Origin of the sequence: Alcanivorax sp. DG881 (assembly GCF_000155615.1) — a bacterium.
Taxonomy (GTDB): domain Bacteria; phylum Pseudomonadota; class Gammaproteobacteria; order Pseudomonadales; family Alcanivoracaceae; genus Alcanivorax.
This window is the reverse complement of sequence record NZ_DS989915.1, coordinates 1,412,249-1,469,919: the sequence shown is the minus strand read 5'-3', so window position 1 is coordinate 1,469,919 and position 57,671 is coordinate 1,412,249. Positions and strand designations below refer to the sequence as shown.

Sequence of the window (57,671 nt, the reverse complement as noted above, 5' to 3'; positions counted from 1 at the left end):
CTCACTGGGCTATCTGCCGGGTAGTGGCGACTCGCAAGCGGTTCGCGGCCTCAGTGATGAAGACGGTGATGCCTATGGCATTAATCTGGATAACCGTTTGATCCATAAATGGTCTATCAACAATGTTGAGCATACGTTGTTGGCGGGTATCGATTATCAAAGCTTGCACATCGACGGAAAGAGCTTTGGTGACCCGCTGATGGGTTACGAAGCTGCGCCGGGCATTTTCGCGCCGGCGACGCTGAATCCGTTTGATCCGCAGTACCGAAACGCTGATGAGCTGACGCCCGTTTCCTGTAATTTCTCCACCTTCGTGTGTACAGAAGTGACCAGCCGCCAGCGAACTACCATTGATGCTTATCAGGTCGGTGGCTACCTGCAAGACCAGATGAAGTTCGATAACAATCTGGTGCTGACTGTGGGCGCCCGTTTTGACCGGGCCAGTAGCGATATCGAAAATAAAACCACTGGCGTCGAGCAAAATATCGACAACGACAAGTGGACTGCCAACGCCGGTCTGGCCTGGCTGCTGAATGACAACGTCACTGCGTATACCAGCTACTCGCAGTTCTTCCAGCCGATTCTGCAGCAGGATCAGAATGGTGATGCGGCCAAGCCGCAAGAGGGCGATCAGATCGAAGTGGGCATGAAGTTCCAGCCACAAGGTATTGATGGCTACCTCAACGCAGCAGCGTTCAAAATCACCCAGGAAAATTTGGCCTCCGGAGCAGCCGGTACGCCAGCGTTTCAGCAGATCGGTGAAGTGGAAAGCGAAGGTGTTGAGCTGGAAGCCGTTGCCAATATCACCCCGAGCTTCAGCCTGCTGGCCAACGCTACCTGGATGAATCCGGAAATTGTTTCCGACAGCACTCCTGCTGAAGAAGGTAACCGCCCGGTGAATATCGCCGATACCCTGTACTCGGCCTGGGCCAAGTACACTTTCCTGAGTGGCCCGATGAACGGTTTCGCCATTGGTTCCGGGGTGCGTTACGTCAGCGATACGTATGGCGATAACACCGAAACCCTGAAAGTCCCGTCCTATACTCTTTGGGATGCCACGGTCAGTTACCGTTACAAGGATTTCAAGTTCCAGGTGGCGGCCAAGAACCTGGAAGACAAGCAGTACGTTGCGACCTGTGACTACTACTGCTGGTACGGCGACCGTCGCAATGTTATCGGCAGCGTGACCTATGCCTGGTAAGAGTCATTACCAATCCATTCCGCTGCCCTGTGGGCAGCGGCTGGATGTGTTTGAACAGGCACTGGCACCGCAGTGGCGGTGCCAGTGGGATGATCAGGATCTGTTAACGGTGGAACTGACCGACGGCATCGCCCGTGTGGTGCAGTCTTGCCAGGAACCGACGCAGCTTCTGCGTGCTGCTTGGGCGTTCTTTGTCTCGCAGCCGGATATGAACACCCTGCAGTTTGAGAGCGGTTTTAACGCTGCTTTCATGATTCAGGAAGAGAATCAAACAGCACGGCTGGAACGCGACATGTTCTGGCAGCTGCCCGGTGACTGGTTAAGCCAGGGCGATGCCTTGCCGTATCCGGTCACCATGATCATGGATGAATCCGGCCGGCGTCACCCACGACGCCGCGCCAAGCCGGCGGGGGAAGTGTACCGCCGTTTTGATACCGGTATTCAGGCGTGGGTGTCTCTGCGCACGCTGGATATTGAGGAAGACCTACACCGTTTCATGCGCTGGCAGAACAGCGAGCGTGTGGCTGCCTTCTGGGAGCAGAGCGGCACCCTGGAAGAGCATCGCGCTTACCTGGAGAGCCAGGCGAAAGAGCCGCGAGTGCTTAACCTGATCGGTTGCATTGATGATGAGCCCTTTGCCTACTTTGAGGCGTATTGGGCCAAGGAAGATCGCATCGCACCCTATTACGATGCACAGGATTTTGATCGCGGGATTCACATGCTGGTGGGCGAAGACCATCACCGTGGCCCGCACAAGGTAAAGGCATGGCTGAATGCGCTCTGCCATTACCTGTTTCTCGATGATTGTCGTACCACAAGGATTGTGTCCGAGCCACGCTCGGATAACGACAGGATGATTCAACACCTTCAAGCCAGGCGATTTGCCAAGCCAAAGGAGTTTGATTTTCCGCACAAGCGCGCAGCCCTGATGGTGCTGCATCGTGATGCGTTTTTTGAGCGTTGCGAGCTGAGCTGAAAATCACGGTTCGGATTTTTTTTCTCTGAACCGCCATGGCGCGCTGCCCACCACTATCCGGCAGCAAGTGGCTGACTGTCCGAATTCTTCGGTGGTCGGTGTATGGATAACCCGGAGGCCGTTCGGCCTCCGCCACATTGAGGACATATCACCATGAGCGTTCATTCTCAGGAATACGATGTCGTTGGTATTGGTTTTGGCCCGGCCAACCTGGCCATTGCCATTGCACTGGACGAGCAGAAAGACCTGGATGGCCTGCGTTACTGCTTCCTGGAAAAACAACCCCGCTTTGAATGGCACGGCGGCATGTTGCTGGAAGGCACTCGCATGCAGGTGTCATTTCTGAAAGACCTGGCGACCCTGCGCAATCCCGCCAGCCGTTTCACCTTTGTTAATTACCTGCATGACAACAATCGTCTGGATTCCTTCATAAACATGGGCACCTTCTTTCCTACCCGTGTGGAATATAACGATTACATGCGTTGGTCTGCCGATCAGTTTAAAGAGCATGTGCACTATGGCCAGGAAGTGATCGCTATTGAGCCGGTGGAGCAGGGTGGTGAAGTGGAGTGGGTGCGCGTTCGCTCACGGAACGCCGATGGCAGTGAGACGGAAATTTTTACCCGTAACCTGGTGATCGGCATTGGTGGTTACCCGAAGATCCCGGCCGTGTTCGCCGGCAAGATGGGTGACAACATGGTTCACTCATCGCGCTATAAACACGAATACGAGCGGTTTGGTCGCCACGAAACGCCGCGTATTGCGGTGATCGGGGCAGGCCAGAGTGCCGCTGAAATCTATCTGGATCTGATGGACCAGTACCCGGATGGAAAGATGGATCTGGTCAGTCGCAGCCGGGCCCTGCACCCGGCCGATGACAGCGCTTTTGTGAACGAAATTTTCGATCCATCGTTCACGGATACTATCTACGCCCGGCCGGAATCCGAGCGACAGGATTTTCTCAAACGTTTCAGTCAGACCAATTACGCGGTAGTGGACCTGGCGGAAATTGAACAGATCTACGAGCGTCTTTACCTGCAGAAAGTGACCGGCAAGGTGCAGCACCGCTTCCTGTCCAACCGCGATATCGTTGGTGTGCAGAATGATGGCACCCGTGTGCTGTTGACCCTGCGCAACAAGGACACCGGCGTGGAGCAGACTGAAGTCTATGACGGGGTGGTGCTGGCCACCGGTTATAACCGCAATGGCCATGAGCAGTTGCTGTCGCCCATGGCGGACTGGATGTCCGAGAAAGGCGTGGAGCGCTGTTATCGGTTGCCCATGGCATCAGGCTGCCATGCCAATGTGTTCCTGCAGGGCTGTTGTGAAGAAACCCATGGCCTCAGTGACACCCTGTTGTCGATCTTGGCAGTGCGCTCCCAGGAAGTGGTGGATGCGTTGATAGAACGGCAGAGTCGGCCGCTCGAAACGGCCTGTGCAAGCTGATGATTTCTGCTCTGGCCCCCTTGTTTCAAGGGGGCTTTTCTTCCTATGGCCGCTTGTTACGCCTGGCCGAGCCGAACGATGTGGCCATCCCGTTAACCGATCTGTTTGATGCCGGCCGGTTACGGCAGTCGTTGTATCAATTTCGTCCTGACTTGAAGGGGGAAGACGAGCGGGCACTGCTCTCCATCTGGAGTAAATACTATTTCTTGCGGCTGTTGCCGCCGGTGCTTGCGTCCAACCTGATCTTGCAGCGTGAATTGCCTTTGTCGGTGAACGTGCTGGCGGTCGAGGTGGATGCGCAGGGGTTGCCCGGTGTCTTTGTGTTGCCGGATGACGGACAACAAATTGTGGCATCTGCGCACCCGCTGTCCCGTTTCGAGGGAATAATGCGGGATAACCTGCAGCCGGTTATCACTGCCTGGCAGCAGGCACTGGGGCTATCCACCCGGGTGCTGTGGAGTAATGCCAGCCGTTACATCCACTGGTTCACGGGGGAGCTGAAAGGGTCGGGTTTGCCGGAGATGCTCTGGTCGCCGGGACAGGCGTTGCTTGATCAGCCCACCTTTGAAAACGGTGACAGAAATCCCTTGTTCGGAGCCTACCAGGACAGGATGAACGCCAACACCGGCACGGTGATCACCGTGCGTCGTACCTGTTGCATTCGCTTTCGTTTGCCGGACACAGCGTTGTGTGAAGACTGCCCCAGGCTGTGCCGCAAGGGCATGGCAGCGTAACCCGCTAACGGGGCAGGGCAATCCAGCTCAGCACGCCTTGCTGCCGTTCGCGCCAGCGAAAAGGAATGCTGGCGCCAAGCTTCCAGTCTGGCGACAGGGTTTTCAGCAGGGTCAGTGAACGGGCATCCCGGCGCTCCGCGTCATGGAAATAAAAGCGTTTGCCGGTGATCGGGTAGAGCGCCTTGAACAGGCTTTCCTTGGCGGAAAAAATCAGCGTGATGCGATTGGCGCGCTGAATAGGCGATAACCCTTCCAGTTGTTCCCGTTCTTCGTGGGTCAGTAATTCCCGGCACAGCCGGGTTGCCCGTTCTGCGCTGAGCCATTGTTCCGTGTCCAGCCCGACGGTCAGCCAATGGCGTGCGTCGGCGACCATCACTTCAGCAATGCCCTGGCTATGGGTAATGCTGCCCAGACTGCCTGCGGGCCATTGTGGTGCCCGGTCGGGTCCCAGGGCCGGGATGCCCTCGATTCCCAGCATCGCCAGCGCTTCGCGGGCGCACCATCGGCCGGCCAGGTACTCGCTGCGGCGTTTGGCCACCGCCGTGCTCAGGGAGGGTGGCAGGGGGATGTCTGCCTGGGCAAAGCTGTCGTCGCAGAGACGCTCAGGGGCGTAGTGGCAACCCACGCGCACCAGTCCGGTGGCGAGTTCTTCGCGGTGCAGGTGAGTCAGGCATGCGGGGCGATGGAATAATGACATGATCAACAGATTTCCCGGTTGCCGGTACTATATCAGAGGTGTCAGTCGGAGGCCCCCAGTCGCCGCACAATTTGATCCTCACCGCAATGCGACAACTGCTACACTAGGCATACGCTGGCCGTGCGTTGTCAGTGTTTCCTTGCCACCTTTCTTTGCCACAGGCTGCTCCCGTGACTGATGCCCCTTTTGCTTCCCTGCCGCTGTCTGCGGAACTGCTCGCCAACCTGAATACCCTGGGTTACGCCACCATGACGCCGGTGCAGGCACAAAGCCTGCCATTTGTGCTGAAAGGGCATGACGTGATTGCCCAGGCCAGTACCGGCAGTGGCAAGACGGCGGCTTTCGGTCTTGGCCTGCTGCATCCATTGAATCCACGCTATTACGGTTGCCAGGCGTTGGTGTTGTGCCCCACCCGGGAGCTGGCCGATCAGGTGGCCGGGGAAATCCGCCGGCTGGCCCGTGGCCCCGGCAATATCAAGGTGCTGACCCTGTGTGGCGGGCAACCCATCGGCCCGCAGATTGGCTCGCTGGAACATGGAGCCCAGATCGTGGTGGGCACGCCGGGGCGGGTGCTCAAGCATTTGAGCAAGGGCACGTTGAGTCTGGAAGGGCTGAATACCCTGGTGCTGGATGAAGCGGATCGCATGCTCGATATGGGGTTCTACGACAGCATTGCCGAGGTGATCCGGCAGACGCCATCCCGTCGCCAGACCCTGTTGTTTTCGGCTACCTATCCGGCAGGGATCAAGCAGCTGGCGGAAACCTTCATGAACAACCCCCAGCATGTAGAGGTGGAAGCCCTCCACGATAACAGCCAGATCGAACAGCGCTACTACGAAGTAGACCCTGCTGAGCGGGAAGAGGCGGTGGCCCGTGCCATTGCCTGTTTCCGGCCGGTGTCCTGCGTAGTGTTCTGTGTGACCAAAAAACAATGCCAGGACGTGGTCAACCAGCTTTGCCGGCAGGGGATGTCGGCCATGGTGCTCAACAGTGACCTGGAACAGCGCGAGCGCGATGAGGTGCTGACGTTGTTTGCCAACCGCAGCCTGTCGGTGCTGGTTGCCACGGATGTGGCAGCGCGGGGCCTGGATATCGATAACCTGGATATGGTTATCAATGCAGAACTGTCCCATGAACCGCAGACCCACATTCACCGTGTCGGCCGTACCGGTCGAGCCGGTGAAAAGGGCCTGGCCATCAATCTGGTAGCGCCGCGCGAATCCCGTCGTGCCATGGCCATTGAAGAATTGCAGGGCGCGCCCCTGAACTGGCACCCGGTGAGCAGTCTGAAGCCCCGTGAAGGTGACACCTTGCAGCCCCCGACGATTACGTTGTGCATCGGCGCCGGCCGCAAGGACAAGCTTCGCCCCGGCGATATTCTCGGCGCGCTGACCGGTGATGCGGGGATTGCCGGCAACAAAGTGGGCAAGATTACCGTCACGGATTATCAGGCTTATGTGGCTATCGATCGTGACAGCGCCGATCTGGCGCTGGAGCGATTATTGAAAGGCAAAATCAAGGGTAAAAACCGGCGCGTTAAGAAGTTGTAACCTTCCCGCACCTGTCATTCTCTCCCTTCAGATCCCGTTGGGTGTGAGCATGATTGTGTCGGGAAGCTGGATTATTATGCGACCGGGGAAAAATAAATGAGGGTACGCGCCACCGGATTGATAAGGCGGCGCTGCCATTAAAGTGACATCGCTTCTCGCGGCCATCAGTGGGCTGCTATTTAGCCTGACATCTCTCGGACAGCATTATGATAACAACACTGCGCAACAGCCTGGCATGCCTGGTCGCCCTGATGGCGGCCGGCTGTGGGGGAGGCTCTTCATCCAGTGGCGGCGCCGTTACGGAAACCACAAGCAGCGCACCAAGCCGGGCCTGGTTCTATGACGCTGATGGCGCGCAGGTTGCGCGTATGCAGTTCCAATACCCCGGCGAACTCACGATTAACGTGCAGCTGCACTCTGTCGGGCCAGATATGGCCTGGGATACAGAGGATGATACGTCGCATCCCTATCTTCAGTGTCAGTACATGTCGGCGCCGACCCCGTTGCTACGCTATCCGGATCTGTACTTTCTCGGCATGATAGGGTCGCCTACGGGCGCTACTGGATTGGCTGTACTCGGTCTTTCGAATAATGGGCCGATGAAATGCCCGGTGCGTAACGGCCGACGACTTCAGCAAGAGGCCGGTTTCGTAACCGGCCTGTTCATGCCTGGTTTGGACTTTAGTTACAGTTACCTGATTAATGCCGAACTTGAGCATTTTGGTGGGACCGCAACGGAGGTGCTCGACTACGAATTTGATGGCCTGGACACGACGGTTGCCGAGATATTGGCGTTGTCAGAATTTACCTCTGATATCGACCTCACGACGGTGGATGAGCCTGATCTGCCAGCCATCGTCGATCACACGCAAACCAATAGCGTCATCTTCGATGCTGAGCAGCGCCCCCTGAGCATTGATCTCACTGCGGATAGCTCCTGGACGGCTGTGCTCGATGAGTACTGCATGGATGCGCATCCAGTTGCCGTCTCAATCAAGCTTCTGAGGGGGTGCTCGTCCGCCCACCAAACACGCTCCTATCGCTACCTGGGCGATAGCGTCGAACAGGATGTTCAACGCTACAACGGCTCAAATTCCGCAAACCTGTATTCCGACACCGCCACTCGCCTGGCCGACCGCGTGATCGTCCATCCCGGTACCGCCGATGCCGGTTCTGAATCTGGGAGGTACTACGATTCCTACCTCTTTAATGAGTCAGAACAAGTGACGGCCAAGGTGCAGAGTTCATACGGTGTAGACGGGATTTGGGGCACAGAAGACGATCAGCATGAAACCATCGATAGTTATCACTATGATCGCAATGGCAGGCTCTCTGAAGTCGGCGACCCCGGCTCGATAGCGCTTAGGTACAGTTACTACAACAATGGGAAATTGAAGCAGGTCGACCAATTTTCTGGTGAGTCCGAGGTCCCCTGGGAGCGAACGCTGGTCTCCTACCGACAGGGCGCGCCGGCGAAGATCACGGTGCAGAGACGTAAAGGCGACGCGAATGAGGGTTATGAATTGCAGACACGGATTGTCATGGAATTTGCGCCCAGCGAAGAAAACTGGCCCGAACTGTTTTCACCCGTTCCCCTGTTCCCCGAGTTCCGGATGCCGCCCAGTATTGATGACCTGATGCGCTTCCAGCCGATAAGGTGATCAGAGGTGTGTAAGCGGTTCAGGCGGGGCCGCTTTTTCGTTCTACAGGGCGGCTATAACCTGTCAAAATAAAGGTGCTGCGGCACACTTTGTGCGGTATGTGAAGTACACGTCGCCAGTTGCAGACAACTTATGCTTCACGCTACAAGGAGAAAATCGAACGGGGAAATTGGTGGGCCCACCAGGACTTGAACCTGGGACCAATCGATTATGAGTCGACTGCTCTAACCAGCTGAGCTATAGGCCCTGAAGCGTTGTCCGGCGTTGAATTTTTGACGCCAGACGTGCCGCGCGTGTTACGCGGGCACGGATTATAACGTGTATTTGATTCCGGGAAAGGGAGTTCCTTTTTTATTATTGACCCGGACTGCATCGCAGCCCGGGTCGTGTCTTGCATCCGGCTTCTAGCGTCGGGCGTTCTTTACAGGTCGCCGTCGAGGAAGCTGCGCAGGTGTTCGCTGCGGCTCGGGTGGCGCAGTTTGCGCAGCGCCTTGGCTTCTATCTGACGGATACGCTCACGGGTTACGTCGAACTGTTTGCCCACTTCCTCAAGGGTGTGGTCAGTGTTCATGTCGATGCCGAAGCGCATGCGCAGGACTTTGGCTTCACGAGCGGTCAGGTTGGCCAGCACGTCACGGGTGGCTTCTTCCAGGCCCAGTGAAGTGGCAGAGTCCACCGGCGATTCCATGTTGCCGTCTTCGATAAAGTCGCCGAGGCTGGAATCTTCATCGTCACCGATGGGGGTTTCCATGGAGATCGGCTCTTTGGCGATCTTCAGTACCTTGCGGACTTTGTCTTCCGGCATTTCCAGACGGACACCCAGTTCTTCCGGGGTCGGTTCGCGGCCCATTTCCTGCAGCATCTGACGTTGTACCCGGTTGATCTTGTTGATGGTCTCTATCATGTGTACCGGGATACGGATGGTGCGCGCCTGGTCGGCGATGGAACGGGTGATGGCCTGACGAATCCACCAGGTGGCGTAGGTGGAGAACTTGTAACCACGGCGGTATTCGAACTTGTCCACGGCTTTCATCAGGCCGATGTTGCCTTCCTGAATCAGGTCGAGGAATTGCAGGCCACGGTTGGTGTATTTCTTGGCGATGGAAATAACCAGACGCAGGTTGGCTTCCACCATTTCTTTCTTGGCGCGACGTGCCTTGGCTTCACCGATGGAAATGCGACGGTTGATTTCCTTGATGTCGCCCACGGGCAGGCCAATGATGTCTTCAATGGTGCCGATCTTGCGTTGGGCACGTTGAACATCTTCTTTGACTGCACCGAGTTTGTCGGCGATGGCTTTGCCTTTTTTGGTTTTCAGCTGGCCATCGATCCAGTCCATGTTGGTTTCGTTACCAGGGAATACCTTGATGAAATCCTTGCGATCCATGCCGCCGCGGCGAATGGTGGCGGACATGATCTGACGCTCGAATTTACGCACCAGGTCCAGGTTGTCGCGGGCACCAACCAGCATGCCGTCGAAAATGCGCGGCACCAGTTTGAACAGGGTGAAGTGTTCGGCCAGGGCTTCCAGAGCCTTGGCACTGGAGGCGTGATCGCGACCGTTGCGCTTGAGTGAGCGCTCGGCTTTTTCGTGCAGCTTTTTCAGCGTCTCGAAACGCTCTGCCGCCAGAACAGGATCCAGGCCGCCTTCATCTTCTTCTTCATCGTCGTCGCTGTCTTTGTCGTCAGTGCCTTCTTCCTTGGCTTTTTCTTTGGCCTTGGCTTTTTCTTCCGCCGCTTTCTTGGCTTTTTCGGCGAAGGCAGGATCCCGGTTGACGTTGGTTGCCGCAGCGCCATCGTCGTTGGGGTCCAGGTAACCGGCAATGATGTCGGTGAGCTTGCGTTCTTCGTTTTCCACGCGAGCGTATTCGTCGATCACCATGTCGACGGCGCCGGGCCAGAAGGCGAGGGCGTGCAGGACTTCACGGGTGCCTTCTTCGATACGCTTGGCAATTTCGATTTCGCCTTCGCGGGTCAGCAGCTCCACGGTACCCATTTCGCGCATGTACATGCGCACCGGGTCGGTGGTGCGGCCGGGTTCGTTTTCTACGGAGGCGAGCACGGCAGCGGCTTCTTCAGCGGCGACTTCGTCGGTGCTGTCGGCGCTTTCATCGATCGTCAACTGATCGGCATCGGCGGCTTTTTCCACCACGGTGATGCCCATGTCGTTGATCATCTGAATGATGTCTTCCACTTGATCAGTGTCGGTAATGGAATCCGGCAAGTGGTCATTCACTTCGGCGTAGGTAAGGTAGCCCTGTTCCTTACCCAGTGCGATCAACTGCTTCAGCTGAGATTGTTGCTGCTGCTTTTGAGTCGTCATGCAATAAAGCCCGTAACGTCGTGCTGGAAGCTTGCGCTGGCCAGCGTGATGGTGGCGTGGGAAAACGGCGTATTATACCGGGATGTGGGGGCTACGGCCAGTCAATGCAACCCTGGGGGTGTTGCATGGGCCGGCCTAGTCGAAGGGTTTGCGGGCGTGCTGGCGCGCTTCGGCCAGGGCTTTGTGCAGTGCCTGCCAGTGTGCCGGGTCAGGCATGCCGGCCTGTTCCACTTCCAGCAGGGCGGCCTCCAGCCGGGTCACTTCCAGCTGTGACAGGGCATCCAGCCATAGCCGGGTGGCCATTTCTTCGGCCATGGGCGGCTTGAGGCTGGCCTTGAGCAGGCGAGACAGGGTTTCGCCCTGCTCCAGCGCCATCAGGGCGCCAAGCAGCGCGGCGGCGCTGTGGCTTTGCCGGCACAGGCCGGCTACCTGGACCAGCAGGTCGATATGCGGCAGCGGGAGCGTGTCGATGCCCTCGGGCAGCGGGTGTTGGTCAATCAGTGAAGGGTAATCCAGCAGCACCAACACCAGGCGCTCAGCCAGGGTGAGCGGGCCTTTGCGGCCGCTGTTCTGGCGTGGGTTGGGGCGTGTGCGATTGGGGCTGCCGCCGTTGAAGCCGGCATTGCCCTGGTTGCCGTCGTCCGCAAAACCGAAGTCTTCCGGGTAGGGCATGCCAGGGTCGTCCTCCGCCGGCGGATAGCCTGCGTTCTCGTAACCGTACGCGGTGGCATCCTGAGGGGGCTTTGAGGGGGCGGGGGCGGCTGTTGGGCGAGGCGCCGCCGGGGCGGGTTTGAGCTGGATCAGCGATTCCTTGTCCAGCCGGGTAAGGCGACTGAGCTCTTCGGTGAGCAGGGCGCGGTAAACCGGGCCGGCGGGTTTGTCCAGGAATGGCAGGGCCAGTCGGGCCAGCCGGGCACGGCCGTCCACGGTGTCCAGGTCGAGCCCTTCGGACAGGTGCCGGAACAGGTAAGTGGACAGGGTGTCGGCCTTGTCAGTAAGTGCTCGCAACGCCTCGGGGCCTTGCTGGCGCACGAGTGTGTCCGGGTCCTCGCCGTCTGGCAGGAACAGGAAGCGCACTTGTTTGCCGTCATCCAGCGCCGGCAGCAGTGATTCGAGAGCCCGCCAGGCGGCGCGGACGCCGGCCTTGTCGCCGTCGAAACAGAGAATCACTTCGTTGACCTGGCGAAACAGTTTGCGGGCGTGATCTTCGGTGGTGGCAGTGCCCAGGGTGGCGACCACATTGGGGACGCCGTGCTGGGTCAGGGCGATCACGTCCATGTAGCCTTCCACCACATAGAGACGGTCACTGCGGTCGCGGCTCTGGCGCCATTCCCACAGCCCGTAAAGCTCCTGGCCCTTGTGGAAAACGGGGGTTTCCGGGCTGTTCAGGTATTTCGGTTTGCCGTCGCCGAGCACCCGGCCACCGAAGCCGATGGTGCGCCCGCGGCTATCGCGGATCGGGAAGATGATGCGATCGCGGAATTTGTCGTAGGTGCGGCCGGTGTCGTCCTTGCGTACCAGCAGCCCGCCGGTGAGGGCGTGCTCCAGGCTGGTTTCGGTGAGTGACAGGCCGTTGATCAAATTATCGTAACCGGGTGGTGCAAACCCAATCGCGAATTTTTTTGCAATTTCGCCGCTCAATCCCCGATTTTTAAGGTAGTTTACTGCTTTTTGTCGCTCTGGCGCCTGGCGCAGCTGCTGCGCGTAGAACTTTTCGGCGCGGCTGAGCAGGTCGTAAAGCGATTGTAGCCGGTCCTTCTTTTGCCGGTCGGCGGCGGTTTCCGGCCGGGATTCGGGCACTTCCATGCCGGCCCGGCTGGCCAGCTGTTTGACTGCCTCCGGGAAACTCAGGTGCTCGTATTCCATCAGGAAGCCCACCGCATTGCCGGAGGCGCCGCAACCGAAGCAATAATAGAACTGCTTGTCTGGAGCCACGGTGAAGGAGGGCGTTTTTTCCTGGTGGAAGGGGCAGCAGGCGCTGTAGTTGCGGCCGGTTTTCTTCAGGGGCACGCGGGCATCAATCAGCTCTACCAGGTCGGTACGGGCCAACAGATCATGTGTGAAATTTTCCGGAATGCGTGCCATATAAGGGTCTGTTAAGTGATCTCAATCGCCCTGCCGAATCCTGGCCAGGCGTTCGCGCGCAACGGTTAAGTGGGCGGATAACAAAAAACGGCGTGGCTGGACGTGTGCCCCGTCGAACAGGTTCAGAAAAACTCTTCCGGCACAGCAGCAATAGTAGTGTAGACAGGCCGGGTGGTTTCTGCCAGAAAGGGACGGTATTCAACCAGAAACTGGGGCGTTGTGACAGAGTCGACGGGCTGCTGGATTTGATACCAGGTTGCTGTTGTTGCGCAACAATTTATGCACGATGTTAAGGCTGACATCACTGGCAGAACTGAATTCATGCGTGAATAATGCAATGACGTCACCACAATAAAGGGTAGGGCCATGGCAGAAGGAAGTGCAGTGGCTATTCAGGCGTATTTGAACCTGAATGGGGTCGTATGGAAGTTGATGGAGGATGGTTCTCTGGTTCCGTTGGAACCTGGAGAAGCGGTTCTTCCCGATGTCCCCTTGCTGGAATTTCCGGAGAGCAGCAGCCCGGAAGCCGATCTGGCGTCCTCTTCAAGCCAGTCCTCACTGGCGTCTTTCTTCACCAATGTTTCCCGTGATGGTGCAGGTGATATCCCGGCTTCCGGGTACCAGACCCGTGGCGTGGTCGATGCCGGGGACCATTCCCGTGATACCAGGCAGGGTCCGCCCCCGGACCTGCTCCCCAATGATGCCGCTATCAGTATCCAGATTCAGGATGGCGGCGATGGTTACGTAAACCGTTTTGAGCAGGATGCGGTGGATCTGGTGGGCACCACCACCGATATTCTCGATGACACCGTGGTGAATGTGATCGTTCTGGATGGCCAGGGCGGTTCTGTCACCTTTACGGCCGTGGTGCAGGATGGCCGCTTCTCGGTGCCCGATGCAGACCTGAGTTCACTGGCGGAAGGGCCGCTCACCGTGGTCGCTACCTATCAGGACCCTTACGGCAACCGGGTTACCGGCACCGACGACAGCATCAAGGATACGCTGGCCAGTGGTGTGGATGTGGAAGCCGCCACCGGCACTGATGATGTGGTCAATGCGGTGGAAGCGGTGGATAACACCCTTAGCGGTACCTTTGCCGATGTGCAGGCGGGAGCCGACGTGGAGGTGACTGTCAGCGGCGCCGGGCACGCGGATCTGGTATTGACCGCCACGCTGGATGCCAGTGGCAACTGGTCGATCCCCGACGTGGATCTGGACGTGTTCGACGACGGTACGCTAACCCTCACCGCCAGCACCGTGGACCAGGCCGGCAACCCGGCGACCATCACCGATACCGTGGACCTGGATACCCAGGCGGCCATCACCGCCGAGTTTGTCGATGCGGTGCAGCCGGATGGCGTGGGCGGTTATTTGAATGCCGCGGAAGGCCAGATGGCCGGTTTCACCGGCACGGTCACGGAGGTTGAAGATGGCCAGACGGTGACTCTGGTCATCACTGATGAAGCCGGCGACAGTCTTACCTTTACTGCCCAGGTCAGCGGTGGCGCCTGGCAGCTCGACAATCAGGACCTGTCTTCACTGGCGCCTGGTGAGCTGACGCTGGAAGCCAGCGTGGAAGACGTGGCCGGCAACCCGGCGACCGCCAGCGACACCATTATTTACGATCCCGTCGCCGAAATTCCGCGTCCGATTACGTCCGATGTGGGACGCATTCTGAATGCCGCTGAAGTCGCCGACGTGGACTTCAATGGCCGGGTCAACGACGTGGAACCCGGCCGTGAGCTGGACATCGTCATCGAGGACGGCAACGGCAACAGTGCCAGCGGTTCCGCAACGGTGCAGTCTGATGGCAGCTGGTCTCTCACCGGTGTAGATGTGACCGGGCTGGAGGAGGGCCTGCTGACGTTATCGGTGACCACCACGGATCTGGCCGGTAACGAAGCCACCCGTGAGACCTTTTATTTCAAGGATACCCTTAACGACCTGACCGCCGAGTTCGTCGATGAGCAGACCCCGGATGGTGTCGGCGGCTACTACAATGCCGATGAGGCCTCCGATGGGGTGACCCTGCAGGGGAGTGCCAACTTCATCAGTGACGGGCTTCCGGTGGATATCCAGGTTCGCGACATTCTCGGCAACGTGGTGGTAGTGAGCGGGGTCACGATTTCGGGCAATACCTGGCAGGCGGATAACGTTGATCTGTCCGGCCTGGAACCGGGCCAGATTTTTGTGCTGGCCAGCACCACGGATTTTGCCGGTAACCCGGCGTTTGGGGTAGACAGCTTTATTTATGACCCCATTGCCATCATCAACGATGATGTGACCAGCCCGGCGTTTTCTGTGCCGGTGGTGAATGACAACACCGTCAATGCCGCCGAAGTGGCGTCGGGTGTGGATTTTTCCGGTACGGTCACCGATATCGAAGCCGGTCGCACACTGGATGTGCTGATTGAGGATGGGGCCGGTGGCAGTGTTGCCGATACCGTCACCATTGCCGCTGATGGTAGCTGGAGTCTCACCGGCGCTGACCTTTCCACGCTCCAGGATGGCCCGCTGACCCTGACGCTCACCGGCACCGATATCGCGGGCAACGAAGCGACCCAGATCACCAATTTCCTGAAAGACACTTTGGCCAATGGTATCAGCATCACGGCTGATACCGGCGCCGATGCGGTACTGAATAACCAGGAAGCCCCCGACACCGTCCTGTCCGGTAGTTTCGACTTCGTACAGGAAGGCGCGGTGGTGGATATCACCGTTGGCGATGGGGTGAACCCGGCGCTGACGTTTCAGGCGACCCTGGATGCCAGCGGCAACTGGTCCGTGCCCAATGTGGATCTGAGTGGCCTCAATGACGGCGACCTGACGCTGACCGCCGAGACTGTGGATCAGGCGGGCAACCCGGCGTCTATTACCGACACGGTCGTTAAAGACACCAGTGCAGAGATCACCGCACTCTACGACGATCTGCAGCAGCCGGAAGGCATTACCGGTTACCTGAACGCGGTGGAAGGCCAGAGCGCCAGCTTCGGAGGTACCGTTACCGGCATCGAAGACGGGCGGGTCGTCGCTATCACCATTACCGATATCAACGATGACACTCTGACGTTCTCGGCCACTGTCACTGGTGGCGCCTGGCAGGTGAACGGTGAAGACCTGTCCTCGCTGGCGCAAGGCGACCTGACACTGACCGTGGTTGCGTCTGACACGGCGGGCAACGAGGCCACCGCCAGCGACGTGATTGAATATGATCCGGTGGCGCAGCTGGTGGCGGATATTGCCGCTGATGCAGGAACCAGTATCAATGCGGCGGAACAGGGTGAGGTGGATTTCACCGGCTCGGTTTTCGATGTGGAAAGCGGCCGGGATGTGGCCATCAGCATCGAGGATAGCGGTGGCAATACGGTGACCGGCACCGCCACCATCGCGGCGGATGGCACCTGGTTGCTGGCAGATGTGGACGTCAGCGGCCTGGATGAAGGCACCCTGACTCTCACTGCTGATACCACCGATGAAGCCGGCAACCCGGCCACCCAGACCGCTACCTTCGTGAAGGATACCCAGGCGGAAATCACCGCCGAGTTCGTGGACGAACAGGTGCCGGACGGCGTGGGCGGTTACTACAACGCCACGGAATTCCCCACCGTCACCCTGCAGGGCACGGCGCCGCTGGTGGAAGACGGCCAGACGGTTACCGTCACCGTGGAAGACGCATTCGGCAATGTGGTGAATGTGCCGGGTGTCACCGTCAGTGGCGAAACCTGGTCGGCACCGGATGTGGATCTGTCGGCCTTGCAGCAGGGCGATATTACGCTCACTGCCACGGTGACTGACCAGGCGGGAAACACGGCCACTGCCACCGATACCTTCATTTATGATCCGGTGGCGATCATCAATGATGACATCACCAGCCCGGCGTTTTCAGTGCCGCAGCCTGGCGACGATACCGTCAATGCCGCCGAAGTGGCGGCGGGCGTGGAATTATCCGGTACCGTCACCGATATCGAGCCCGGACGCACGCTGGATGTCCTCATCGAGGACAGCCTTGGCGGTACCTTTACGGATACGGTGACCATTGCCGCCGATGGCAGCTGGACGCTGGCCAACGCGGACCTGTCTGCCCTGGAAGACGGCACCCTGACGGTGACCCTGACCGGTACCGATATTGCCGGCAACGATGCCTCCCGCACCGACACTTTCCTGAAAGACACCCTGGCCAACGGTATCAGCATTACCGCCGACACCGGGGCCGATGATGTGCTCAACAACGATGAGTCCCCGGACACGATTCTTTCCGGCAGCTTCGAATTCGTGCAGCCCGGCGCGGTGGTGGATATCACCGTCAGCGATGGGGTGAACTCGGATCTGACGTTTCAGGCAACGCTGGATGCCGCCGGCAATTGGTCCGTGCCTAACGCAGATCTGAGCAGTCTTAATGATGGCGACCTGACGCTCACCGCCGACACCGTGGACCAGGCCGGTAACCCGGCCAGCATTACCGATACGGTGCTCAAGGACACCAGTGCGGAAATCACCGCGCTGTACGACGACCCCCAGCAGCCTGAGGGCATCACCGGCTACCTGAACGCGGTGGAAGGGCAGAGCGCCAGCTTCGGCGGTACGGTCACCGGTATCGAAGACGGCCAGACTGTCGACATCACCATTACCGATATCAACGATGACACCCTGACCTTCTCGGCCACCGTCACCGGCGGTGCCTGGCAAGTCAGCGGTGCCAATCTGTCCTCGCTGGCGCAAGGGGCGCTGGTGCTGGCAGTAGTGGCTCAGGACGTGGCCGGCAATGAGGCCACCGCCAGCGACACCATCGAGTACGATCCGGTGGCGCAGCTGGTGGCGGACATCGCGTCCGATGCCGGTAACAGCATCAACACGGCGGAACAGGGTGACGTGGATTTCACCGGTTCCGTGTTCGACGTGGAAAGCGGCCGGGATGTGGCCATCACGATTTCCGACAGCGGCGGCAATAGTGTCGAAGGCACCGCCACCATTGCGGCAGATGGCACCTGGCTGCTGGCTGACGTGGATCTGTCCGGGCTGGATGATGGCTCGCTGACGCTGCAAGCCAGCACCACCGACGAAGCCGGCAACCCGGCCACCCAGACGGCTACCTTTACCAAGGATACCCAGGCGGAAATCACCGCCGAATTCGTGGACGAACAGGTGCCGGACGGCGTGGGCGGTTACTACAACGCCACGGAATTCCCCACCGTGACCCTGCAGGGCACGGCGCCGCTGGTGGAAGACGGCCAGACGGTGACCGTCACCGTGGAAGACGCATTCGGCAATACGGTGAACGTGCCGGGCGTAACGGTGAGCGGTGAGTTGTGGTCGGCAGCGGATGTGGACCTGTCGTCCCTGCAGCTGGGCGAGTTGACCCTCACCGCCACGGTCACCGACCAGGCCGGTAACACCGCCACGGCCACAGACAACTTCATCTACGATCCGGTGGCCAGCATCAATGCTGATCTGGCCAGCCCGGCACTGGACGATGGCGTGCTGAATGCCGCTGAAGTCGCCGCCGGGGTGGACCTGTCCGGCACAGTCACCGGTATTGAGGGTGGCCGGGTTCTGGATGTGGAGATTACCGACCAGAGCGGCAACAGCGTGACCACCACGGTCACGGTCAATGGTGACCAGAGCCTGGACGGCGTGAATAACTGGGCCCTGGATGGCGTGGACCTGACGACCCTGGCCGACGGTGAGCTGACCATGACGCTCACCGGTACCGACATCGCCGGTAATGAAGCGACCCAGACCTTCACCTTCGACAAGGATACCGAGGCCACCATCACTGCCCGCTTTGAAGATGCGCAGGTATTCGAAGGCAACACCGGCATTCTCAATGACGCGGAAGATGACGCCACCGTGCTGTCCGGCACGGTGAGTAATGTGGAGGCCGGGGACGACGTGAACCTGACGGTCACCGATACCCAGGGCGGGCAGCTTACCTTTGTCACCCAGGTGCAGGGCGATGGCACCTGGTCCACCACCGAGGACCTGAGCAGTCTGGCGCCGGGCACGCTCACCCTGACCGCAGACACCGTGGACAACGCCGGTAACCCGGCCAGCGCGACCGCCACCATTGAGCACGACCCCAATGCCGTTATTACGGTCATCTCCCTGGACCAAGGCGATGTGATCAACGCGGATGAATCGCTGGCCACGGTGGTTAACGGCACCGTGACCGATGTGGAGCCTGGCCGTACCGTTCAGGTGGAAATCACTGATGGGGTGACCACGGTCACCACCACGGCCCAGGTACAGGGCGACCTGTCCTGGTCGGCGGACCCGGCGGACCTCAGTGGTCTGGCGGATGGGCCGATCACCATCAATGTCAGCGTCTTCGATAATGCTGGCAACGAAGCCACCAACAGCTATCCGGCGACCAAGGACGCCACCGCTGAAATCACCGTCATGTTCGAGGACGATTTCATCAATGACGGCTTTGGCGGTTACCTCAACGCGGATGAAGACGACACCACCACCGTGTCCGGCACGGTCACCGATGTGGAAGACGGCCAGACCGTGGAGGTGGTGATCACCGATTCTGCCGGCATCGAAGTGACTGGATCAGCCATGGTCGCTGGCGGAGCCTGGTCGCTGGATAATCTGGACTTGTCTGGCCTGGAAGAGGGGCCGCTGACGGTCTCCGCCACGGTGACGGACCAGGCCGGCAACCCGGTGTCGGCCTCCGACGATATCATTCACGACACGCTTGCCAGTATCGACGATACCGTACAGGTGTCCGCGGGCGTGGTGATCAACGCGGCCGAAGCCACCAGCGTTACCCTGTCCGGCACCACCGCAGAGATTGAGCAGGGCCGGCCCCTTGAAGTCACCCTCAATGATGGAACGTCTACCCTGACGTTCAATACCACGGTGGCCAGCGACGGTTCCTGGACGCTGACCAATCTGGACCTGTCCAGCCTGGATGATGGCACCCTCACCGTCACCCTCAACAGTGACGATCGCGCCGGTAACCCGGCCACGGCGTCGGACACCGTGGACAAGGACACCCTGGCCCAGGTGACCGTGGAATTTCTGGATGATGCGGACACCACCCTGGGGCCGAACGGGGAAATCGTTTACAACGCCGCCGGCGTCAGCGAGGTGCAGTTGCAGGGCACCGTCACCGGCGTGGAAGACGGACAGACTGTCAGCATTGTGCTCACCGACAGTGCCGGCAACCAGATCACGGTGCCGGATGCCACCGTCAGTGGTGGCACCTGGAGTGCCGGGCCGGTGGACCTGACCGGCTTTGTGGACGGTGGCCTGACGGCGCAAGTGAGCACCGAAGACCAGGCCGGTAACCCGGCCACGGCATCCACCCAGGCGGATATCGACCTGGGCGTCTTTATCGACATTGATACCGGCCCCGATGGTTTGCCGCTGACCCCTTTCCTGCTGCGGGCGGTGGATGAGCTGACTGGCACCACGGATGCGGAAGATGGCCAGATCGTGACCGTGACCCTGTCTGACGGCACCACCACCAATACCTTCACCGGCACCGTGTCCGGCGGAGCCTGGACGGTGCCGGTGGATGCCTCCGGCCTGAGCCTGCAAACCCAGTGGACTCTCAATGCCCAGGTGACGGATTTGGCGGGTAACACCACTGCGGATTCCACGCCCACGTTGATTGAGCCGGAGGCGGTGGTCCTGTCGGAAACCCAGCTGGAAACAGGAGGGATCGATCAGGATTCCGGGGATATCCGCATTCAGGAGGCGGATGAGGTTACCTTCTCTGCGACCCAGGACAGCCTGGCGGCAATGACCTCGGAAAGCAGTGCGGTCACGGTGGTGGTGGCCCCGGACGGTCAGTCCCTGAGTGTGATCCGCGACAGCGACGGGCAGACGGTGATGACGCTGGCCCTGAACGCGGCCGGCGATAGCGTGAATGCCTCCTTGTTGTTGCCGGTGGATCAGCGTCCGGCGCTGGACAAGTCCCTGTTCCAGGTGGCCATTAATGCCACCCAGAATGATGCGGACGGGACCTCGGAAACCATTGCTGCCAACATCCAGCTGGTCGTGAATGACTCCAGCCCCTTCGCCGAAGACGACACCGCCGAGGTGATCGAGGATACCTCCGCCGGTGGCAATCTGTTCGATAACGATACCGGGCTGGAAGCGCCCTTTACGCTGGACGTCATTACCCTGGACGGAGTGGATTACGCGGTCGCCCTGAATAGCCCGGCGGTGGTCAATACCGACAAGGGAGCCCTCACGGTCTATCAGGATGGTTCCTGGACCCTGGACGCGGCTCGCAACCTGGATCACCAGGTGGTGCAGGAGTTGGCATTCAGCTATACCGGCAGCGACGGGGATGGTGACTCCTCCTCCGCGGATGTGCTGATTACTATCAAGGATGGTGCCGCCGGCGTGGCCATCAGCGATAACGGGATGATCACGGAAGCGGTGATCACCCAACTCAACCAGCCGGCAACCACTGTCACCATTGAAGCCGGCTCGGATGATCTGGTGGCCGATACGGCCCGCTTCTACAACGATGCCGGCCAGCAGGAATCCCTGCTCAATGATCTGGGGCTCACCAGCCTGGGCCAGCCGCTCAGTTATCAAGTGGCGGCGGATGGCAGCAGCATTACTGCCATGGCCGGTGGTGTGGTGGTGTTTGTGGCCACCCTGGATGCGGTGGCGCAGGCAAACGGTGATCTGACAATTGGTCTGGAGATGGACCTGCGCCGGCCGCTGGATCATCTCAACAGCGATCAGTTGAACCTACCGTTCGCCATTATTGCCACCGATACCGATGGCACCGACGTCGACCCCGGCCTGTTCCAGCTGGAAATTGATGATGGCCAGAACCCGATCCTGAATGAATCCACCAGCGTGGCTCTGGACGAAGATTCCCTGGATGGCCAACCCTCAATCTCTGCTCAGGGAACGGTGGATGTGGCCGTGGGCAGTGACCGGATTGAGTCACTGGGGTTTGCCGCAGGCTCTTCGCAACCCGGTCTCTCCAGTGGCGGCGAACCGTTGCAATACCAGCTCAGCGCCGATGGCCAGACGCTGACCGCCTATACCGATGATGTGAACAACCCGGTGTTTGTGGCCACGCTACTGGACCCGGTAGCCGGTGAGGCGGACAGCACCATCAACTACGATTTCACCCTGTATCAGGCACTGGATCAGCTCGACAGTAATGGTAACCGGCAGGACCCGCTGCCCGTACCGTTACGGCTGCGTACGGAAGACAGCGACGGTGATGTGGTGAACCTGAACCTGGGTATTGAAATCAGCGATGCGGACGATCCTGCAGCGGTGATTATCGATACGCTGGATGTGAGCGAATTGCCGGCCAAGAACGGCAGCCACCTGACGGGCACCGACAGCGTGGATGTGGACATCACCGCCTCTGAAGATCCGGTGGTGGAAGTGGCCTTCCAGGTTGGCAACGGCACCAATGTCATGGATGCCGGTGGCCAGCCGGTTACCCAGAATGGCGTCCAGCTGCAATGGTATGTGGCCAACAACCAGACCCTGGAAGCCCGGGTCAATGGCCAGACAGTGCTGCGTTTTACGCTGCCGTCGGATGTGGAAATTGCGTCGGGCTCCAGTGGTACCGTGCCCCTGGATCTGGAGATTCTCGGCCCGGTGGATCATCTGGACAGCGACCTGATGTCCCTGACTATCCCGGTGGCGGCCATTGATGCGGATGGCAGCATGGCCTTGGCCGATGTGGCCGTGGACATTGCTGACGGGCGGGATCCCACCGTGCACCCCGCCCCGCCTGGGGTGCTGGATGAAGATGGTCTGGAAAATGGCGCCACGCCTGAGGGGACATCCTCGGTGGAGGTACAGGCGGGTAGTGATCAGGTAGTGGCGACGACCGTTGCCATGACCTCCGTGGTGACCAGCGGTGGCCTGGCGGTGACGCTGGCGGCTTCCGCTAATGCCAATGGTTGGTGGGTAGCGACCACCTCGGCGGGTGATGCGGTGTTCCAGGTACGAGTGGAAACTGATGGCAGCGCGAGCATGCAGTTGCTGGGCCCGCTGGATCACCCGGAAGGGGATAATACCCGCGACTCGATCAATGTGTCTTTTGATGTGTCGGTGACTGATGCGGATAACGATGTATCCGGTGATTCTCACCTGACATTTCATGTGGCGGATGATGTGCCCGAGGGGGCCACCCTGGAACGTACCATCACTGAAGGTGATGACATCGCAGGTAATCTACTGGCCGACGCCAACACCGTCGGGGCCGACGGCGGGTTACTGACCCAGGTGACCTATCGGGGAGTGGATTACACCTTCGACGCGCAAGACCCGGTCACTATTATCCTGACCGACGTCACCGACAATCAATACGGTGTTATGACGTTGCACAGTGACGGGAATTTCACTGTTGATACGGACGATGTATTCAATATCGGTGGCGCGTTTGATACCGATACCATGCAGGCCGTGGTTACGGACGGGGATGGCGATACCGCCAATCTGGATCTAACCCTGAATGTGCGGGATGCCGATGGCACCCTGGTCGTGCAACCCGTTGAAGGCGATGAAGATACTGCCCTGACGGTGGACCTGCGCGCGGATCCTGGTGACCTGGACCAAGGCGATACGATTACCCGCATCACTTTTGATAATGCCGCCCTGGAAGGCGGCACCCTGATGCTGGATGGCCAACCACTGCCGGTGGATGGTAGTGGCAACCCTTACCTGGATCAGTCGTCACTGGTGCCTGATGGCAGCGGCGCAGTGATTCCGGATGGTGTGCTCACGTTCACGCCGGCGCTCAATTCCTCCTTGCAGACCCTGGATCCACAATTGGACATGACCGTGGACGTGTCTCTGTCCGACGGCTCTACCCGGGAGTTCACAGAAAGTGAGCCGATCACTGTCCATTCTGTGGCGGATGCCCCGCTGTGGGATACGCCTGCCAGTGAGGTGGCCCTCCACGAAGATGACCCGGCAACAGCGGTGAACATCAGTGCGGAGCTGTTCGACACGGATGGCTCGGAAACCCTCAGTTACCGTCTGGATTCTTTCGATGATGAGCTGATTCTGGAGCTCAATGGCAGCGTGCTGAGCGCGGGTGCCACACTGAGCGGGGCCGACTTTGCCAACCTTACCGTGCGCGCCGAGGATGGCGTGGCCGGCAATTACCAGTTTGATGTCACCGCAATTTCCACCGAACAGGAAAATGGCGACACGGCGGAAACCGCGCATACCGTGAATGTGGCGGTGACCCCGGTGGCCGATCCGCCGAACCTGCGCCCCACCGGCACCCTGAACGAACTGGAAGATGCCCAGATTGATGTGTCCCGGCTGGTCAGCGCGTCGCTCAACGATGTGGACGGTTCTGAATCCCTGCAATTGCGGCTGGACGTGCCGGAAGGCTGGAGCGTGATCGGCCAGAACGGGGCGGTGGTCAGCAATCCGCAAACCGGCCGTTATCTGGCGGACATGGCCGATGTGGAAGCGGGCAATGTGCTGCTGATTCCCAAGGAAGACATCAGTTCGGTGTCTGTCCCCGGTGGCCTGTTCCAGGTCAACCTGACAGCGGTGGCCACGGAAAGTACACAGGATGGCCTGGACCCGGATCCGGAAACGGCGACATCCAACACGGCCACAGTGAATATCAAGCTGACCGGTGTGGTGGACGATCCACAGTTTACGCCGGATCAGGATGGCGCCTGGACCTGGAACGGCGACGTGGATAACAGTGTCCTCACCGGCACCCTGGATGAGGACAGCCTGCTGTCATTGAGCTTTATGCTGGGCTCCAGTGATGACGACGGCAGTGAGCGGTCGGACCTGGTGATCGGTAACCTGAACCCGAACGTCGACCTGGTAGACGTGAACGGTGATCCAATTGCCCTGCAGGTAGTGGGTGAGAACGGCGATGGTTTGATCTACCAGGTCTCGGCCAGCCAGCTGGCCAATATCTACCTGCGCCCACAGGCGGATTTCAGCGGTGCCGAGCCGGCGTTCACCATTCGCCAGGTCATTTCCGAACCGGACGGTGACAGTGAAAGCTTCAGCCATGACGTGATGCTGGATAACTTGCCGGTGGTGGATACCCAGGATGGCGAGAATATTGTCAGCAGTGGCGTGGAAGACGAAGTCGTTACGCTTAATTTGCTACCGAACCTGCTGGACAGTGACGGCAGTGAAACCCTGACTGAGCTGGTGATTACCGGCCAGGGGGCGGGCCAGCTCATGTTCGACGGGGAAACGATCAGCGTTCCTCCCGGCGGTCTGGATCTGGGGCAGCTGGCCTCGGATGAAGGCCTCACCCTGATGGAGCTCGCCAACAGTGGCCGGCTTACCTGGCGGCCGCCGGAAGATGCCAGTGGTACCTTCAGTGTGCCGGTGACTTACCAGATCACCGATACCTCGGAAACCGGTGAAACCGCAGTGGCCGATTACACCGGCAACCTGCAGGTGGATGTGTCCGCACAGGTGGATGTGGACGGTGAAGACCTGCCCGACCTGACCCGTCTGGAAGGCCCGGATGCGGTGCTGACCAATGATGGTTCCGGGCTCGACCTGAGCGGCTCGGTGCTGTTTGTTGAAGACGATATCGACGGCTCGGAAACCCTGGACTACATCGTTATTCGCATGCCCGCCGCCGATGGCTGGTTCGTGGAACACCCTGACGGTGCTGTTCACGATGGTAATGGCAACTGGCTGATTCCGGCTGCCGGCCTGACCAGTGACACCGCGGTGGAAAATGGTCTGGACCTGCTGGCCGGTGTCACCATTTATTCGGAAACCGCCACCGGAGTGGAAACCATTCTGGTCCAGGCGCGTGCACTGGATGGCAGCGACGCCGAAATGATCAGTGCCGAAGTGGATGTGGAATTCACCGGTGGCGCCGCCGGTACCGCCCAGGCGGTGGACTCAATCCAGGATTCCATCATCGACGGCCAGGAAGGGGAGACGGTGGACACTGCCGGCCACCTCAACACCGGTGCCGCCGGGGATGCCAATGATCAGGTGTCGTTCCGGGTGGATGCGGCGGATCTGCCCCCGGGGGCATCGCTGGCCGGTACCGATATTCGGGTGCTGCATGGCAGCGACGGCAAGACCGTGGTGGAATACGTCTTCACCCAGGCAACCCTCAATGACCTGACCGTGGTTGGCATCGACGAAGACATTGCCGGGGTGATTTCCATTCCGGTGACCAGCGTTTCTACCGACCCTTCCGGCGATACCGTCACCACCCAGGACAGCCTGGACATTGAGCTGGCGCCGGTGGTGGACGAGGTCAACGAGATTCCGGGTATCAGTGGACTGGAAGACGTGGCCACGTCACTGGACGTGGATCTGGACGCGTTGCTGGCGGACCGTTCCACCGATGGCGCCGAGGGGCTTGAGAGTGTCCAGAGTATTACGTTCCTGGCGCTGCCGGAAGGCTCTTTCGTGGATCCGGAAGGCCTGCTTGCCGACAACGGCGACGGCACCTTTACCCTGTCCGATCCTTCACGCATCAGCGATATTTATTTCCTGCCTCCGCAGCATCTGTCCGGCACGTTCAATGTGAACATGGAGCTGACCATTCTGGATGAAGTGTCCGGCGCCCTGACGGTGGTCAGCAATACTGACACCCAGACCGTGCCCGGCAGCATCGAGATTGAAATCGAACCGGTGACCGATCCAGGAACGGTGACAGCGGCGGATATTACCGGGGCGGAAGATTCTGACATTCCCCTTGGCGATCTTCAGGCGGAACTGGTGGACCAGGACGGTTCCGAAACGCTCACCGTGGTGCTGCAAGGGGTGCCCAAGGACGCGGTGATTCTGGTGGATGGTGTGCCGGTGGCCAACAACGGCCCGGATGGCGGCAGCCTGTTTGGCGAACCGACGTTCCAGTGGAGTCTGCCCCAGGCGGATCTGGCCAATGCGGTGATTCGTCCGCCGGCCAATTTCAGTGGCGATATTCCGCTAACCCTGCAAGCCGTAACCCTCGAGACCGGGACCAACGACGTGCGTACCGCGTCCCAGGATTTCACCGTGTTCGTTAATCCGGTGGGAGATGGTGTGGAGTTCAACGGGGCGGATGTGTCTGCCAGTGGCCAGGAAGGCGATGACGTCACCATTGAGGTGAATGCGAAAACCCTGGAGCCGGATTACGTCACCGATGGCCACCCCCGTGATGGCAATGAAGGGATGGTGCTGACCGTGCAGGTGGCGGATACCTCCCAGGCGACGGCGCTGTTGGGCTTGCAGGGTATTCGCGTAGGCGAGCGCACGGTGTCTTTCCAGCAGGTGGGGGGCGTGACCGTGGCGATTATGGCGCTGTCCGCGGCGGAGCTGGCGGATGGCCGTGTACTGGATTCCTTCGAGCTGCTCACCGGTCAGTTGGCGTTCGGCAATCTGGACCTGAATATCCGTATCGCCAGCACGGATCAGGCGGTGGTGAACGGAGAGACCGTCAATGCCATCAGCCCGCCGCAGCTCCAGCAAGTGAGTGTGCAACTCACTGCCTTGCCGGATGCGCCGGATGTGGATCTGGGCTTTGATAATTTTTATGTGGAAGCCGGTGCCGGCGATGTGCCGCTTGCCATCGATATGGAAGCGCTGAACCCGGCACCGGGTGAAGAGGCCACGCTTATTGTTGAGGGTGTTCCCGACAATATACAGCTCAGCGCCGGTACCCAGGTGGATGGCCATTGGGAAGTGCCGGCGGATCAGGTGCCCGGGCTGGCACTGGTGAATCCGGGCACCGTCTCGGACTTCACATTGACAGTCTATGGTCGTTCCGAGCTGGATGGGGAGGCTGCAGAGGGTGACCCGCAGACGCTGGATGTGAGCGTGCACGGAGCCGGCGCCACGGTGATTACCGGAACGGCCCAGAACGACTGGATCGCTGGTGGTGATGGCGATGACACCCTCACCGGCGGTGCCGGGGCGGACAGTTTTGTGTTCCGCCAGGCCGATTTGCTCGGCGCGGGCAACGATGCCTCTGACACCATTACGGACTTTTCCGTCACGGATAATGATCGCCTGGATCTGAGTGACTTGCTGGCGGGCACGCCTGCCACGAACGGGACGGAACTGGATGCGGTGATCGACATTCAGGATAACGGCACCAGTGTGGTGTTCACTATCTCCCCGGACGGCCAGGCGGTGTCCCAGGTCGTTACCCTGGATAACACTTCGGAAACTGAGTTGTTTGGTGGTGATGTGAGTGGTCTTACCGAGGCGGAAATGCTTCAACAATTGCTGGATAACCAGGTGCTGATTACCTGATGACTGCAAAACCGAAAGACATCCCCGGCGTTGCGCCGTCACCGCTGGCCCCTTGGCAGCAGGCGATTGCCGCGCTGGCCAGGGAGCTCGCCTGTCCTCTGCCGGATCTGCCTTGCGAGGATTTTGTCTCTGTCAGGGCCGAGACGGGTGAGACCTCGTTGAACGCGCCTGCGCTGGCCGCGTTGTTGGCGGAGCGTGGTGTTCAGCTCACGGAAACCGATGCGCCGCGTTGTGAAAAAGCGGCCACCCATAGCGGTATTTTTCTGGTCGTGGATAACGCCGGTCTGCCCCATGTGTTGGTGGGGTTCACCGCTGAGACTGGCCTGTTGCCGCCGCAGGGTGATGAGGCGCAGTCGGCTACGCTGCCGCGTGAGCAGATCGCGCAGTTATGGAATGTTCACGTGCTTGATCCGGCCGACCGGCGGGCCGAAGAACTGCACGCGGGCAAGGGACGTCACTGGCTGTGGGGCTTACTCACAGGGCAGCGTCGCTGGTACCGGGATCTGCTGTTGGCGTCGGTGCTGGTGAATGTGCTGGGGCTGGTGGTGCCGCTGTTTACCATGAATGTCTACGACCGCGTGGTGCCTAACCAGGCCATCGAAACCCTGTGGGTGTTGGTGTCCGTGGTGCTGATCGTGTTGCTGTTCGACTGGCTGCTGCGCGGCGCCCGTGCCCGGATTACCGATTATGCCGGGCGTGAAATCGATATCACCGTGTCCCAGCGCCTGTTCGAGAAGCTGTTGGGCATGGAGCTGCGTAACCGGCCGCAATCCGCGGCGGTGTTTGCCAAACAGGTGCAGGAATTCGATTCGGTGCGGGATTTTCTTACCAGTGCGACCATGGTGGCACTGGTGGATCTGCCGTTCAGTATTTTGTTTATCGCACTGATCGCCTGGCTGGGCGGGCCGCTGTTTCTGGTGCCACTGGGGGCCATGTTGCTGCTGACGGCCTATGCCTGGGTGCTACGCAAGCGGGTGGCCATTGCCATCGAAAATGGCGCGCGGTTCAGCTCCCAGCGCCAGGCCATGCTGATGGAAACCCTGCAAAATCTGCCGGATATCAAGCAAACCAACATGCAGGCCAGCCACAAGCGTCGCTGGCGCAATCTGGTGGCCTCGCTGGCAGATAACAGCATCGACTCTCGGGAAGCGATCAATGCACTTTCCCATGCCATCAGCTCGACTCAGGGGCTGGTTACCGTCCTGTTAATTGTCTTCGGTGTCTATCGCATCGCCGCTGGTGACTTGAGCATGGGCGGTTTGATTGCGGTGGTCATGTTGTCCGGTCGCATGGGCGGCACGGTGAATCAGGTGTCCATGCTGTTACTGCGCGGCCAGCACATGAAAACGGCGCTGTCGGCGCTGGATACCATCATGGCGCTGCCGCAGGAGCGACAACTGGCCACCGAGTTTGGCGCCCAGCGGTTCGACGGCAATATGCGCCTGCAGAACGTCACCTTCCATTGGCCGGAAGCGCAATCGCCCGCATTGCGGGACGTGGATCTGCAGATCCGTCCGGGAGAGCGGGTGGCACTGTGTGGCGCCTCCGGTAGCGGCAAATCCACCTTGCTGTCGTTGCTGGCCGGGCAGATGGAACCGGATAGTGGCCGGGTCCTGTTTTCCGGGGTGGAGCGTAATCTGTGGCCCATGCCGCGTTTGCGTGAATCGATTGCCTGCTGTGGGCAAACGCCGGGATTGTTCTGGGGTAGCCTGCTGGAAAATATCGTTGCCGGGCAGTCGCAACTGGATGAAAAAACCTTGCTGCGCGTGTTACGTGACAGTGGCGTCGAAAGCTTTCTGGATCGCATAGAAAACGGCCTGCAATGTCAGGTGGGGGAGTTTGGTCAGCACTTGTCTGGGGGCCAGCGTCAGGCCGTGGCGCTGGCCCGTACGCTGCTCAAGCCGGCCCGTGTCTATTTGCTGGATGAGCCCAGCAGTGCCATGGATCAGACCCTGGAGCAGCAGGTCGTGAAAGGGCTGGCACGTCTCCCCGCCGATGCCACTGTGGTAATTGCCAGCCATCGCCCGGCATTACTGGGCTTGTGTGACCGGGTCATCATGCTCGATCAGGGCAGGATACAGGCCGACGGTGCGGCCCGTGCCGGCAAGGCCTCTGCCGCCAGAGCGTCACGGGTTACCTTGCGCAAAGGAAATGAAAGCTGCGGTGACAAGACCGGCGACCCGGCGAATAAAGACGGGGAGGGGAGCGAATGAGCGAATTGAGCCCCACCGAACGTTTGCGCAAAGCCTGGCGAGCCCGGCAGGTTACCTGGCTGGCCAGTGGTTTGATCGTGTGTGTCCTGGTGTGGGCGGTGTTCGCGCAACTGGACCAGGTGGTGGTGGCCCAGGGGCAGATGATCCCGACACGCACGGTTCAGAAAATTCAGTCGCTGGAGGGCGGCATTCTGAAAAGCATGCTGGTGGAAGAGGGGCAGATGGTGGAAGCGGGCCAGCCCCTGCTGGAACTGGACGACACCCGCTTTCGGGCCAGTGTTGAAGAGGCGGGGCAAAGCATTCGGGGGTTGGAGGCTGCCCAGGCACGCCTGCAGGCCGAGTTGGCCAGCGTGGCTATTGATAACGGTGATGTATTGGTGAGCCCGGTTCCCATGGCAGAACCGGCGACGCCATCGCCGGGCTGGGAATCGGAGCGGGCTGCGTTGGCGGGCCGCCTGGCGTCCTTGCAAGGCCGCTTGTTTCAAGCTGATCGTCGGGTAGAGCAGCAGCGCCAGATTCAGCAGGAAGCCCAGCGCAACCTGCGTACCCAGCAACAAAGTCTGGCGCTGCAGCGCCAGGACCTGCAGGCACTGGAATCGGCGGTGAATGATGGCGTGCTGCCGATTTCCGAATTCCGTCAGGCGAAGCGGGATCAGGTGGCGCTCAAGGGCGAGGTGGATCGCGCCTCATTGCAAATCGCTCAGTATGGCGCTGCGCTGCAGCAAGCCATCGCAGAGCGTCGCAGTATCGCCGCGGAATTCCGGGCCGAGTCCCAGGCGGAACTGATTGAGGTGGAAACTCGGTTGGCTCAGGCCCAGGAAAAGCAGCCGGCCCTGCAGGATCAGTTAACCCGTACCACCATGGTCGCACCGCTGCGTGGCATCGTGAAAAACATCGCTTTTCGTTCCCTGGGCGGAGTGATTCGCCCGGGGGAGGCGATCATGGAAATTGTGCCGGTTGAGGATGCGTTGATCGCCGAAGCACGGGTCAGCCCGAAAGACATTGCCTGGGTAAAAGCCGGGCTGGACACGCAGGTGAAATTCTCCGCTTATGACTTTACCAGCCACGGGGGGATGCCTGGGCAGGTGGAATATGTCAGTGCGGATGTGCTGCGTGACGAAGAGGATAACCCCTATTACCGGGTTAAGGTGGCGCTGCAGGGATTGAGTCAGCCTGATCAGCCGATCATGCCGGGGATGCAGGTCACTATCGATATTATGACGGGCAAACGGACGGTGATGAGCTATTGGCTCAAGCCGCTGTTGCGCGCCAGACAGACTGCCATGCGGGAGCCTTAGAAGATGGAAAAAACGTTGTTGCCTTCAAGGAGAGGAAGAATGAGAACGGTTTGGCTTGCTGTATCGCTTTTATGCGCACCGTTGTCGGTCAGCGCGTTGTCGCTGGAACAGGCGGTGGCCGAGGCTATCGATACCCACCCCAGAATTCAGGAACGGTTTGCCCGTTACCAGTCCGTGGACCGGGATCAGCGTGCGGCCACGGCGGATTATCTGCCCCAGCTCTCCATTCGCGGGCAAGTGGGCGAGGAGTGGACCAATTACCGGACCGGTCAGGAAATTGATGAGCAACTGACCCAGGATGAAATCGGTGTGCGGTTGTCGCAGCTGATTTTTGACGGCTTTCGCACCAGTGCCAACATGAAGCGCCTGGATCGGGAAGCGGAAGCCGAGCGGCTGGGGCTGATTAGTGAAGCAGAAAACCTGGCGCTGGATGTGGCCAGTGTGTATCTGGAAACCCTCAAGGCCAAGGACATCGCCGAGCTTACATTCAACAACGTTCAGGACCACGAAAATATTCTGGAATTCATTACCAGCCGCACTGAGCGGGGGCTGGCCAGTGAATCGGATATTGCCCAGGTGGCGGCACGCCTGGCCAATGCGCGTAGCTCGCTTTTGGCCGCGACCAATAACCTGGAAGATCAGCGCACCCAGCTGCGCTCTCTGGTCGGTCACGATATCGATACTTTGGTGCAGCCGGTGCCGGATGAAAGCGTGATTCCGGCAACGCCGAAGCTGGCGCTGCAGCGGGCGTTTGATAATCACCCTGAGCTGGATGCAGCGAAAGCGGACATTCAGGCAGCTGAGCAGGAAGTGGTGGTAAACAAGGCGGGTTATTGGCCGCGTTTTTCCATTGAAGCCGATGCGGTGCAAGGCCATGACATCGGCGGTTTTGAAGGGCGCGATGAAGATGCCCGTCTGTTGCTGGTGATGGAATATGACCTCTATGCCGGCGGCCGCGATACTGCCCGTTCTGCATCGTCCCAGTGGCGCCTGCACGAAGCCAAGGCGGTGCGCTCAGGTACGCTGCGTCAGGTCAAGGATGAGGTGGAGCTGGCCTGGCGGGCCCGTGCGGTGCTGGCCAGCCAGAAGGACGTGCTGCGTACCTCCGTGGATGCTGCGACTGCCGCAGAGGAAGGCTATATCCGTCAATATGAGCTGGGGCGCCGTACCTTGCTGGATGTTCTGAACGCAAAGGTGGAGTTGTTCCTGGCCCGCAAGAATTATCTGGCTGCCAATTACGACCAGATCAATTCATCCTACCGACTGATGAACGCCACCGGGCAGCTGGGCTATGCGTTGCGCGTTGCGTATCCGGAAGGTTTTGTGAGAGGGGAAGAATGATGAGCATGCGCGGAATGATGATGTTGAGTGTCGTGCTGGTGCTGGCGGGTTGCAGCTCCTCTGTTCCGGAAACCCTGACTTTGGAGCGCTCGCAGCCATTCAAACTGGCCGATGCCGATGGTGACGGTGTGGTGGATGCCAGGGATCAGTGCGCCAACTCTCCAGCGGGCGTCACCGCCGATGGGCAAGGCTGCACGGAATGGGAATGGAAAGGGTATGAACAGCTGTATTTTGTGTTTTTCGACTTCGACAAGTCGCTGATTCGTGATGATCAGCAGGAAGTGATGGATGAGATTGCCCGTGATGTGCTGAGTTCACCGGACAGCCAGGTGGCGATTGTCGGGGACACCAGCCCGGAAGGGACCATCCAGTATAACCAGCGGCTGGGTGAGCGCCGGGCCGAAGCCATTTCCGGCGAATTGCTAAATCGAGGTGTTCACGGTGAACAGCTCAAGGACTACATCTTTACGGATGAACTGGTTCGTCACCGCCTGTTCAAGCGTCAGCGCAGAACCATTGTTCAGGTGACCCGGCCGCCTCAGTACGAGTCGGTAAGGCAATGGGATATCTATCACGCGGAACAGTTGCAGGATGAAGCGGCAACCCGCAAGGCGGTGAAGTGATGAAGGCTGTGATGAAAGGAATCAAGATGACTGCAATGTTTAAACATATGCTGTTGCTGGCCAGTCTGAGCGTCGCAGCAGTGGCCAGTGCCGACGAGGCCCAAACCAGCGAGCCAGCCACAGACCTGCGCATTGCCACGTCTCAGGGGCTCTATGACCTGTATCAAGACGATATCAGTGACTTTACCGTGGTGTTGGTGGAGCAGCCGGCGGGGATGTTCATCAACGGTAAATCCAACGGCATTCTTACCCTGTCCAGCCTGGATGATCTGGGGATGGGCTTCTTGTCCGAAAAAGCAAAAGCGCGCCCTTTTTCGCTGACGCTGGGAGTCTGGTTGCCGGATGTGGCGCTGGATAACGAGGACGACGAGGATCAGGAAAAGGACCCGGGCAAAACCTACCTGGATGAGGAAACGGTGCTGCGACAGGCTTATTCGGGCCAGATCGAGGGGACTCAGCTGGTGCGGTTCTATCTGCTGGCGGAGCACCGCCAGGAGCTGGCAGACAAACATCTTCTGCAGGGCTTTATTGCCTACCCGCCGGAAGAGGATGAGGCCCGGGAGGAGGACACAGATGACAGTGCTATCGTCCGCCTGGCTGATGCCACCACTGAGCAGAACCGGCCCACGGCAATCCGTGAGTTCGATAGCGGCTTGTTGGTGTTGCCGTCTCCTCAGGTGATGCAGGCCAATGCGGTTGCCGCTGGCGTGGCGGAGCCGGTCTTTGCTGGCGGCTATCGTTAAATTGCTGCTTGTCGGCTTACGGCCTTCGGCCTAAGCCGACCTACGGTGCATCGCAGGTAGGCTGCGGTGTTTGTGCGTATCGTAGACGCAGGGAAACAGCGTTCGTCGTCAATGGACGAATAAGGGGGGGAGACCTAAGTGTTGTTGCTGGAGTCTGGCTCAGCCCAGTTTGGCGCGAACCTTGCCGCTGGCGGCGCCCATGTCGGCACGACCCTGCAATTGCGGCTTGAGAATGCCCATCACCTTGCCCATATCCTGCATACCGGACGCACCGGTTTGCGCCATGGCGTCATCGATAAGGGAATCGATTTCGGCATCGCTGAGCTGGGTGGGGAGGAATTCCTGGAGTACCACGATTTCCGCTTCTTCGGTTTCCGCCAGTTCGGGCCGGTCCGCATCACGGTATTGTGTGGCTGAATCCTTGCGCTGCTTGATCAGCTTGTCGAGCAACGCCAGTACACGGGCATCATCGGGCTCGATGCGCTCGTCCACTTCGATTTGCTTGATCGCTGCCAGCGCCATACGAAAAACGCCAAGACGTGCCTTTTCTTTGGCACGCATGGCGTCTTTCATGGCTGCAGTGAGCTGCTCTTTGAGCGCACTCATCAGACGTCTATACCTTAGTACAAACGTTTGCGTGCGAGTTGCTCACGCTGCAGTTTTTTAAGGTGACGCTTGACGGCTGCGGCACGCTTGCGCTTACGCTCTTGTGTGGGCTTCTCGTACTGCTCGCGACGACGCACTTCAGAGAGAATACCCGCTTTTTCACAGCCACGCTTGAAACGGCGCAGGGCCACATCAAACGGTTCGCCTTCTTTCACCTTCACCTGAGGCATGAAGAATCACCTTCCTAGAAATTAGAGTTTATGGGTTCGCCGCGGGCTCAGGTGGTCCCGGGGTGCGGCGAGGCGGGGATTCTACCTGAGTGGGGAATAAATGCAAATCCGGGCGTCTGGCGCTATCATGGCGCCGCAATTTCACAGGGTTGAGCACCATGCGCGTATTGGGTATTGAATCAAGCTGCGACGAGACCGGCGTGGCCATCTATGACACCGAGCAGGGCCTGCTGGGCCAGGCGCTCTATAGTCAGGTGGAGATGCATGCCCGTTATGGCGGGGTGGTGCCGGAGCTGGCCAGCCGTGACCATGTGCAGCGGGTTCTGCCGCTGGTGCGTGAAGTCATGGATGCCGCCGATACGCGGGCGGAGCAGCTCGATGGTATTGCCTATACTGCCGGCCCGGGGCTGGCCGGCGCCTTGCTGGTGGGCGCCGGCGTGGCCCGTTCACTGGCGTTTGGCTGGGATGTGCCTGCGGTAGCGGTGCATCATATGGAAGGGCACCTGCTGGCGCCGTTGCTGGAACCCAATGCGCCGGCGTTTCCGTTTGTGGCCCTGCTGGTCAGTGGCGGGCATACCCTGCTGCTGGATGCCCAGGGGCTGGGAGACTACGCCATTCTGGGCGAATCGGTAGATGATGCTGCAGGTGAAGCGTTCGACAAGGCCGCGAAAATGATGGGGCTGGGTTATCCGGGTGGGCCACGCATTGCTGCGCTGGCCCAGCAGGGCACGGCGGGGCGGTTTCGTTTTCCCCGCCCGATGACGGATCGCCCGGGGCTGGATATGAGCTTTTCCGGGCTTAAGACCTTCACCCTGAACACCATTAATGATCTGGGCGGCAAGGACGCGTTGGGCGAGCAGGACCGGGCCGATATTGCCCGTGCCTTCGAGGAAGCAGCGGTGGATACCCTGGTGATCAAATGCCGCCGTGCGGTGGAGCAGACCGGGCACAAACGGTTAGTGATGGCGGGTGGCGTCAGTGCCAATCAGTCGTTGCGCGCGAAGCTGGCGGAGCAGATGAAGAAGCGTGGCGTGGACGTCTACTACCCGGCTCCCCAGTACTGCACCGATAATGGCGCCATGATCGCCTTTGCCGGTGCCTTGCGATTGCAGGCCGGTGAGCAGGCCGCCCTGCCCATCAAGATCCGCCCGCGCTGGCCGCTGACGGAACTGGCCTCTCTATAAACGACCAGCTGCCTTGCCGTGGGCGCGCCGCTGGCGCCACGATGGGCGAGTGACGAGTTATGAAAGTCAAAACCCGGGACAGTCTGGTTTTCGGGACTCGAAACTCGTACCTCGTCACTTTTTTAGTCTTTCTTTCTGAACCCCAGTTCTTCCCCGCGCAGGATTTTCTGCAGGTTGCTGCGGTGCCGGGCGATCATCACCAGTGACAGGGCCAGCATGGGCCAGAAGGCCTGGGGCAACCAGGCAAAGATACACGCCGGTGCCACCACAAAGGCGCTGAGTGAGGCGATGGAAGAAATGCGGTTGAGGGCAAAAACCAGCAGCCAGGTGCCACCGGCAAGCAGCCCGCTGGGCCAGTGCAGGGCGAATAACAGCCCGAAAGCCGTGGCCACGCCCTTGCCACCCTGAAAATGGAAGAACACCGGGTACAAGTGACCGAGAAAAGCGAAGGTTCCCACCAGGGCGGCGACAAAGGGCCCCATATCCAGAGAGCGGGCCAGCACCACGGGAATGACCCCTTTGAGTACATCACCGAGCAAGGTGAGCGCGGCCGCCGGTTTACCGCCAATGCGCAGCACATTGGTGGCCCCGGGGTTGTTGGAGCCCTCGGTGCGCGGGTCCGGGTAGCCGAACAGTCGGCACACCAGAATGGCACTGGAAATGGAGCCCATCAGATAGCCGGCTACGCACAATGGCAGCAGCCAAAACCAGACGTCCTGTAATGTCCCTGCTTGCACCGGCTATAATCTCCCTTCAATCGCTGAGGCAGCGAAATTTGCGCCCTGTAATACATGGGGTGACATTGTACACAGCAGGGCGTTATTGCCTGCGCTGCAAGCGTAACATCTGATTACCTGAAATGGGATTCATCCGCCAGAGGCCCTGTGTCAGCGTAGGTGCCGGTGAATGCCACGCCAAGAGATCGAGTATGGATATTGTTTATATCAATGATTTGAAAGTGGATACCGTGATCGGCATTTTTGACTGGGAGCGCCGTATTCGCCAGACCGTCAGTCTGGACCTGGAAATGGCGGCGGACATTCGCAGGGGGGCAGCATCGGATCACATCGACGATGCCCTGGACTACAAGGCTATCGGCAAGCGGTTGATTGCCTTTATCGAAAGCAGCGAGTTTCAGCTGGTTGAGACGCTGGCCGAGAACGTGGCGCAGCTGGTCCTCAAGGAATTTCAGGTGCCGTGGCTGAAGCTGCGGCTCAGCAAACCGGGCGCTCTGCGTGGGGCACGGGATGTGGGTGTGATCATTGAGCGGGGTGAACGTCCCGATGGGTGAAGCGCTGGAAGGTGACGCGTCTCAGGCTCAGGTATTCCTTAGCCTGGGCTCCAATATCGACCGTGAGCACAATATCCGCTCTGGGCTGAAAGCGCTGGCCCGGGTATTTTCACCGCTGGCAATCAGCCCGGTGTACGAAAGTGAAGCGGTGGGTTTCGACGGCGATGCTTTTTATAACCTGGTGGTGGGGCTGAAGACGAGTCTGAGTGTCGGGGACCTGGCGGCTTGCCTGAAGGACATCGAAAAAGACCATGGCCGGGTGCGAGGCGAGAAAAAGTTTTCCAGCCGAACCCTGGATATCGATATCCTTACCTACGACGACTGTGTGGGGGAAGTGGATGGCGTCCAGCTGCCCCGCGATGAAATCCTCAAACATGCTTTTGTGTTGAAACCCCTGGTGGATCTGGCCCCGGATGCGCTGCATCCCGAAACAAAAACGTCTTATCAGGCATTGCTGAAAGCAGCAGATTTCAGTGGGCAGAATTTGTGGGTGGTGCCGTTCGAGGATGAATAACGGCGGTTTTTAATATGCCGTCTCTCCCAAGGAGTTCCAGCGCCACTGTGGGAAGCGATGCTCGCATCGCGAAAGTGCCTGTAGCGCACCGTCGTTATTCGTGATGCAAGCATCTCTTCCCACAGAAAATCAGTGATGCAGGGAGTTTTTCAGGGGTTACCTGGCTTGCGTTGCAGCTTGTAGCGTGAAGCGTGTTGCGTCTCTCTTAATACCAATGCGGTGCCATATCGCTTTGGGCCCAACGAAAGAAATCGTATTCCAGCCGCGAAATACCACCCGGATAGAGGTGCTCGATACGCTGTAATGTTGGACGCTGGTGGGTTTTTTCCAGGTCCTGAAGCATTTGTCGCAGGGTGGCGCGGCCCACGGGTTTGGACATGAGAAAAGCGGTAGTGGCCCAGGCAACCGTATAGGGAATGGCGTTGAGCTGGTGGGCCATTTTTCGCCATTGCGCATCGTCCAGGGACAGATACTGCCGCAGAGTAATCAGGCGCTGTTGTTCGATCCAGGTCTGAACCCGCTGCTGGGCATCCGGCAGCGCACTGATTTTCAGGCGGCCGTCCGGTTGCGTCTCCAGGGTCTGAAAATATTGTGCCAGGCCTTCCTGCAGCCAGACCGGGGCCGAGGGAGATAACTGGTAGAGCAGAACGTGGCTGGATTCATGCAGGATAGTCTGGGCAACTTGCCGTTCATCCTCGGCCCATTGCCACACCGCCACTTCATTGGTGGCAGGAATAAAGACGCCCGCATAATGGCGGCTGCTGGTACCAATCCGGTCAACCATCCATTGCTGGAAGTCGTCCTGTTTCTCAATCAGGTACAGGTTCACTTCCGCAGTGCCATGCAGGTCCAGGCCGAAGTCCCGGCGGTAGCGCTGGTAGATGTTGCTAATGTTATCCAGCGTTTGTTGCTGCAAGTCGCCAGACAGGGTGAAGTCCTGACGTTTGACGTTGATCTCGAGTTCTTTGAGTTGCGGGCTGATATCCGGGGTGACGGTTTGGGTTTGTGCATCTTCCGGCGGGCGGTCACCGAAATGCAATTTGCCGTTGGCGTCACGCCACTGGAAAATTTCTGCCCGGGCGATGCCGCCGAGCAGGAGGCTGAGGGTGAGAGCAAGCGCTAGAAATCGCAATGTTCATCAATCCATTTGCGGGTTTTTTTCTGGTCAGCGGCAACTTCGTCTGCCGTTGCGCCACGCCGTGAGCCGTCTTCTTCAATGTATTCGAAAGGGCCTTTGAGCATTTTCAGTCGGTCTTGTGCTTCCGCGCAGGGTTTGGCAAAACGTTCCTGGTGTTGTCTTCGGGCGGCTTCTTCAGCCTGGGCTTTTTCCCGGGCCTGGGTGCGCTGGCTTTCCAGCAGGCGCTGGGTGCGGGCATGAATATCGCGTGCATCCTCCTGACCAATTTTTGGGGGAGCTTTCACGTCGAGAGTGTCATGTTGCTCTTTTGGCGCCTTGTCCCCGAATTGCCAGTTTCCGTTGGCGTCTTTCCAGCGATAGATTTCTGCACTGGCAGACATGACCGTCAGTAACAGAATTATTCCCCCGATTAATCTCATCATTCCCCCGAGTATCCGTCTCGTGTTGTGTGGTTTAGCTTCCCTGCAAGGCCAGTGAACGTCCCCCGTCCACGGCCAGTATCTGACCTGTTATAAACGGCGCGGCTGTGGCCAGCCAGTAAACCGTGTTGGCGATGTCATCCGGGTCGCCGCTGCGCTTCAGCGCGGTGGCATCCTGAATGGCCTGCTGGTTCATTTGCCCCGCCTCCGGCCACAGGATCGGCCCCGGCGACACGCCGTTGACGCGAATTTCCGGGCCTAGCTCTCGCGCCAGGCTTTTTGTCATCATCGCAAGTCCTGCCTTGGCCATGCAATACAGGGTGTGGGTTTGCAGCGGTTTTTCTGCGTAGACATCGACAATGTTGATAATGCAGCCGTGCTGTTGGCGCAGGGCCGGCGTCAGTTGCTGGCTGAGAATAAAGGGGGCGCGCAGGTTGCTGTGAATCAATTTTTCCCAGTCGGCGTCGTCGGCCTGATCAATGGGCGTGGGGTAAAAACTGGAGGCATTGTTCACCAGCAGGTCCAGTTGGCCGAAACAGGCCAGTGCATCGCTGGCCAGCTGGCGTACTGCCGCCGGCTGGTCCAGATCGGCTTGTAGCACGGCGGCGCTGTTCGGGCGGGTCTGATTGAGAACCGCGGCCAGGCTTTCGGCTTCCTGCTGGCTGCCACGGTAATGGATGATGACCCGCATGCCGTGGTGGTGCAGGGTGCGAACGATCTGTGCGCCGATACGGCGGGCGCTGCCGGTAACCAGGGCGACGGGGGCTGTCATCAGGGATTGAGCTCCTGTTGTTTGAAAGTGGTGATGGCCTGGATGCGGGCTTTTTCGATGGCGTCACCCAGGGCGGGCCCTTCAATACCCTGAGCGCGCAAGGCGGCCACGTCCACAGACTGGAGCGCCTGGGCCGCACCGCGCAGGTAGTTTGCCTGGGGGTAGTCGCGGTCTTCGAAGCCAGTACGGCCACGGGCATCGGCTTCGCAGGCGCCCAGAAAATCTTCCAACCGTTCGGGCCGGCGGATCACATCCAGTGCCTTGAACAGTTTCCACACGGTCTGCGGTTTCAGCTCCAGAGCGCGGTGGCAGTGGGTGTGGTATTCGGCCACCAGCGCAGCGGTGTCAGCGGCGTCACGGGGAACCCGCAGCCGTTTCGACAGGGTGCGTGACAGTCGGGCACTGCGAATTTCGTGGGCGATATGCCGGGGCCACTCTGCCTGTGGTGTTTTGGCTTTACCCAGATCGTGGCACAGCACGGCGTAACGGGCCGTCAACGGCAGCTTGAGTTTGGCAGCCATTTCCAGGCATAGCCATTGGTGCACCAGGGTGTCCACTTCCGGGTGGTGGGCTTCCGGTTGGGGAACGCCATCCAGTGCGGCCAATTCGGGGAACAGTTTTTCCAGCGCGCCACAGACATGCAGGACCTGGAAAAAAACCTGGGGAGCGGGTTCCATGAGGGCCCGGCTGGTTTCTTTCCAAACCCGCTCGGGCACCAGGTAATCCAGTTCGCCGCTGTCACTGAGCTGGCGCATCAGTGTCAGGGTGTCGTCCGCGACGCGGAAACCGAGCCAGTGATAACGGGCGGCGAATCGTGCCACGCGCAATACCCGTAGCGGGTCCTCAGCAAAAGCGGGGGAAACATGCCGTAGCAAGCGGGCTTTTAGATCAATCTTACCGTGGAAAGGGTCGACTACCTCGCCACCTTCTGAACGGGCCATGGCATTGATGGTCAGGTCGCGGCGAATCAGGTCTTCTTCCAGGGAGACGTCGCTGGCGGCATGGAAGGTAAAGCCCCCGTAGCCATGGCCGGATTTTCGCTCGGTGCGGGCCAGGGCGTATTCTTCCTGGGTGTCGGGGTGCAGGAATACCGGGAAATCCTTGCCCACGGGGCGGAACCCGTTGGCTTCCATTTCTTCCGGCGTGGCGCCAACCACGACCCAGTCCTTTTCTGTCACGGGGAGGCCGAGCAAGGAGTCCCGCACCGCACCGCCCACCAGATACACTTTCATCTTGTTTGCCTGTGAGTTCTTGAGCAGAATGGTCGCATGCTTTCTATCGTACTGAAACTGAACTCTCTAGTCGCAGACCGCTGTGCACGCAAATGGCGTGCGCAGGGACGACGGCTGTGTGACTGAAAGTTTCAGTTAGCAAAAAAGGCCGCAGCGTCCCCCGACCTGCGGCCTTTTTTATGGGGCCGCTTCACGCAACAGGCTCCATGCAACAACGCGAATCAACGCAAGCCGGAGTCCTGAAGCACTGCCCGCGCACAAATGTTTGAGCGCGGGCGCTGAGGTGGCAAATCAAAAGGCAACGATGAGCGCGTTGATGCGTGTTGCGTGTAGCTTGAAGCGGAGAAAATCATGCCAACCCTGGCAGCGTATTTGATCGTGGTGGCGGTGTGGGCAACCACGCCGTTGGGGATTAAATGGAGTGGTGAGGCCATGGCGCCGCTGGCGGCAGCCGGTGTGCGTATGGGCATCGCTGCGCTGCTGGGGCTGGGCTGGTTGTGGATGAAACGCCAGCCGTTGCCGCTGCATCGCCGGGCGCGGCTCAGCTATCTGGCGTCCCTGCCGGGTATTTTCGGTGCCATGGGCTGTAGCTATATGGCGGCGGCGCACCTGCCTTCCGGGTTGATCTCGGTGATCTTTGGCCTGGCGCCGTTACTTTCCGGGCTGATGCTGCAAGGCTTGCCGGGTGGGTTACGGCTCAACCGCTGGCATTGGAGTGCCTGCCTGATTGGCCTGGCCGGATTGGCACTGGTGTTTGATGACAGCCTGCAGGTGCTGGTCGCCGGGCAAGGCATGGGGGACCGGGGCGTCGGCTTGCTGTGGATGCTCAGCGCGGTGACCCTGTTTGCCGGCAGTGGCATCGCCGTGCAACGTGTGGCCGCCGGGCTGCAGCCCATGCAGCAAACCGTGGGCGGCTTGCTGTTGTCGTTACCCTGCTATGCCGCCGGTATGTTGATTACCGGGCAGACGTTGAGTTTTAGCGGTGACTATCGGGGCTTGTCCGCCATCCTGTATCTGGCGGTGTTTGGCTCGCTGTTGGGTTTTTACTGCTACTACCAGGTACTGGCGCGCTTGCCTGCGGCCACCGTGGCGCTGGTGACGCTGATAACACCGGTGTTGGCGCTGTCGCTGGGCAGCCTGTTCAACGGCGAAAGCCTTGGTGCCTTGGTGCTGGCAGGCGCCGCATTGATTGTGCTCGCGTTGTCGCTTTTCTTGCTGGGGGATCACAAGGTGCGCCGCCAGCTGAAGCAAATGGCAGAGTCGGAGACAGAAACTACCCCCGATCCGGTGCCGTGATGTCAGCCCGGCCCGGATCAGGAAATAACGGTGGGCGGTGGCATGCTGAATTCGTTCAGTACGCTGCCGTGCTCAACACTTTCCAGGCGGACCTCGAACTTCCACAAGCGGTGCAGATGGCGTAGTACCTCCCGGGCACTGTTTTCATCCAGTGGCCGGCCGCTGTTGCGTTGGTGGCGTAAGGTCAGCGTGCGATCGCCGTGCACATTGGCGTTGACTACCTGGATGTTGGGTTCCTGAATACTCAGGTTGTATTGCTCGGCCAGCGCATCACGGACCTTGCGGTAACCCTGTTCGTTATGAATGGCGCCTACTTCCACGTAGTCGTTACGGTCATCGTCGGCGATCTGGAAAAACTTGAAATAGCGGATCAGGCGCGGCGACAGAAACTGCTGGATAAAACTCTCGTCCTTGAAGCTTTCCATGGCGAATTTCACTGTGCTCAACCAATCCGAGCCGGCAATGTCCGGGAACCATTCCCGGTCTTCGTCGTCAGGGTTTTCGCAGATGCGGCGGATGTCCTGGAACATGTTGAAGCCCAGGGCGTAGGGGTTCATGCCGCTGTAGAAGGGCGCAGTGAATGGCGGCTGGTAAATGACCTGACTATGGTTCTGGAGAAATTCGAGCATGAAGCCGTCGGTGACTTTCCCCTGGTCGTACAGGTCATTGAGCAAGGTGTAGTGCCACAGGCAGGCCCAGCCTTCGTTCATCACCTTGGTCTGGCGCTGGGGGTAAAAGTATTGGGCCATTTTGCGCACGATACGGATAATTTCCCGCTGCCAGGGTGCCAGCAAGGGGGCGTTTTTTTCGAGGAAGTAGAGCAGGTTTTCCTGGGGCTCAGCCGGAAAGTTCGGGGGCTCCTCGCGTAATTGAACGGCAGGCTGTAACTGCGGAAAAGTGCGCCAGAGTTCAGAAATCTGTTTCTGCAGTGACGCTTCCCGCTCCCGTTGCCGGCGTTTTTCCTCCACGGCGGAAATGGGCGAAGGGCGCTTGTAGCGGTCCACCCCGTAGTTCATCAGCGCATGGCAGGAATCCAGGGTTTCCTCCACGGCCTTGACGCCATGGCGTTGCTCACAGTCCGCAATATAGTTTCGGGCGAACACCAGGTAATCAATGATGGAGGAGGCATCCGTCCAGGTTTTGAAAAGATAGTTGTTCTTGAAGAATGAATTATGCCCATAGCTGGCATGGGCGATGACCAGCGCCTGCATGGTGATGTTGTTTTCCTCCATCAGGTAGGCGATGCAGGGGTCGGAGTTGATCACGATTTCATAGGCCAGGCCCATATGCCCGCGCCGGTAACGCCCCTCGACTTCCACGAACTGTTTGCCGAATGACCAGTGGTTGTAGCCTACCGGCATGCCCACGGAAGAATAGGCATCCATCATTTGCTCGGACGAAATGACCTCGATCTGGTTGGGGTAGGTGTCGAGGCCATATTTGTTATGGGCCAGATCCGCAATGGCTTCATCGTAGCGGGCCAGTAATTCAAAATCCCAGTCAGAGCCCTCTGAAAGAAACATGCTCAGGTCTCCATGCGTTTTTTGAACAGCTCGCGAAATACCGGATAAATCTCCCCGGGCTCATCAATCTGGGCCATGGAAAAGGCAGACGGGTGCCGCTGCATAATGTTCTGGTAATGGTCCCAGAGCGCCTGGTGGGCCCGTGGCATGACCTCTACGTAGGAAAAGTACTGCAGCTTGGGAAGCAGCTCGTCTTCGATCAGTTTGGCGCAGGCGGGTGAGTCATCGTTCCAGTTGTCACCGTCCGAGGCTTGGGCGGCATACAGGTTCCATTCGTCAACCGGGTAGCGTTCCTCGATGATGTCGCGGGTCAGCTTCAGCGCGCTGGATACGATGGTGCCGCCGGTTTCCCGGGAGTAGAAAAATTCTTCTTCATTCACTTCCTTGGCACTGGTGTGGTGGCGGATAAAGACCACCTCGATATGCTCGTAGTTACGCTCAAGGAACAGGTAAAGAAGCAGAAAGAAGCGTTTGGCCAGGTCTTTCATGTCCTGATTCATGGAGCCGGACACATCCATGATGCAGAACATAACCGCCCGGCTGACGGGTACCGGGACTTTGACGTGGTGGTTATAGCGCAGGTCCACCGTGTCCAGAAAAGGAATGCGTTCCACCCGGCGTTCCAGCCGGGCGATCTGCTCATCCAGCTCGTGCAAACGTGCTTGCCGTTGTGGCGACTGATCCTGTTCCAGCAGTGCATCCCGCTCGGCTTTCAGGGTGCGTATTTTCTTGCGCGTGGCGGCGGTGAGGGCGCGGCGGCGCATGGAGGCCTGGCGCATGGAGCGGACGATATTGATCTTGGCGGGCATGCCCTGGCTGACGATGCCGCCATGACGGTGTTGAAAGATCTGTGCCCCTTCCAGGTGACGCTTGAGAAGATTGGGCAGCTCCAGGTCTTCAAACAGGAAATTCAGGAATTCCTGTTTGTCGATTTCGAAGGCGAATTCATCATTGCCTTCACCCTGATCACTGGCCTGGCCCTCGCCGGGCCCGCCTTCGCCGCCACCGTCCGGGCGGCGAATGCGGTCTCCCTGATGAAATTCCTGGTTGCCCGGGTGGACGATGCTGCGTTGCCCACCGGGGCCGTGATGGAAAATGGGTTCGGACAGGTCCTTGCGGGGAATGCTTATCCGCTCGCCTTGTTCCATGTCCTTGATGGAACGGCGGCTGACCGCATCGTTGACGGCATCGCGAATGTGCGAACGATAGCGGCGCAGGAAGCGCTGCCGGTTCACGGTGCTTTTGCGTTTATCGTTCAGGCGACGGTCAATGATGTAGCTCATGGGCTTCCTCCGGAAGCAGCTTCACGCGACACGCTTGACGCAACAACGCGGGTGGGGCTTGAGCGGCTTTTGACGTTGTCTCCGCGATCGCGCTAATGCGCGGAGAGAGCAATGCGTAACGCTAAAACCGTTATGTCGTGTTGTTGCGTGTTACGTGAAGCATGCTGCGTCTCCTATTGCTATTGCGCCTTTCTCACCCGCAGGTACCACTCGGATAGCAGCCTTACCTGCTTCTCCGTGTAGCCCCGCGATACCATGCGCTGCACAAAGTTATTGTGCTTGCGCTGGTCGTCCTCGCTGCCTTTGGCGTTGAAGGAAATGACGGGCAGCAGGTCCTCGGTGTTGGAGAACATTTTTTTCTCTATCACATCGCGCAGTTTCTGGTAGCTTAGCCAGCTGGGGTTCTTGCCGTGGTTGTTGGCGCGGGCGCGAAGGACGAAGTTGACCACTTCGTTGCGGAAGTCTTTGGGGTTGGAAATGCCGGCCGGTTTTTCGATTTTTTCCAGGTCTTCATTGAGCGCCTGGCGGTCGAAAATTTCACCGGTATCCGGGTCGCGGAACTCCTGATCCTGAATCCAGAAATCCGCATAGATTACGTAGCGGTCGAAAATGTTCTGGCCGTATTCCGAGTAAGATTCGAGATAAGCGGTCTGGATTTCCTTGCCGATGAACTCTACGTAGCGGGGCACCAGGTATTCCTTGATGAAGCGGCGGTACTGTTCCGATTTTTCCTGGGGGAACTGTTCCTGTTCAATGCGCTGCTCCAGCACATGAATCAGGTGAACCGGGTTGGCCGCTACCTCCGAGTGGTCATAGTTGAATACCTTGGAGAGAATCTTGAAAGCAAAGCGGGTGGAGAGCCCGGCCATGCCTTCATCCACGCCGGCCATGTCGCGGTACTCCTGCATGGATTTGGCGTGGGGATCCACATCTTTCAGATTTTCGCCATCGTAAACGCGCATCTTTGAATAAATGCTGGAATTCTCCGGTTCTTTCAGCCGGGTGAGTGTGGAGAATTGCGCGAGCATGTGCAGGGTGTCCGGTGCGCAGTGGGCATCACGCAGGCTTGAGTTGCGCAGCAGCTTGTCATAGATCTGCATTTCTTCGGTGACGCGCAGGCAGTAAGGCACCTTGACGATATAGACACGGTCGATAAAGGCTTCATTGTTTTTATTGTTGCGGAAGGTATGCCACTCGGCTTCGTTGGAGTGCGCCAGCACCATGCCATCGAAAGGGATGGCGCCCATGTGTTCGGTGCCGTTGTAGTTTCCTTCCTGGGTGGCGGTGAGCAATGGGTGCAGCACCTTGATCGGTGCCTTGAACATTTCCACGAACTCGAGCAGGCCCTGGTTGGCCCGGCACAGCCCCCCGGAAAAGGCGTAGGCGTCCGGATCATCCTGGGAGAAGTCTTCCAGCTTGCGAATGTCTACCTTGCCCACCAGGGCGGAAATATCCTGGTTGTTTTCATCGCCGGGTTCGGTTTTGGCCACCGCGACCTGGTCGAGAATGGAGGGGTAGCGTTTTACCACGCGAAACTGACTCAGGTCGCCGCCGAATTCATGCAAACGCTTGACCGCCCAGGGCGACATGATGGTGCGGATATAACGGCGGGGAATGCCGTATTCCTCTTCGAGGATGGGGCCATCTTCTTCCGGGTTGAACAGGGTCAGGGGGGAGTCGTTTACCGGCGAGCCCTTGAGGGCATAGAAGGGCACTTTCTGCATCAGCGCCTTGAGCTTTTCGGCCAGGGAGGATTTGCCGCCACCCACCGGCCCAAGCAAATAGAGAATCTGTTTCTTTTCTTCCAGACCCTGGGCGGCGTGGCGGTAATAACTGACGATGTTTTCGATGACTTCTTCGAGGCCGTAGAACTCGTCGAAGGCGGGGTAGCGGCGGATAATCTTGTTGGAGAAAATGCGTGACAGGCGAGGGTCCTGGGCGGTGTCGACCATTTCCGGTTCGCCGATGGCCATCAGCATGCGCTCAGCGGCAGTGGCGTAAGCGCTGGGGTCGTCCTTGCACAGTTCCAGGTACTCTTCCAGCGACATTTCCTCTTGCTGGGTCGCATCAAACCGGGCCTGGTAGTGGCTGATTATACTCATGCCTGCTTCCTCCTGGCGGAACGCACATTGTCACAACAAAACTACATGCAGGGTTTTTCCTTTCTCGTTAAAAGTCAGTCGGCTATGGCGTTAAGAGAGGGTGAAACGGGCTGCGCGTCATCGCCGCCTGAACGCATGTCTTGGCTTTAGCATGGAACCAAACGGCGGAACAAGTCAAAGAAAAGCGGGCAACTTTTTTTAAAAAAATGACGAGGTGTCGGTAACGTTGATCAGGCGTATTGTCGGGGTGGGCGGGACGATTTTGCCGGTGTTATCCGGGCGTCAGTGGGTAACGGGTGAAGGGGGCTAGCAGTCGCACTGGATGCGTACCTGATCGTCCAGACGCAATGCTGTCAAAGTGCCGCCCCAGACGCAGCCGGTATCCAGTGCGTCGACTTTGTCGACCCCGCTGTGACCTTCCAGGGCGGCCCAGTGGCCGAACAGGATGCGGGTGTCGGTGAGTACCCGGCGGGGGTGCTGGAACCAGGGCATGAACCCGGCGGGGGGCTGGTCGGGCTCGCCTTTGCTGGTCAGGTCCAGTTCGCCGGCCTGATCCACGAAACGCATGCGGGTGAAGTGGTTGGTAATCACGCGCCAGCGGTCCGTGCCGCTGAGTTGTTCGTCCCAGCCGGCGGGGGTGTTGCCGTACATATGGGTGAAGAAGGCGTCGGCGGAGTCGCTGCGGAGCACCGTTTCCACTTCTGCCGCCCGCTGGCTGGCCTGCTCCAGTGACCACAATGGCGGGATGCCGGCGTGGGTCATCACCGCGTTATGTTCCGGCAGGGGAATCAGCAGGGGCTGTTGTTGTAACCAGCCCAGCAGTTCGGCGCGATCCGGTGCGTCGAGGATCTCACTGAGGGTGTCCTTGCGTTTGCTGTGGGTGGTGCCGTTGGCCACCGCCAGCAGATGCAGGTCGTGGTTGCCCAGCACGGTATGCACGTTGTCACGCAGGGCGTGAACGCGGCGCAGGGTGCCCAGCGAGTCCGGCCCCCGATTGACCAGATCCCCGGCGAGAAACAGGCGGTCACGGTCGGCGTTGAAGCCGATTTTCTCCAACAGACAGTCAAACGCCCCCAGACAGCCCTGCAGGTCACCAATGGCGTAGTCGCTCACAAGGCGCCTCCGGTGATAAGCCGGACGCAGGATGCCTGATGCCTGACGCTCCCGCTGTCGCGGGTTTGAAAAATGATGGCCGGAACGGCCATGCGTCGGGCGTCAGGCCTTAGGCATCCTGCGTAATCAATGCAATGCATGCGGTACCGCAAGGGTGAAGGCGGGGATTTGTGCGTCAAAGTGGATGCCATCTTCGCCAATCATCTGGTAACTGCCACGCATGCTGCCCACTTCGGTTTCCAGTATGGCGCCGCTGGTGTAGCGGAAGGTCTGGCCGGGGGCGATATGGGGCTGCTCGCCGATGACGCCTTCGCCATGGACTTCCTGTACGCGCTCTTCGCCATCGGTGATGACCCAGTGACGGGTCAGCAGGCGGGCGCTGACGGAGCCCTGATTGTGGATGCTGATGTGGTAAGCAAAGACCCAGCGTTCGCTCTCTGCGTCGCTCTGGTCTGGCAGGAATTCGGTTTCCACGGATACCCGGATGTCGTGGCGGGAGTCGCCGTTGGCGGTATCGCTGTTGCCTTGTTCGGTGACGCTCATGGCGTGCTTTCTCCCTTGTCTTCGTCGGCGTTCGGGCGGCTGATGTTGGCCAGTGCCACATAATCGGCCACGGACAGCTGGTCCGGTCGCAGGCCGGCATCAATGCCAAGCGCTTCGAATTGCTCGGCGCTAACCCAGGATTTTAACCCATTACGGATGGCCTTGCGCCGCTGTGTGAAGGCCTGGGCCACCAGTTTGCGCAGGTGGTCTTCGTCATCCGCCGGATGCGGCGGGCTGGCGTGGGGGATCAGCCGGACCACGGCGGAGTCCACCCGGGGAGGGGGGCTGAATGCCTCCGGGGGTACAAAGAACAGGTAATCCGCCTGACAGTGATACTGCACCATGATCGACAGCCGCCCCCAGTCGCGGGTGCCGGGGCTGGCGGTGAGCCGTTCGACAACTTCCTTTTGCAGCATGAAAGTCATGTCGCTGATGGCGTCAGCCTGGGCCAGCAGGTGAAAGATCAGCGGGGTGGAGATGTTGTAAGGCAGGTTGCCGATCACTCGCAGGGGCTTGTCCGCTGGTTTCAGGGCGCGGAAATCAAAACGCAGGGCGTCGCTTTCGTGAATGCTCAGCCGGTCGGGGGTGTTTTCCTGGCGCAGCAGGGCGATCAGGTCCCGGTCCAGCTCGACCACATGCAAATGCGGGATCTCTTCCAGCAAGGGGTAAGTCAGCGCGCCCCGGCCCGGGCCGATTTCCACCAGGGTGTCGCCCGCCTGCAGGCCCAGGGTGCGAATCATGCGGTCGACCAGATTACGGTCGTGCAGGAAGTGCTGGCCAAAGCGTTTACGGGTGCGGTGTTCTGTCATAGCGGGTCTCAGGTCGGGGCCGGGTGGTGTGTCTTATCGTGTTTTATCAATGCGCAGTCAGCGCAGCGTCAGGCGTCACATTGCGCTGAGGCCAGCGCCAATGCCTGGCGTGTGGCGGCGATCAGGCTGCTGGCGCTGGCGGTGCCGCTGCCTGCCAGGTCGAAGGCGGTGCCATGGTCCACGGAGGTGCGAATGAACGGCAACCCCAGGGTGATATTGATGGCTTCACCAAAACCGGCGTATTTGAGCACCGGCAAGCCCTGGTCATGATACATGGCCAACACCGCATCGTGCTGCTCCAGCAGGTGCGGCTGGAAGGCGGTGTCGGCGGGCAGGGGGCCGGTGAGGGCCATGCCCTGCGTGCGCAGTTGCTCCAGGGTGGGAATGATCACATCCAGCTCTTCGCGCCCCAGATGCCCGCCTTCGCCGGCATGGGGGTTGAGCCCCAGTACCATGATGCGAGGCTCGGCAATCCGGTACTTGCCGATCAGATCGTCACGGAGAATGGTCAGGGTGCGTATCAGGGCCGCCGGGGTAATCGCCGCCGGAACCTGGCTCAGGGGCAGATGAGTGGTGGCCAGGGCCACCCGCAGATCCTGCGTCCGGGCCGGGGCGGTGAGCATCATCACCACCTGCGCCACCCCCGCCTGTTCGGCGAGAAACTCGGTGTGCCCGGTGAAGGCCGGGTCGGCACCCTCACAAATCACATTCTTGGCCACCGGGGCGGTGACCATGGCCGAGAAGGTGCCGTTAAGGCAGCCCTGGGCGGCGCGGGTGAGCATGGTGAGTGTGGTGGTGGCGGTGGCCGGATTCGGCTGGCCAGCGGTGACGCTGGCGCCGGCGGGGGTATGCCAGACCGGCAGGCAGTCTGTGGGGAGTGGCTGGCCGGGTTGCCAGTCGCCCAGCGGCACCGTCAGCCCCAGTTGCTGCGCCCGTTCGGTCAGCACCTGGCGATCGCCGATAACCACCAGCGGGGCATCGGCAAAGGTATCCGGCAGGGTCAGGACCAGATCCGGCCCGATCCCTGCCGGGTCACCATAGGTGATGGCGATAGGTGATGGCGGCGCGAGAGACATGGGTTAGCAGAATGCCTGAGGCCGGGCCCCGGACGCCAATTCCCTCTCCCTGTCCCTCTCCCGCAAACGGGAGAGGGCACCCTCTACCTTGTGCAGGAGGGAATGGCGTTGCGTTTTAGCACGGCCAAGCGTTGTCAGGCATCCGGCGTTAGGCGTCAGGCGTTCCTTCATAGCCTGATATCCACATAGGATTCGCTGCGTTTTTCCTGCACCCAGGTTTCCAGCTCTTCTTCAAAGCGGCGTTTCTGCAGGGCCTGGGTGGCCTGCATGCGGCGGAATTCGGCGCTCATGTCCGCATCGCGTACGTCATCCACGCGCAGGAAGTGCCAGCCAAACTGGCTTTCGAACACCGGGGACAGCTCACCCACGGGGGTGTTGAGCATCATGTCCTCGAATTCCGGGACCATTTCCCCTTTGTTGACCCAGCCCAGTTCGCCGCCGCTGCGGGCGCTGCCCGGGTCGTCGGAGAATTCGGCGGCGGTGTCGCTGAACTGTCGCTCGCCGGCGGCGATTTCGTCGTGGAGCCGTATCGCCTGCTTGTGGGCCTGCTCGGCGCTGGTCAGGGCGTCGGTTTTAATCAGCACATGGCGGACCTGATACTGGGTAACGACTTTCTCGGAACCGCCTTTGCGGTCGATCATCTTGAGAATATGGAAGCCGGCGCCGGAGCGTAGTGGTTCGGAAATCTCGCCTTTCTGCAGGTTGATGGCATTTTCTGCAAACAGGGTGGGCCATTGTGCCGCCGGGCGTGAGCCCAGATCGCCGCCTTCCAACGCTTTGGGGCCATCGGATTCGGCCACCGCCAGTTGCTGGAAGTCGCCACCGTCATTGAGCTTTTTGACGATGCTTTCGGCTTTGCTGCGGGCCTGGGTGACGTCTTCCGGGCTGGCTTCAGCCGGTACGCGGACCAGGATGTGGCCCAGGTGGAAGTCTTCCTGGAACATCTGCTTGCCCAGTTCCGAGCTCAGAAAGCGATCCACTTCCCGGTCGGTTACCTGAATGCGTGAGGCCACGCTGCGTTGTTGCAGGCGGGAAATCACCATGTCTTCGCGAATCTGTTCGCGGAACTGGGGCCAGTCGTAGCCGTCCTGGCGCAGGGCGGCGGCAAAGTCTTCCAGGCTCATGCCATTCTGGCGGGCGATGCCGGCCAGGGCCTGGTTGAGGCTGGCGTCGTCGACCTTGATACCGCCCCGTTCGGCCAGTTGCAGCTGCAGGCGCTCCAGCACCATGCGATCGAGCACCTGCTCGCGCATCACCGCCGGGGGCGGCAGTTGCTGGCCTTTTTCCTGAAACTGCAGGGCGATGGTGTTGATTCGCTCATCCAGCTCGCTGGCCATGATGGCGCCGTCGTTAACCACGGCGACGATGCGGTCAAGCATCTGCACCTTGGCCTGGCTCCAGGCCGGCAGCATCAGCACGGCCATGGCCAGCAGGCCAAGCAGGGTGTGTCTGGCATGCAGCGTGCGACGTGCAGCGTGCAGCGTTCTATCAATCATACTGTCTCCTGTATCCCGGAATGCTGCGCTCCAGCAGGGAATCCACCTGGCCGCCAAAGCCGCCCAGGCCGATCATCTGGATCTGGAACCAGATGGTGCTGTCCGCCTCGAGGTTGCCGTCGCCGTTGTCATCTACCAGCTCGCGCTGGCTGAGCAGTCGCAGCTTCCAGCAGCAATTGCGGTATTCGGCACCGGCCATGGTTTCCAGTGTGCGCTGGTTGTCCAGGTCGTACATCCAGCGGCCAACCAGCCGCCAGTGTCGGTGAACCGGCAGAATAGCGCTGACTTCCGATTCGCGGATGTCGTCTGCCGGGCGGTCGTGATAGCCCAGGTTGACGACGCGGCGCTCCCGGTCGTTATAGCCAATCTGGAAGTTGGACCGTTCGCGCTTGTTCTCTTCGGTATCCCACTGGGCTTCTGAGTAGAGGTACCAATCCTGTGCAAAGTTCCAACGGGCGTCACCGATAACCGGGGTCTGGTCGTCGGTGGGGTCCTCCACGGCCCGGTCGGTGATCACTTTGCGGTCTTCAAAATAGAAGCCCTGGGCCACGCGCAAGCGTAGCTGCTCGCGGCCGGTGCCATCATGCAGGAAGCGGCTGGTCAGGCCTACCGCCAATTTTTCTTCGTCGCCAATACGGTCGTAACCGATGAAGCGGTTTTCCCGGAACAGCGAGTTGTAGGAGAAGGTCAGCTCGCCGGAATCGAAGTTGGGGAGTTCGCTCTGGTCTTCGTAGGCCACCTTGTTGAGGAACAGGCGCGGTTCCAGTGTTTGGGTATAGGTAGAGCCGAACCAGTTGCCGGGGCGCTCGAAGAACAGGCCGGAGTCCAGGCTGGCGCCCCAGGTGGTCATGTCCGGGTTGTCTTCGGCATTGGCGTCCACGTTATCAAGCTGGTATTGGGTGTGGTACAGCCGGGTGCGGGGTTCCACGTAGCCCCAGGGTTTTTGCAGGCGCATGCTCAGGGCCGGGGCCATGTGGCCACGCAGGCCGGTGGCTTTGCCGCTGTCGTCGGAGTCACTGCGGTCGAAGGCGGTAACGTCGGACAGCCACAGCCCTTTCACCGGGCCGTAGAGTGTCGGGTCGCCGGTCAATTGCAGCTGGGGCAGGCGCCGGTAGGGCAGGTCGGCGTCGTCCAGGGTGGGATCGATGGTCTGCCAGGATTGCAGCCGGCCCAGTACCTGCCAGGTGCGCCCGTAGTAACGGGCTTCTGCCAGCCGGGGCAGGTGGGTCTGGGAGCTGATTTCCAGCCCGGTATCCAGATCCTTGAAGTAGAAGTCATCGGAGACATAGGTGAAATCGGTCTCCAGGCTCCAGCGGTTGATGTTGCCGTTATGCGTCCAGCGGCCCACCTGGCGATTTTCGTTGTCGAACTTGCGGTCGTTGAATAGCACGCCATAGCTGAGGCTGCCTTCGCCCCAGCGGGACAGGTAGCGGAATTCGCTGTCCACGCCACTGCCACGGCCGTCGATATAGCGGGGGGCGATGGTGGCGTCGAACTGCGGGTGCAGGTTCAGGTAAATGGGCTGGGAGATATCCAGCCCGCCACTGTCACCCACGGACAGGGTCGGGAACAGCAGGCCGCTCTTGCGCCGGTCATCGATGGGGAAGGTCATCCAGGGCAGCCAGAAGATCGGCATGCTCTTGACCTTCAGCACCACGTTGTTGGCTTCGCCCCAGCCCTTGTCCCGGTCCAGAAAAATACGGTCGCCCTGCATCACCCAGCCGTTGGAACCGGGGGCGCAGGTGGTATAGGTGCCGTTGGTGATGGTGGTGGTGTTCTGGTTCAGAAAGATATAATCGGCGTTGCCGCGGGCGCCATTGTCGAACATGGAGTAGCGCACCCCTTGCAGGCTGCCTTCCTTGCGGCGAGTCTGGCCACTCATGTTGTCGGCAATAAAGGTGGCGCGGTCACTTTCCAGGCGCATGCCACTTTCCAGCTCGAATTTGCCGGTGGTTTGATCGAGCTCGGCAATGTCGGTGGTAATGCGACGGCCGGGCTGTTCAATCAGCACATCGCCGTCCAGTTTGATCAAGCCGTCCTGGGTAAGCGTGGAGTGATCAGCGGTCACCACTGTATCGCTGCCCGCTACGGGGGTGCCGATACTGGGGTTATAGTAAATGCCGCCGCACCAATCCGGTATCGGGCGCTGCTGCACGGCAGGGAACGTGGCCATCTCTTCGCGGTCAACCCAGTTCAGGTCGTTTTCCGCAAGGCTGGCCCCTGAAGCAAGCAGCAGGGCAGGAATCAATAATCGTGGTATGGGCAGTGGCATCAGCTGCTCAGAACAGGTAAAAAGGCCGCTTTATGGCGGGCGAGACTTTCCGTCCACCAAAAGCGGCAGTGTAATCGAACAAGGAAGGCAATGCAGCCTGATAAAAGTAAATCCGGAGTAACCCCGGACCCGAGAAAGCACGCTCTGGACCAGTGGGTCAGTGCGTACCTGGGTGAATCGGTGACCGGTGAGCCCGCGTCGGCGGATGCCAGTTTTCGTCGCTATTTCCGTTATTTTCAGGGTGGCACCAGCCTGGTGGCCATGGATGCCCCGCCGGAACAGGAAGATTGCCGCCCCTTCGTGGACATCGCCGGGCGCCTGAAACAGGCTGGCCTGCACGTGCCGGCCATTGTCCATCAGGATTTGCAGCAGGGCTTTTTGCTGCTCAGTGATATGGGCACGCAGACCTGGCTGAATGCCCTGACCGAAGCCAATGCCAACGACTGGTACAGCGCCGCCATCGATGCCCTGATTACCCAGCAATTGCATACCGATACCACCGGCTTGCCGGAGTACGATGAGGCGTTGTTGCAGCGGGAACTGGAGCTGTTTCCCCAGTGGTACCTGTTCCGCCACCGCGAGAAGGTGGTCACCGGGGAGCTGCGTCAGCGGCTGGACCGGGTGTTCGATGTGCTGATGCGTTCTGCCCTGGCGCAGCCCCAGGTGTTTGTGCACCGCGATTACATGCCGCGCAACCTGATGGTTTCCGACCCGAATCCCGGGGTGATCGATTTCCAGGATGCGGTGGCCGGGCCGATCAGCTATGACGTGATCAGCCTGTTCAAGGATGCCTTCCTGAGCTGGCCGGAAGAGCGCGTGCTCAGCTGGCTGCGCGAGTATTTCGACAAGGCCACGGCAGCCGGGCTGCCGGTCCCCGCGGCGTTTGAGGATTTCCTGCGCGACTGCGACCTGATGGGCGCCCAGCGCCATCTCAAGGTTATCGGCATCTTTGCGCGTATCTGCCATCGCGATGGCAAGCCCAAGTACCTGGGCGATGTGCCCCGTTTCTTTGCCTATCTGCGCACGGTCATTGCCCGTCGCCCGGAGCTGGCGGACCTGGAATGGGTGCTCGATCAACTGGAGGACGATGCGTGAAGGCCATGATCCTGGCCGCCGGCTACGGCAAGCGCATGCGCCCACTTACCGATCACACCCCCAAGCCGCTGCTGCAGGCGGGGGGTAAGGCGCTGATCGAATACCACATCGAGGCACTGCGTGATGCCGGCATCGAGTCCCTGGTGATCAACACTGGCTGGCTGGGCGAGACGCTGGCGGCCACGCTGGGTGACGGTGCCCGCTACGGCATTCCCATCGTTTATTCCCACGAAGGCACGCCGCTGGAAACCGCCGGGGGCATCAAGCGCGCGCTGCCGTTGCTGGGCGATCAGCCCTTTGCGCTGGTGAACGGCGATATCTGGACCGATTTTGACCTGTCCCGGCTGGTGGAGGATCGCCCGGACCCGGTGCATCTGGTGCTGGCGGATAACCCGGCGCACCACCCGCAAGGGGATTTTCATCTGACAGACGCCGGTCGGTTGCGCGATAATGCCGAGCCCAGGCTCACCTATGCCGGCATTGGCCGCTTTGATCCCGTCGTCTTCGCCAACCTGCCCGACGGCGAAGCGAAACTGGCGCCGATACTGCGGGCGGCCATGGCGGAAGACGCCGCCAGCGGTGAACACCACCGCGGCCAGTGGTGGGATATCGGCACCCCGGAACGCCTGGGCGAACTGGATCGGTTACTCAAGAGCACCTGATCCAGCGCCGAAAATGGTTTTGTCGGAGCGTCGGTTATTCGCTACGCTCACCCTTCGGGTCGCCCTGCAGGCGTTCCTTCGCTGCGCTCGGTGGCGGCGTGATTACCATAGTGACGAGTTGCGAGTAACGCGTTTCGAAAGGCAAAACATTCGCCTTTGGTCTTGGGTTTTCGCAACTCTAAACTCGTCACTCGCAACTGTCTTTACACTGAGGATGCCCCATGCCCAAGCAGGACTATCTGATCGCCCCCTCCATCCTTGCCGCCAACTTTGCCCGTCTTGGGGAGGAGTGCGACGCGGTGCTGGCGGCCGGCGCTGATGTGATCCATTTCGACGTGATGGACAACCATTACGTGCCCAACCTGACCATCGGCCCCATGGTCTGCAAGGCCCTGCGCGACCACGGCATCACCGCCCCCATCGACGTGCACCTGATGGTCAGCCCGGTGGATGACCTGATCAGCATGTTCGCCGAAGCCGGCGCCAGCTACATCACCTTCCACCCGGAAGCCAGTCAGCACGTGGACCGTTCCCTGCAGCTGATCAAGAGCTACGGCTGCAAGGCCGGCCTGGTACTCAACCCGGCCACCCGCCCGGACTGCCTGGAATACGTGATGGACAAGCTGGACATGATCCTGCTGATGAGCGTGAACCCCGGCTACGGCGGCCAGAAATTCATTCCTTCCACGCTGGACAAGACCCGCGCCGTGCGCCAGCTGATCGACGCCAGCGGCCGCGATATCCGCTTGGAAGTGGATGGCGGCGTCTCCGAAAAGAACATCCGCGAAGTCGCCGCCGCCGGCGCCGACACCTTCGTGGCCGGTTCCGCCATCTTCGGCAAAGACGACTACGCCGCCGTCATCCAGCAAATGCGCGACGAGCTGGCTGAAGCCTAACAGCGAACCCATTGTAGGAGCGCCACT

At 59.8% G+C, this 57,671-nt stretch carries 38 protein-coding genes and 1 tRNA gene (1 of these 39 cut by a window edge); 19 read left to right on the top strand and 20 right to left on the bottom strand.

From position 1 onward, the window contains the following. From ADG881_RS06590 to fhuF, 4 genes are all read left to right on the top strand, one after another. A protein-coding gene (locus ADG881_RS06590; RefSeq protein WP_007151461.1) for a TonB-dependent siderophore receptor crosses the window boundary here: on the top strand, window positions 1-1,201 show its 3' portion. Its footprint begins 1,037 nt before the window's first position; only the last 1,201 of its 2,238 coding nucleotides appear in the window; its start codon lies off the left edge, out of view; it ends in the stop codon at window positions 1,199-1,201. Further along, window positions 1,191-2,177: a GNAT family N-acetyltransferase gene (locus ADG881_RS06585; protein ID WP_007150381.1), complete on the top strand. Its 987-nt coding sequence runs from the start codon at window positions 1,191-1,193 to the stop codon at window positions 2,175-2,177. The genes ADG881_RS06590 and ADG881_RS06585 overlap by 11 nt, the downstream gene beginning before the upstream one ends. A 153-nt stretch (window positions 2,178-2,330) precedes the next feature. Beyond that, entirely contained in the window at window positions 2,331-3,623 is a 1,293-nt protein-coding gene (locus ADG881_RS06580; protein ID WP_007148321.1) for a lysine N(6)-hydroxylase/L-ornithine N(5)-oxygenase family protein, read from the top strand. Further along, the gene (gene fhuF, locus ADG881_RS06575; RefSeq protein ID WP_007149058.1) at window positions 3,623-4,357 is read left to right on the top strand and encodes a siderophore-iron reductase FhuF; all 735 of its coding nucleotides are present in this window, start codon (window positions 3,623-3,625) and stop codon (window positions 4,355-4,357) included. Before ADG881_RS06580 ends, fhuF begins: the two co-directional genes overlap by 1 nt. Before the next feature lie 4 nt (window positions 4,358-4,361). Here fhuF and ADG881_RS06570 read toward each other — a convergent pair whose 3' ends face one another. Further along, window positions 4,362-5,054 carry a 4'-phosphopantetheinyl transferase gene (locus tag ADG881_RS06570; RefSeq protein WP_007151518.1) on the bottom strand — a complete coding sequence of 231 codons (693 nt, stop codon included), beginning with the start codon at window positions 5,052-5,054 and terminating at the stop codon, window positions 4,362-4,364. A gap of 170 nt (window positions 5,055-5,224) precedes the next feature. Between ADG881_RS06570 and dbpA the strand changes: the two genes are divergently transcribed. Both dbpA and ADG881_RS06560 read left to right on the top strand, forming a co-directional pair. Further along, a complete protein-coding gene (gene dbpA, locus ADG881_RS06565) occupies window positions 5,225-6,604 on the top strand; it encodes an ATP-dependent RNA helicase DbpA (protein WP_007151524.1) in 1,380 nt (459 codons plus the stop codon). Window positions 6,605-6,810: 206 nt separating this feature from the next. Beyond that, window positions 6,811-8,265, top strand: a complete 1,455-nt coding sequence (locus ADG881_RS06560; protein WP_007150077.1) for a hypothetical protein — start codon at window positions 6,811-6,813, stop codon at window positions 8,263-8,265. Between the two features lie 170 nt (window positions 8,266-8,435). On the opposite strand, the gene ADG881_RS06555 is transcribed toward ADG881_RS06560, so the two are convergent. The 3 genes from ADG881_RS06555 to dnaG all read right to left on the bottom strand — a co-directional run bounded on the left by ADG881_RS06555 (window position 8,436) and on the right by dnaG (window position 12,673). Next, window positions 8,436-8,512 (bottom strand) — tRNA-Ile (locus ADG881_RS06555). 174 nt (window positions 8,513-8,686) lie between these two features. Then, window positions 8,687-10,588 (bottom strand): RNA polymerase sigma factor RpoD, encoded by a 1,902-nt coding sequence (gene rpoD / locus ADG881_RS06550; RefSeq protein WP_007151383.1) that lies wholly within the window; start codon window positions 10,586-10,588, stop codon window positions 8,687-8,689. 135 nt (window positions 10,589-10,723) lie between these two features. Then, window positions 10,724-12,673: a DNA primase gene (dnaG, locus tag ADG881_RS06545; protein ID WP_007150316.1), complete on the bottom strand. Its 1,950-nt coding sequence runs from the start codon at window positions 12,671-12,673 to the stop codon at window positions 10,724-10,726. Window positions 12,674-13,039: 366 nt separating this feature from the next. On the opposite strand from dnaG, the gene ADG881_RS06540 reads away from it, so the two are divergent. From ADG881_RS06540 to ADG881_RS06515, 6 genes are read left to right on the top strand one after another with little or no spacing between them, the layout of a single operon-like run. Further along, entirely contained in the window at window positions 13,040-27,874 is a 14,835-nt protein-coding gene (locus ADG881_RS06540; protein ID WP_007150140.1) for an Ig-like domain-containing protein, read from the top strand. Further along, entirely contained in the window at window positions 27,874-30,087 is a 2,214-nt protein-coding gene (locus ADG881_RS06535) for an ATP-binding cassette domain-containing protein (RefSeq protein ID WP_007150721.1), read from the top strand. Before ADG881_RS06540 ends, ADG881_RS06535 begins: the two co-directional genes overlap by 1 nt. Continuing rightward, on the top strand, window positions 30,084-31,385 hold the full coding sequence (locus ADG881_RS06530; RefSeq protein WP_007151027.1) for an HlyD family type I secretion periplasmic adaptor subunit: 1,302 nt from the start codon (window positions 30,084-30,086) through the stop codon (window positions 31,383-31,385). The genes ADG881_RS06535 and ADG881_RS06530 overlap by 4 nt, the downstream gene beginning before the upstream one ends. 39 nt (window positions 31,386-31,424) lie before the next feature. Beyond that, entirely contained in the window at window positions 31,425-32,726 is a 1,302-nt protein-coding gene (locus tag ADG881_RS06525; protein WP_039926355.1) for a TolC family outer membrane protein, read from the top strand. Next, entirely contained in the window at window positions 32,726-33,349 is a 624-nt protein-coding gene (locus ADG881_RS06520; RefSeq protein ID WP_039926353.1) for an OmpA family protein, read from the top strand. Before ADG881_RS06525 ends, ADG881_RS06520 begins: the two co-directional genes overlap by 1 nt. A 26-nt stretch (window positions 33,350-33,375) precedes the next feature. Beyond that, entirely contained in the window at window positions 33,376-34,092 is a 717-nt protein-coding gene (locus tag ADG881_RS06515) for a hypothetical protein (RefSeq protein ID WP_156790357.1), read from the top strand. Between the two features lie 159 nt (window positions 34,093-34,251). Here ADG881_RS06515 and ADG881_RS06510 read toward each other — a convergent pair whose 3' ends face one another. Together ADG881_RS06510 and rpsU are read right to left on the bottom strand one after the other, a co-directional pair. Then, window positions 34,252-34,698, bottom strand: coding sequence for a GatB/YqeY domain-containing protein (locus ADG881_RS06510; protein WP_007149378.1), 447 nt, complete (start codon window positions 34,696-34,698; stop codon window positions 34,252-34,254). Between the two features lie 14 nt (window positions 34,699-34,712). Further along, on the bottom strand, window positions 34,713-34,928 hold the full coding sequence (rpsU, locus tag ADG881_RS06505; protein ID WP_007148705.1) for a 30S ribosomal protein S21: 216 nt from the start codon (window positions 34,926-34,928) through the stop codon (window positions 34,713-34,715). Between the two features lie 158 nt (window positions 34,929-35,086). Here rpsU and tsaD point away from each other — a divergent pair, with 158 nt between their 5' ends. Next, entirely contained in the window at window positions 35,087-36,112 is a 1,026-nt protein-coding gene (gene tsaD, locus ADG881_RS06500; protein ID WP_007150033.1) for a tRNA (adenosine(37)-N6)-threonylcarbamoyltransferase complex transferase subunit TsaD, read from the top strand. Window positions 36,113-36,234: 122 nt separating this feature from the next. On the opposite strand, the gene plsY is transcribed toward tsaD, so the two are convergent. Next, on the bottom strand, window positions 36,235-36,849 hold the full coding sequence (plsY, locus tag ADG881_RS06495; protein WP_039926352.1) for a glycerol-3-phosphate 1-O-acyltransferase PlsY: 615 nt from the start codon (window positions 36,847-36,849) through the stop codon (window positions 36,235-36,237). A 191-nt stretch (window positions 36,850-37,040) separates the two neighbouring features. Between plsY and folB the strand changes: the two genes are divergently transcribed. Both folB and folK read left to right on the top strand, forming a co-directional pair. Then, window positions 37,041-37,403: a dihydroneopterin aldolase gene (gene folB, locus ADG881_RS06490; RefSeq protein ID WP_007150436.1), complete on the top strand. Its 363-nt coding sequence runs from the start codon at window positions 37,041-37,043 to the stop codon at window positions 37,401-37,403. Beyond that, window positions 37,396-37,917: a 2-amino-4-hydroxy-6-hydroxymethyldihydropteridine diphosphokinase gene (folK, locus tag ADG881_RS06485; protein ID WP_007150764.1), complete on the top strand. Its 522-nt coding sequence runs from the start codon at window positions 37,396-37,398 to the stop codon at window positions 37,915-37,917. The genes folB and folK overlap by 8 nt, the downstream gene beginning before the upstream one ends. A 205-nt stretch (window positions 37,918-38,122) precedes the next feature. Here the strand turns inward: folK and ADG881_RS06480 are convergent, their stop codons facing one another. The 4 genes from ADG881_RS06480 to ADG881_RS06465 are packed head-to-tail and all read right to left on the bottom strand — an operon-like array spanning window position 38,123 to window position 41,478. Further along, window positions 38,123-39,049: a DUF4124 domain-containing protein gene (locus tag ADG881_RS06480; RefSeq protein WP_007150145.1), complete on the bottom strand. Its 927-nt coding sequence runs from the start codon at window positions 39,047-39,049 to the stop codon at window positions 38,123-38,125. Further along, window positions 39,037-39,477 carry a DUF4124 domain-containing protein gene (locus ADG881_RS06475; protein WP_007149469.1) on the bottom strand — a complete coding sequence of 147 codons (441 nt, stop codon included), beginning with the start codon at window positions 39,475-39,477 and terminating at the stop codon, window positions 39,037-39,039. Before ADG881_RS06475 ends, ADG881_RS06480 begins: the two co-directional genes overlap by 13 nt. A gap of 31 nt (window positions 39,478-39,508) precedes the next feature. Continuing rightward, complete coding sequence (locus ADG881_RS06470) at window positions 39,509-40,246, bottom strand: pteridine reductase (protein ID WP_007151453.1); 738 nt, start codon at window positions 40,244-40,246, stop codon at window positions 39,509-39,511. Then, window positions 40,246-41,478: a multifunctional CCA addition/repair protein gene (locus tag ADG881_RS06465; protein ID WP_007151496.1), complete on the bottom strand. Its 1,233-nt coding sequence runs from the start codon at window positions 41,476-41,478 to the stop codon at window positions 40,246-40,248. The genes ADG881_RS06470 and ADG881_RS06465 overlap by 1 nt, the downstream gene beginning before the upstream one ends. Window positions 41,479-41,829: 351 nt before the next feature. Between ADG881_RS06465 and ADG881_RS06460 the strand changes: the two genes are divergently transcribed. Further along, complete coding sequence (locus tag ADG881_RS06460) at window positions 41,830-42,774, top strand: DMT family transporter (RefSeq protein ID WP_007151016.1); 945 nt, start codon at window positions 41,830-41,832, stop codon at window positions 42,772-42,774. A 17-nt stretch (window positions 42,775-42,791) separates the two neighbouring features. On the opposite strand, the gene ADG881_RS06455 is transcribed toward ADG881_RS06460, so the two are convergent. From ADG881_RS06455 to ADG881_RS06415, 9 genes are all read right to left on the bottom strand, one after another. Beyond that, window positions 42,792-44,297 (bottom strand): SpoVR family protein, encoded by a 1,506-nt coding sequence (locus ADG881_RS06455; RefSeq protein ID WP_007150932.1) that lies wholly within the window; start codon window positions 44,295-44,297, stop codon window positions 42,792-42,794. Between the two features lie 2 nt (window positions 44,298-44,299). After that, window positions 44,300-45,580, bottom strand: a complete 1,281-nt coding sequence (locus tag ADG881_RS06450) for a YeaH/YhbH family protein (RefSeq protein WP_007148589.1) — start codon at window positions 45,578-45,580, stop codon at window positions 44,300-44,302. Window positions 45,581-45,759: 179 nt separating this feature from the next. Then, window positions 45,760-47,682, bottom strand: coding sequence for a PrkA family serine protein kinase (locus tag ADG881_RS06445; RefSeq protein ID WP_007148870.1), 1,923 nt, complete (start codon window positions 47,680-47,682; stop codon window positions 45,760-45,762). Between the two features lie 306 nt (window positions 47,683-47,988). Further along, window positions 47,989-48,795, bottom strand: a complete 807-nt coding sequence (locus tag ADG881_RS06440; protein WP_007150822.1) for a symmetrical bis(5'-nucleosyl)-tetraphosphatase — start codon at window positions 48,793-48,795, stop codon at window positions 47,989-47,991. A gap of 126 nt (window positions 48,796-48,921) precedes the next feature. Further along, entirely contained in the window at window positions 48,922-49,338 is a 417-nt protein-coding gene (gene apaG, locus ADG881_RS06435) for a Co2+/Mg2+ efflux protein ApaG (RefSeq protein ID WP_007150131.1), read from the bottom strand. Beyond that, entirely contained in the window at window positions 49,335-50,147 is an 813-nt protein-coding gene (gene rsmA, locus ADG881_RS06430; protein WP_007150702.1) for a 16S rRNA (adenine(1518)-N(6)/adenine(1519)-N(6))-dimethyltransferase RsmA, read from the bottom strand. The genes apaG and rsmA overlap by 4 nt, the downstream gene beginning before the upstream one ends. 68 nt (window positions 50,148-50,215) lie before the next feature. Beyond that, window positions 50,216-51,223: a 4-hydroxythreonine-4-phosphate dehydrogenase PdxA gene (gene pdxA / locus ADG881_RS06425; protein WP_007150855.1), complete on the bottom strand. Its 1,008-nt coding sequence runs from the start codon at window positions 51,221-51,223 to the stop codon at window positions 50,216-50,218. A 167-nt stretch (window positions 51,224-51,390) separates the two neighbouring features. Beyond that, window positions 51,391-52,719 carry a peptidylprolyl isomerase gene (locus ADG881_RS06420; protein WP_007151495.1) on the bottom strand — a complete coding sequence of 443 codons (1,329 nt, stop codon included), beginning with the start codon at window positions 52,717-52,719 and terminating at the stop codon, window positions 51,391-51,393. After that, window positions 52,712-54,991, bottom strand: a complete 2,280-nt coding sequence (locus ADG881_RS06415; RefSeq protein ID WP_039926349.1) for an LPS-assembly protein LptD — start codon at window positions 54,989-54,991, stop codon at window positions 52,712-52,714. Before ADG881_RS06415 ends, ADG881_RS06420 begins: the two co-directional genes overlap by 8 nt. Window positions 54,992-55,081: 90 nt before the next feature. On the opposite strand from ADG881_RS06415, the gene ADG881_RS06410 reads away from it, so the two are divergent. From ADG881_RS06410 to rpe, 3 genes are all read left to right on the top strand, one after another. Further along, on the top strand, window positions 55,082-56,086 hold the full coding sequence (locus tag ADG881_RS06410; protein WP_007148480.1) for an aminoglycoside phosphotransferase family protein: 1,005 nt from the start codon (window positions 55,082-55,084) through the stop codon (window positions 56,084-56,086). Beyond that, entirely contained in the window at window positions 56,083-56,748 is a 666-nt protein-coding gene (gene murU, locus ADG881_RS06405; RefSeq protein WP_007149315.1) for an N-acetylmuramate alpha-1-phosphate uridylyltransferase MurU, read from the top strand. The genes ADG881_RS06410 and murU overlap by 4 nt, the downstream gene beginning before the upstream one ends. Before the next feature lie 221 nt (window positions 56,749-56,969). Beyond that, window positions 56,970-57,644: a ribulose-phosphate 3-epimerase gene (gene rpe / locus ADG881_RS06400; RefSeq protein WP_007151001.1), complete on the top strand. Its 675-nt coding sequence runs from the start codon at window positions 56,970-56,972 to the stop codon at window positions 57,642-57,644. Window positions 57,645-57,671 lie beyond the last annotated feature (27 nt).

What these genes read in the sequence shown, in the direction of transcription:
- ADG881_RS06585 (WP_007150381.1), top strand. Translation starts at nt 1,191, where the DNA reads ATGCCTGGTAAGAGTCATTACCAATCCATTCCGCTGCCCTGTGGGCAG.
- ADG881_RS06580 (WP_007148321.1), top strand. Translation starts at nt 2,331, where the DNA reads ATGAGCGTTCATTCTCAGGAATACGATGTCGTTGGTATTGGTTTTGGC.
- fhuF (WP_007149058.1), top strand. Translation starts at nt 3,623, where the DNA reads ATGATTTCTGCTCTGGCCCCCTTGTTTCAAGGGGGCTTTTCTTCCTAT.
- ADG881_RS06570 (WP_007151518.1), bottom strand. Translation starts at nt 5,054, where the DNA reads ATGTCATTATTCCATCGCCCCGCATGCCTGACTCACCTGCACCGCGAA.
- ADG881_RS06560 (WP_007150077.1), top strand. Translation starts at nt 6,811, where the DNA reads ATGATAACAACACTGCGCAACAGCCTGGCATGCCTGGTCGCCCTGATG.
- rpoD (WP_007151383.1), bottom strand. Translation starts at nt 10,588, where the DNA reads ATGACGACTCAAAAGCAGCAGCAACAATCTCAGCTGAAGCAGTTGATC.
- dnaG (WP_007150316.1), bottom strand. Translation starts at nt 12,673, where the DNA reads ATGGCACGCATTCCGGAAAATTTCACACATGATCTGTTGGCCCGTACC.
- ADG881_RS06540 (WP_007150140.1), top strand. Translation starts at nt 13,040, where the DNA reads ATGGCAGAAGGAAGTGCAGTGGCTATTCAGGCGTATTTGAACCTGAAT.
- ADG881_RS06535 (WP_007150721.1), top strand. Translation starts at nt 27,874, where the DNA reads ATGACTGCAAAACCGAAAGACATCCCCGGCGTTGCGCCGTCACCGCTG.
- ADG881_RS06530 (WP_007151027.1), top strand. Translation starts at nt 30,084, where the DNA reads ATGAGCGAATTGAGCCCCACCGAACGTTTGCGCAAAGCCTGGCGAGCC.
- ADG881_RS06525 (WP_039926355.1), top strand. Translation starts at nt 31,425, where the DNA reads ATGAGAACGGTTTGGCTTGCTGTATCGCTTTTATGCGCACCGTTGTCG.
- ADG881_RS06520 (WP_039926353.1), top strand. Translation starts at nt 32,726, where the DNA reads ATGAGCATGCGCGGAATGATGATGTTGAGTGTCGTGCTGGTGCTGGCG.
- ADG881_RS06515 (WP_156790357.1), top strand. Translation starts at nt 33,376, where the DNA reads ATGACTGCAATGTTTAAACATATGCTGTTGCTGGCCAGTCTGAGCGTC.
- ADG881_RS06510 (WP_007149378.1), bottom strand. Translation starts at nt 34,698, where the DNA reads ATGAGTGCGCTCAAAGAGCAGCTCACTGCAGCCATGAAAGACGCCATG.
- rpsU (WP_007148705.1), bottom strand. Translation starts at nt 34,928, where the DNA reads ATGCCTCAGGTGAAGGTGAAAGAAGGCGAACCGTTTGATGTGGCCCTG.
- tsaD (WP_007150033.1), top strand. Translation starts at nt 35,087, where the DNA reads ATGCGCGTATTGGGTATTGAATCAAGCTGCGACGAGACCGGCGTGGCC.
- folB (WP_007150436.1), top strand. Translation starts at nt 37,041, where the DNA reads ATGGATATTGTTTATATCAATGATTTGAAAGTGGATACCGTGATCGGC.
- folK (WP_007150764.1), top strand. Translation starts at nt 37,396, where the DNA reads ATGGGTGAAGCGCTGGAAGGTGACGCGTCTCAGGCTCAGGTATTCCTT.
- ADG881_RS06475 (WP_007149469.1), bottom strand. Translation starts at nt 39,477, where the DNA reads ATGATGAGATTAATCGGGGGAATAATTCTGTTACTGACGGTCATGTCT.
- ADG881_RS06470 (WP_007151453.1), bottom strand. Translation starts at nt 40,246, where the DNA reads ATGACAGCCCCCGTCGCCCTGGTTACCGGCAGCGCCCGCCGTATCGGC.
- ADG881_RS06465 (WP_007151496.1), bottom strand. Translation starts at nt 41,478, where the DNA reads ATGAAAGTGTATCTGGTGGGCGGTGCGGTGCGGGACTCCTTGCTCGGC.
- ADG881_RS06460 (WP_007151016.1), top strand. Translation starts at nt 41,830, where the DNA reads ATGCCAACCCTGGCAGCGTATTTGATCGTGGTGGCGGTGTGGGCAACC.
- ADG881_RS06455 (WP_007150932.1), bottom strand. Translation starts at nt 44,297, where the DNA reads ATGTTTCTTTCAGAGGGCTCTGACTGGGATTTTGAATTACTGGCCCGC.
- ADG881_RS06450 (WP_007148589.1), bottom strand. Translation starts at nt 45,580, where the DNA reads ATGAGCTACATCATTGACCGTCGCCTGAACGATAAACGCAAAAGCACC.
- ADG881_RS06445 (WP_007148870.1), bottom strand. Translation starts at nt 47,682, where the DNA reads ATGAGTATAATCAGCCACTACCAGGCCCGGTTTGATGCGACCCAGCAA.
- apaG (WP_007150131.1), bottom strand. Translation starts at nt 49,338, where the DNA reads ATGAGCGTCACCGAACAAGGCAACAGCGATACCGCCAACGGCGACTCC.
- rsmA (WP_007150702.1), bottom strand. Translation starts at nt 50,147, where the DNA reads ATGACAGAACACCGCACCCGTAAACGCTTTGGCCAGCACTTCCTGCAC.
- pdxA (WP_007150855.1), bottom strand. Translation starts at nt 51,223, where the DNA reads ATGTCTCTCGCGCCGCCATCACCTATCGCCATCACCTATGGTGACCCG.
- ADG881_RS06420 (WP_007151495.1), bottom strand. Translation starts at nt 52,719, where the DNA reads ATGATTGATAGAACGCTGCACGCTGCACGTCGCACGCTGCATGCCAGA.
- ADG881_RS06415 (WP_039926349.1), bottom strand. Translation starts at nt 54,991, where the DNA reads ATGCCACTGCCCATACCACGATTATTGATTCCTGCCCTGCTGCTTGCT.
- ADG881_RS06410 (WP_007148480.1), top strand. Translation starts at nt 55,082, where the DNA reads ATGCAGCCTGATAAAAGTAAATCCGGAGTAACCCCGGACCCGAGAAAG.
- rpe (WP_007151001.1), top strand. Translation starts at nt 56,970, where the DNA reads ATGCCCAAGCAGGACTATCTGATCGCCCCCTCCATCCTTGCCGCCAAC.